Origin of the sequence: Enterobacter sp. MGH85, from assembly GCF_001037655.1 — a bacterium.
GTDB classification, from domain to species: Bacteria; Pseudomonadota; Gammaproteobacteria; order Enterobacterales; family Enterobacteriaceae; genus Enterobacter; species Enterobacter intestinihominis.
On record NZ_KQ089925.1, the window covers coordinates 115,343 to 173,013 of the forward strand.

Below are 57,671 nucleotides of genomic sequence, written 5' to 3' on the forward strand. Positions count from 1 at the left end.
ATCATTGGACGGTTGGTTGGTACTACCACGGTATCCAGCTTATAGATGGAGCTAAACTCAAACGCTTCGGTATCTGCGGTACCGGTCATCCCCGCCAGCTTCTCGTACAGACGGAAGTAGTTCTGGAAGGTGATAGACGCCAGCGTCTGGTTTTCGTTCTGAATATCCACGCCTTCTTTCGCTTCCACGGCCTGGTGCAGACCATCGGACCAGCGACGTCCCTGCATGGTACGACCGGTGTGTTCATCGACGATGATGACTTCACCGTCTTTAACGATGTAGTCAACGTCGCGGGTGAACAGGGCGTGCGCGCGCAGTGCAGCCGTTACGTGGTGCATCAGCATAATGTTGCTCGGGGAGTACAGAGACTCGCCCTCTTCCATAATGCCTTCAGCCACCAGCAGCTCTTCGATTTTCACCAGGCCGCGTTCGGTCAGGTTGACCTGACGCGCTTTTTCATCCACGGAGAAGTGACCTTCACCCTGGAAAGTATCGGAGTCTTCTTTCTCCTGACGCAGCAGGTGTGGAATGATTTTGTCGACTTTACGGTACATCTCGGAGCTGTCTTCGGCCGGGCCGGAGATGATCAGCGGGGTACGCGCTTCATCGATCAGAATGGAGTCAACCTCATCCACCAGCGCATAGTGCAGTTTACGCTGGACGCGCTCTTCAGGGCTGAACGCCATGTTGTCACGCAGGTAGTCGAAGCCGTATTCGTTGTTGGTGCCGTAGGTGATGTCCGCGTTGTAGGCTTCACGCTTCGCAGGTGCCGGCAGGCCGGACATGTTAATGCCCACGGTCATGCCGAGGAATTCGAACAGTGGACGGTTATTTTCGGCGTCGCGTTGCGCCAGATAGTCGTTGACGGTAACAACGTGAACGCCCTTACCCGTCAGCGCATTCAGGTAAGCCGGCAGCGTTGCAGTCAGGGTTTTACCTTCACCGGTACGCATTTCCGCGATGCAGCGCTCGTTGAGCACCATCCCGCCCAGCAGCTGCACGTCGAAGTGACGCATGCCGAACACGCGTTTACTGGCCTCACGTACTACGGCAAAGGCTTCCGGGATCAGGCTTTCTAAGGTTTCGCCTTTCTCCAGACGCGCACGGAACTCCGCGGTTTTTGCTTTCAGTTCATCATCAGAGAGCTTCTCCATCGCCGGTTCCATACCGTTGATGACGTTCACAGCTTTGCGCATGCGGCGCAGGGTACGATCGTTACGACTACCAAAAACTTTGGTTAACAATTTGATTAGCATAATAAAATCTCAAACGCCCCAGTCGGGCAGATAAATTAAGGTATTGAAAAAGGGTTAATTTAGCTGAGGCGTTGAGGCCCGGCACGGATGCCGTGAACCTGGCTAATCCAGGTCGAAACAGAGAAGGATGCGGGGGAAACAAAAGCAGTTTGCGCCGTCTGACTCACGGTCACAGGCGGCTGGTTGTCCTGCGTCAGAAGCGCATTGAGCGTATCGAGCAGAGCAAGGTGCTGAGCCTGGACCGGCAGCGTTTCTTCAGCAACAGGCATCGTCTGCGGCGCCATCGCGAACGACAGATGGCGAATAACCGTGCGAATCGCGTGTTGCTGCCAGTAATCAACGGAGAAATTGGGACGACGGTTGGCTTCAAGCCATGCGAGATTAGTGAAGTTAACCCGCGTGGTGAGATCGTGTTTGGTCGTCGTGGAACGTGCTGGCGTTGCCGCGTCTGCGCTGTTGCTGAGCACAGGCAAGCCGAGACTCGCCGCGACCATCCCCAATAAGAGATGCGGCCAGAAGTAACGTCTGCCAAATTGTCGCCAGCGCGTCAGTATTCCGCTCACTTGCTCCACCACGTTCGCCCGCCAGTGCAGGCTGAGTTCAGTTATTCTTTTTTAGCGCCCAGATATTACCACTAAAGCCAATACACGACAGCAGGAATGACACCTTGCAGCAGGTAAAAACGGTCATTAATGCAGCGAACACACCGTTATTTGGCACCCAACACAGGCCAGGGGTGAGAGAGACAAATCCAGAAAGGGCAGAAATAAAAACGACTGGCTTCCCTGGTCGGAGAGAGTACCAGGTGAACCAGTCGCTTTTCTTACGAAACGGCTTTAACCGTTACGCCAGGACCATAGTCGGGGCTTTGAACGCCAGCGGCAGTTCAGCTTCGTCTTCGAAGGTCACATATTCCCAGGCTTCCTGTTTTGCCAGGACGGCCTGCAACAGTTTGTTGTTCAGTGCATGACCGGATTTAAACGCGGTAAAGGCACCAATGATGTTGTGACCACACATGAAGAGGTCGCCGATCGCGTCCAGCATTTTGTGACGGACAAATTCATCTTCAAAACGCAGGCCATCTTCGTTCAGTACGCGATAATCGTCAACAACGATGGCACAATCGAAGCTGCCGCCCAGGCACAGGCCGCGGGATTGCAGATATTCGATATCACGCATAAAGCCGAAGGTACGTGCTCGGCTGATCTGACGCATGAACGCATCCGCAGAGAAGTTCATCGCATAGCGCTGGGTGCTGGAGTCAATCGCCGGATGGTTAAAATCGATGGTGAAGTCCAACGAGAAACCATTGTACGGTTTGAATTCAGCCCATTTGTCGCCATCTTCGACGCGAACGGTCTCTTTAATGCGAACAAATTTCTTCGCGCAGTTCAGTTCTTCGATGCCGGCATCCAGCAACAAATAAACGAACGGAGCAGCACTCCCGTCCATGATCGGGATTTCTGGCGCATCGACTTCAACCATAATGTTGTCGATACCCAGACCCGCCAGGGCGGCGTTCAGGTGCTCTACGGTAGAAATCCGCACGTCATGCTCGTTCACCAGACAAGTACAGAGCATAGTATCACGCACAGATTTGGCATCGGCCGGAAAATCTACCGGTGGATTCAAGTCGGTGCGACGATAGATGACCCCGGTATTGGCCGGCGCAGGGCGTAACGTCAGTGTGACTTTCTTGCCGGTATGTAAACCGACACCCGTCGCCTGAACGATACGTTTAAGTGTCCTTTGTTTGATCATCGTATAATCTCGCCAAATTAACTATCCAACCGAGAGTGTATATCACTAACGGTGGGCCAGTTTAGCACAAAGAGCGCAAATCCCCAAATTCCAGCCAATTCTTAGTCAGCTTGCTTACGCAGGAACGCCGGGATATCCAGATAATCTGGCTCTTTTGCCGTTTGTGGAGTCGGGTCGTTCACCACTTTCGCAGCCGGTTTTTGCTCCTGAGTCAGAGGCGACATACCGTGCTGCTGGTAACGATCCATCACCGGCTGCTGAGTCTGTTTGTTGGTCACGAGGGTGATCTCAGGACGCTTGTCCATACCGATACCGGTGGCCACAACAGTCACACGCAGTTCGTCGTTCATTTCCGGGTCAAGGGACGTACCGATAACAACGGTCGCGTTGTCAGAGGCGAATGCACGGATGGTGTTACCCACGGTTTCGAACTCATCCAGACGCAGGTCAAAGCCAGCGGTAATGTTGACCAGCACGCCGCGCGCGCCAGACAGATCGATATCTTCCAGCAGTGGAGAAGAGATCGCCATTTCAGCGGCTTCTTCCGCACGGTCTTCACCGCTCGCCACGCCAGAGCCCATCATCGCGTAGCCCATCTCGGACATCACGGTGCGAACGTCTGCAAAGTCAACGTTCATCAGGCCAGGACGGGTAATCAGTTCAGCGATACCCTGAACCGCGCCTTTCAGCACGTCGTTTGCCGCGCCAAAGGCGTCCAGCAGAGAGATACCGCGACCCAGCACTTTCAGCAGCTTGTCGTTCGGAATGGTAATCAGAGAGTCCACGTGCTTGGACAGCTCGGTGATACCCTGCTCCGCGAAAGCCATACGCTTCTTACCTTCAAAGTTGAAAGGCTTGGTCACGACAGCAACGGTCAGAATACCTAAATCTTTAGCGACTTCCGCTACAACGGGTGCTGCACCGGTACCTGTACCGCCACCCATACCCGCTGCGATGAAGACCATGTCTGCACCGTCCAGTGCAGCGCGCAGCGCTTCACGATCTTCTTCAGCCGCGTTGCGGCCCACTTCCGGGTTAGCCCCTGCTCCCAGACCTTTGGTGATGCCACCACCGATCTGAATCGTCTGGCCAACAGCCGTTTTACGCAGCGCCTGCGCATCGGTGTTCACCGCGAAGAATTCAACACCTTCGATGCGCTCGCGCACCATGTGCTCTACGGCGTTACCGCCGCCGCCACCGACGCCGATGACTTTAATCACCGCGTCGTTGGTTAATTCCATAGGTTCAAACATAATCTCTCTCTCCGTTGTGCCTGTCGCCCGAGACCGCTAATTCTCTCCGGTCTCTTAAAAAATTAAAATTCTTTTCGCAACCAGGTGTTAAGTCGTTTGACCCACGACCCCACCGAGACGCGTTTTTCCACCTCTGCCTCACCACTTAAATGGGATTCTTTCCCGTAGTGCAGCAGGCCCACCGCCGTTGAATAGTACGGCTCCTGAGCATAATCCGTTAAACCGGTGATATTCAGCGGCGCACCAATACGCACCTGCGTATGGAACACGCGCTGAGCGCAGGCCGCAAGACCTTCAATTTGCGCTGCCCCGCCGGTTAATACAATCCCCGCTGCGAGATGATGTTTCACACCCTGCTGGCGAAGCTGTTCCTGTAACTGCAAAATCTCTTCGTTGACCAGGTTGAGCAGCTCGGTATAACGCGGCTCAATTACCTCTGCCAGCGTCTGGCGTTGCAAACTGCGCGGCGGTCGACCGCCTACGCTCGGTACTTCAACGCTCTCGTCTTTGCCGACGATAGAGCCCAGCGCGCAACCGTGGCGCACTTTAATCGCCTCTGCATCGCTCGGTGGCGTACCAAAGGCGTAAGCGATATCGCTGGTCACCACATTCCCGGCGTACGGGATCACTTTGGTGTGGCGCAACGCACCGCCGGTATAGACAGCCATGTCCATTGTACCACCACCAATATCGACCACACAGACGCCCAGTTCACGTTCGTCTTCGGTCAGCACGGAATAGCTCGCGGCAAGTCCGGCGAAAATTAGTTGGTCAACTTTCAGGCCACAACGTTCAACGGCTTTTACAATGTTCTTCGCCATATCGTTGTGACATGTGATCAGGTGCACTTTTGCCTGCATACGTACGCCCGACAGACCGACCGGATTCTTGATACCTTCCTGGTAGTCGATCGCGTATTCTTGCGGGATCACATGCAGCACACGGTGCTCGTCGCGAACACGCACAGATTTCGCCGTGTGGACAACGTTCTCAACGTCTTCCTGCGTCACTTCTTCTTCAGAAATCGGCACCATACCGATTTCATTCTGGCAGCTGATGTGCTTACCAGAAAGAGCCAGATAGACAGAGGAAATCTGGCAATCTGCCATCAATTCAGCCTGGTCGATGGCGCGCTGAACGCATTTCACCACCGACTCAAGGTCGTTTACCCCACCTTTATCCATACCACGGGAAGGGCAGCTGCCCACGCCAATGATATTGACCATACCGTCGGGCAGAACTTCCCCTACCAAAGCGGCAACCTTCGCGGTGCCAATCTCCAGTCCTACTACCAATTTTCTGTCCGTCGACTTGATCATTGTTGTTCTGCCTGTACCTGTGCCTGATTTTGTTGCTGATTAGGTTCCTCGACCGGAGCCGGCTCCCAACCGACTGCTGCGCCTGAGTCATAGCGCAAATCAACGTAGCTTATCCGTTTGCCATCCGTCTGCGCCTGCTGCTGTAAAACCGGGTAAAGTTCTACAAAACGCGCCAGACGTTTCATTGTGTCGCCGCGGCCAAGATTGAGCTTAATGCCATTCGTTAAGGTCAGCTGCCAGGAACGGCGCGCCGTCATCGCAGCATCTTTTAACGTAAAGCGATCCTTAGCCAGCACCTGCCCCATCTCACGAAAACCCTGTAATACTTCGTTTTCGCTGCCTTCCGGGCCATACAACATCGGTAAATTCTGCTTGTTGACACGATCGCTCGGGACGCTGAACGAATTTCCGTCTACGTCAACCATATGCTGATCATTCCAACGCGCAATCGGCACATATTCAACCAGATGAATCTTCAATTCATCAGGCCATTGCTTTCTGACACTCGCCTGTTTTATCCACGGCAGACGTTCAATCTGACTCTGGATAATGTTGACGTCCTGCGTCATAAAGGTGCCAGGCGACCCCAGCGCCAGAATTGACTGGCGAATGTCATCGTTACGCGTGTAGTGACGCTCTCCGGTCACTACCAGCTTCGACAGCGGCAACCGCTGTGCGTCTTCCATCCAGCCCAGCACCATCCAGCCGCTGATAAACACGGTGCACAGCACCCCGAGCAGGAAGATAATCCCTGCAAGACGCGTTCCATTACTCCGGCGCGAAGAAGAATATTCTTCTTCGTCATCGCGGTTGCGCGTGTTCAACGCAGCCTGAGACATATCAGCCCGCCTGGTCCAGAATACGTACGACTAATTGCGAGAAGCTCATTCCCGCCTGACGCGCCGCCATCGGCACAAGGCTATGGCTGGTCATACCCGGAGACGTGTTTGCTTCCAGCAGATAAAATTGCCCATCACCGTCAAGCATCACATCAATTCGTCCCCAGCCTCGGCATCCCAAAACATTCCATGCTTTAAGCACCAGAGACTGTAATTCCGCTTCACGTTGTGCTTCAAGACCAGCTGGGCAGAAATATTGCGTCTCATCAGAGAGATACTTCGCCTCATAATCATAGAAGACTCCGGCGGGTTGGATGCGAATTGACGGTAAAATTTCTTCACCAAGCATCGCGACGGTAAATTCCGGCCCGCTAAGCCATTTTTCAATCAGAACTTCTTCATCATGTTGAAATGCCAGAGCTAAAGCGTCAGCCAAATCTACAGCTTTATCAACTTTGGACATTCCCACGCTCGACCCTTCACGGCTAGGCTTCACAATAACCGGTAAGCCCAGTGACGCAATGCGTGTATTAACGCTGTCCGACAAGCCCAATTCAAATTCACGGCGCGTCAGTGCAACCCATGGCGCAACGGGCAGACCCGCCCCCTGCCACAGCAGTTTGCTGCGCAGTTTATCCATGGAGATAGCGGATGCCATCACGCCACTGCCGGTGTACGGCATACCGATCAGCTCCAGCAGCCCCTGCAACGTGCCGTCTTCACCGCCGCGGCCATGCAACGCGATAAAGGCTTTATCGAAGCCCATCGCTTTCAGCTGCGTAACGTCCACCTCTTTCGGATCAACCGGATGCGCGTCCACACCACCTTCACGCAGGCCCGCCAGCACGGCAGCGCCCGAATTCAGAGAAACCTCGCGTTCGGCGGAAGTGCCGCCAAACAGGACAGCAATCTTATCAGCCATGACGCTCGTCCTCCTGAGTTTGCGGCTTCAGTTTGATTTCAGCTAAGGTACGGGCGATTTTGCCGATATTTCCCGCACCCTGAATCAGGATGAGATCGTTACCCGTCAGGACCGGGGCAAGCATTTCAGCTACCTGCACCGGGTCGGGGACCAGGATAGGGTCCACTTTACCGCGTCCGCGGATGGTACGACATAAAGACCGACTGTCCGCGCCCGGAATCGGCGCTTCACCCGCGGCATAAACATCCAGCATCAGCAGGGTATCGACCTGCGAAAGGACGTTGGCAAAATCGTCATACAGATCGCGGGTACGTGTGTAACGGTGCGGCTGGAAGATCATGACCAGATTCTTTTCCGGCCAACCCGCGCGTGCCGCTTTGATGGTTGCGTCCACCTCCGTCGGATGGTGACCGTAGTCATCGACCAGCATCGCAGAACCTGGCTTACCGTTTACTGGCTCCAGTGGGAACTCACCCAGGAAGTCGAAGCGACGGCCCGTTCCCTGGAAGCTTTCCAGCGCGCGCAGGATCGCCTCATCATCAATGCCTTCTTCCGTTGCAACAGCCACCGCCGCCGCCGCATTCAGGGCATTGTGACGTCCCGGCGCGTTCAGGGTGACATGCAGGAGCTCTTTATCCTGGCGTGCCAGGGTGAAATGTCCCTGCGCACCAATCTGCTTATAATCTTCCACGCGTACATCAGCGTCTTCGCTGAAGCCGTAGGTGGTAATTTGACGCCCGACGCGCGGCAGCAGCTCGCGGATCACCGGGTCGTCCACGCACATCACCGCACGGCCATAGAACGGCAGGTTGTGCAGGAAGTTAATAAAGGTCTGCTTTAAGTTCTCGAAGTCGCCCTGGTAGGTATCCATATGGTCAGCTTCGATATTGGTGACGATAGCCACCATCGGCTGCAAATGCAGGAACGACGCGTCGCTTTCATCCGCTTCCGCAATCAGATAACGGCTGTGGCCCAGACGCGCATGCACGCCAGCGGCTTTCACCAGACCACCGTTAACGAACGTTGGGTCGAGACCCGCTTCCGCATAAATGCTGGAGACCATCGCTGTTGTTGTGGTTTTACCGTGCGTACCGGCCACCGCAATGCCGTGACGGAAACGCATCAGTTCCGCCAGCATTTCCGCGCGACGGATCACCGGAATGCGCGCCTCATGCGCCGCAACGATTTCCGGGTTATCCGCGGAGATCGCGCTGGACACTACAACCACGCTCGCATCGCTCACGTTTTTCGGGCGATGATTGAAATAGATAGTCGCCCCCAGCGACGCCAGCTGCTGCGTAACAGGGTTTGGCGCCAGGTCAGACCCGCTGATCTGATAGCCTTCGTTAGCTAACACTTCGGCAATACCGCCCATGCCAGCACCACCGATGCCGACAAAGTGAATGTGCCGGACGCGACGCATCTCGGGCACGATAGAACGCAGTTTTGCCAGTTGTTGTGTATTCATTCTCTAAACGCCATCGACTACTTCAAAAAAATCGTGCAGCGCAACACGCGCTGCGAGAATTATGCCTGGGCTGCCAGGCTCACTTCTTTTGCCACCCGTTCCGTTGCATCCGGGATAGCGGTCGCGCGTGCGCGTTGCGCCATCTCCAGTAATACATCTCGGTTCCAGCCCGCCAGGGTAGTGGCGACCGCATCAGCGGTAAATTGTGGCTGCTCAAAAATTTTTGCGGCACCCGCTTTCTCAAGCGGCAGCGCATTCCAGTACTGCTGTCGGTCTTTGTGCTGGAACGGCACAAACAGCGCTGGCAAACCGGCGGCGGCGATTTCGCTCACCGTCAGCGCACCCGAACGACAGACCACGACATCGGCCCAGGCATAGGCTGCGGCCATATCATCAATAAATTCAGTCACTTTATGCTGCGGCTGACCTTCCTGCGCGTAGGCCTGCTCAACGCTCTGCTGAGCGCCCTTCCCGCTCTGGTGCCAGATGGTCACCGCATCACCCAGTTTTGTCGCAACCTGTGGCATCGTCTGGTTTAAAATACGTGCGCCCTGTGAACCGCCGACAACCAGCACGCGCACCGGCCCTTCGCGACCCGCCAGACGCGTATCTGGCAGCGGCAGCGCCAGCACGTCCACACGCACCGGATTCCCTACGACATCCGCTTTCGGGAATGCCCCAGGGAAGGCCTGCATAACTTTGGTGGCGATTTTTGCCAGCCATTTGTTGGTCAACCCGGCAATACCGTTCTGCTCATGCAGAACAACAGGGATGCCCAGTGACCACGCCGCCAGTCCTCCCGGACCGGAAACGTAGCCGCCCATGCCCAGAACGACGTCAGGCTTAAAGCGCTTCATAATGTCGCGCGCCTGACGCCAGGCATTGAAAATGCGCACCGGCGCCAGCAGCAGCGCCTTGATCCCTTTGCCACGAAGGCCAGAAATACGAATAAAGTCGATCTCGATACCGTGTTTAGGTACAAGGTCGGCTTCCATGCGGTCTGCGGTTCCCAGCCAGCGTACCTGCCAGCCCTGTTCCATTAAATGGTGCGCAACCGCCAGTCCCGGGAACACGTGTCCGCCGGTCCCGCCTGCCATCACCATTAACCGCTTCGGTTGATTCATCGTGAACCTCGTGTAAACGCCTGAGCTTTCTCCAGACGCGTTTCATAATCTATGCGTAACAAAAACATGATGGCCGTCGACATGATCAACAGACTCGAACCACCATAACTGATCAACGGCAACGTCAGACCTTTGGTCGGCAGCATACCCGCTGCGGCCCCAACGTTTACCAGTGCCTGGAAGCTAAACCAGATACCAATTGAGCAAGCCAGGAAACCGGAGAAGCGGTGATCGATCTCCAGCGCTTTACGGCCAATCGACATGGCGCGGAAAGCGACGAAGAATACCATTAATAGCGCCAATACCACACCGATATAACCCAGTTCTTCCCCAATAATGGAGAAGATGAAGTCGGTATGCGCCTCCGGTAAATACTCCAGTTTTTGCACCGAGTTGCCCAGGCCTTGGCCCCAGACTTCGCCGCGGCCAAACGCCATCAGCGACTGTGTCAGCTGATAACCGCTGCCGAACGGATCTTCCCATGGGTTCCAGAACGAGGTCACACGGCGGATACGGTATGGTTCGGCGAGGATCAGCAGCACCACCGCCGAAATCCCCATCCCGATGATGGCAATGAACTGCCACAGTTTTGCGCCCGCCAAGAACAGCATCGCCAGCGTAGTGACAAACAGTACGACAACCGTACCGAGATCGGGCTGCGCCAGCAGCAGGATCGCAAGCACCAGAATCACGCCCATCGGTTTTAAGAAGCCGCGCAGGTTGTTACGAACTTCGTCGACTTTACGCACCAGGTAGTTTGCCAGGTAGCAGAACAACGAAAGCTTGGTGAACTCTGCAGGCTGAATACGCAGCGGACCAAAGGCGATCCAGCGTGATGCCCCGTTAACGGAGCTCCCGACGACCAGAACGATCAACAGCATGATGATTGAGGCGATAAGCATGGCCGTACTGTGCCGCTGCCAGAACGACATCGGCAGGCGTAAGGTGATCATTGCCAGGCAGAACGCGAGAATGATGTACAGCCCGTCACGCTTGGCAAACAGGAACGGATCGTTTGCCAGACGCTGTCCGACAGGCATCGACGCCGAGGTGACCATAATAAAGCCGGTCGCTGCCAGCCCCAGCGTGAGCCAGAACAGCGTGCGGTCGTACATAATCAGGCTGTCGGAATCTTTATCCCGTGAAGCCATCACCCAGCCTTTCAGCGCCGTAAACAGCCATACCAGGATACCAAACCCTGGCAGACGCGGCATTTTCAGGCGAGGGAGAGATAAACGCATCAGCCTAACTCCTTCGCCAGGCGGGTAAAGACATCGCCCCGCTGTTCGAAATTCTTAAATTGATCGAGGCTGGCACAGGCTGGCGAGAGCAGCACCATATCGCCGGGCTTCACGCGTGGGGCGATAAGGCGCATCGCCTGTTCCATGGTCTCGGTTTGTTCGGCGACCTCAGGACGCAACGCCGCAAGCTCGCTGCCATCGCGGCCAAAGCAATAAAGGCGCACGTTATCACCGTTGAGGTACTGCTTCAGCGAGGAGAAATCGGCTGATTTACCGTCGCCGCCCAGCAGCAGATGCAGTGTGCCTTCAACGTGCAGACCGTTCAATGCCGCCTCGGTGCTACCCACATTGGTCGCTTTGGAATCGTTAATCCAGCGTACGCCGTTGTGTTCCAGCGCCAGCTGAAAACGGTGAGCCAGGCCGGTAAAGGTGGTCAGCGCCTTCAGGCTTGAAGATCGCGGCAGGCCAACGGCATCCGCCAGCGCCAGCGCCGCCAGGGCGTTGGTGTAGTTATGCTGGCCGGAGAGCATCATCTCTTTCACGTTCAGCACCTTCTCACCTTTCACCCGCAGCCAGGTTTCGCCCTGCTGGCGGTTAAGGTGATAGTCACCCATGTTAATACCGAAGCTAATGCAGCGATCGTCTGCGCCACGCACCGGCATGGTGAGTGCATCATCGGCATTCACCACGCAGACTTTGGCATTTTCATAGACACGCAGCTTGGCCGCGCGGTACTGCTGCAAGCCGAACGGGTATCTGTCCATATGATCTTCGGTGACATTAAGGATCGTCGCTGCCGCCGCATGCAGGCTTGAAGTGGTTTCCAGCTGGAAGCTGGAAAGCTCAAGTACAAACAGCTCACACCCTTTATCGAGCAGCATCAACGCGGGTAGGCCAATGTTACCGCCCACGCCGACATTTTTGCCCGCCGCTTTCGCCATCTCACCCACCAGGGTGGTGACGGTGCTTTTACCGTTTGAACCGGTAATGGCAACGATCGGGGCCTGCGCCTCCCGGCAGAACAGTTCGATATCGCCAACAATCTCAACGCCTGCATCCGCCGCGGCACTCAGCGAAGGATGCGCCAGCGCCATGCCCGGGCTGGCAACAATCAGATCGGCGACCAGCAGCCACTCATCATTCAGACCACCCAGGTGGCGTTCAACCTGCTCCGGCAGCTTGTCCAGACCCGGCGGAGAGACGCGCGTATCCATCACGCGCGGCGTCACGCCACGCGCAAGGAAAAAGTCCACGCAGGAGAGGCCGGTGAGGCCCAACCCGATGATAACGACTTTTTTGCCCTGGTAATCTGCCATGATTAACGTACCTTCAGCGTTGCCAGGCCAATCAGCACCAGCATCAGCGAAATAATCCAGAAGCGCACAATGACGCGCGGCTCCGGCCAGCCTTTCAGTTCATAGTGGTGGTGAATCGGTGCCATACGGAAGATGCGCTGGCCGCGCAGCTTGAAGGAACCGACCTGCAAAATCACCGACAGGGTCTCAACCACAAACACACCGCCCATAATCACCAGCAGGAACTCCTGACGCAGCAGCACGGCGATAATGCCCAGCGCGCCGCCCAGTGCCAGTGAACCGACGTCGCCCATAAAGACCTGCGCCGGATAGGTGTTGAACCACAGGAAGCCCAGCCCCGCGCCGACAATCGCCGTACAGACGATCACCAGCTCACCAGCGTGTCGCAGGTACGGGATGTGCAGGTAGTTTGCAAAGTTCATGTTACCGGTCGCCCACGCCACCAGCGCGAAACCGCCCGCGACAAACACGGTTGGCATGATGGCCAGGCCGTCCAGACCATCGGTCAGGTTGACGGCGTTGCCGGTGCCGACGATCACAAAGTAAGCCAGCAGAATGTAGAACAGCCCCAGCTGCGGCATCACGTCTTTGAAGAACGGCACCACCAGCTCGGTGGCCGGGGTGTCTTTTCCTGCCAGGTAAAGCGCGAAGGCCACACCCAGCGCAATTACCGACATCCAGAAATACTTCCAGCGGGCGATCAAACCTTTGGTGTCTTTGCGCACGACTTTGCGGTAGTCATCAACAAAACCGATGATCCCGTAGCCAACCAGAACGGTCAGCACGCACCAGACGTAGGGGTTAGACGGATAAGCCCACAGCAGAACGGACACCACAATCGCGGTCAGGATCATGATCCCGCCCATGGTCGGCGTACCGCGCTTGCTGAAGTGTGATTCCGGACCATCGTTGCGTACAACCTGGCCGAAAGAGAGTTTTTGCAGACGGGCAATCATGCGCGGGCCCATCCACAACGAGATGAACAGCGCAGTCAGCAGGCTGACGATGGCGCGAAACGTCAGATAGGAAAAGACGTTAAAGCCTGAATAATATTTGACCAAATGTTCGGCCAGCCAAACTAACATGTCCCGTTCTCCTGTAATGCGTGCACAACCTCTTCCATGGCGGCACTACGTGAACCTTTAACTAAAACAGTCACAATCTGTTTTTCTGTAATCAATGCCTTCAGGCGTTCGATCAGTGCAGATTTATCGGCAAAATGTTCGCCAACTTCACTGGCATCGGAAATGGCCTTGCTCAGCGTGCCTGCGCTCAGTACGCGGTCAAGCCCGGCAGCTTTCGCCGCTTCGCCAACCTGTACGTGGCAGGCTTCGCTTTCATCACCCAGCTCGGCCATATCGCCCACAACCATCACGCGATAGCCCGGCATCTCAGACAAGACCTGCACGGCCGCCGTCATGGAGCCGACGTTAGCGTTGTAGGAGTCATCCAGCAGGAGTTTGTTTTCAGCCAGCTGGATCGGGAACAGACGCCCCGGCACGGCTTTTAAATTTGCCAGACCAGTTTTTATCGCAGCATGTGAAGCCCCTACCGCCATTGAGAGCGCTGCCGCAGCAAGCGCATTGGCGATGTTATGACGACCCGGCAACGGCAGCAGCACGTCGATGTCGCCCGTTGGGGTCAGGAGGGTGAACTCGGTGCCGTGTGACGTCACATGAATGTTGGTCGCCGAAAAATCACTGTTTGCCGCATTCGGGGAGAAGCGCCAGGTTTTGCGTGAACCAATGATGCTCTGCCAGTTCAGCCAGTCATTGTTATCGGCATTCATAATGGCGATGCCGTCATCCGGCAGGCCGGTATAAATTTCACCTTTCGCTTTCGCCACACCGGCCAGCGAACCAAAACCTTCAAGATGTGCCGCCGCCAGGTTATTTACCAGCGCCGCTTCCGGACGCGTCAGGCTCACGGTCCAGGCGATTTCGCCCTGATGGTTAGCCCCTAACTCAATCACCGCATATTCATGCTCGTGGGTCAGGCGCAGCAGCGTCATCGGTACACCGACGTCATTATTAAGGTTGCCCGCCGTATAAAGCGTGTTTCCGCACTGGCTAAGGATCGCCGCCGTCATCTCTTTAACGGAGGTTTTGCCCGACGAGCCCGTCAGCGCCACGACGCGTGTTGGCACCTGCTGGCGAACCCATGCCGCCAGCTCACCAAACGCCAGGCGCGTATCTTTCACCACAATCTGCGGCAAATCGATATCGAGCTTACGGTTGACCAGCAGCGCACCCGCGCCGTTATCTTTAGCCTGTTGCGCAAAATCGTGGGCGTCAAAACGTTCACCCTTCAGCGCCACAAACAGGCAGCCCGCCGTCACCTTACGGGTGTCGGTGGTCACAGCCTCGATGGTCTGATCCTGACCATGCAGCATCCCCTGCAATACCGCAGCGGCCTGGCTTAACGTAATGCTAATCATGCCACCACTCCCAGCAGACGCGCTGCCGTCACGCGGTCGGAGTAATCCAGACGACGATTGCCGACGATCTGATAATCTTCATGACCTTTACCGGCCAGCAGAACCACATCGTTCTCCTGCGCCTGCATAATGGCGTTAGTCACGGCCTCCGCACGGCCTTCGACCACGCGCGCACGCCCAGCATCCAGCATGCCCGCCAGAATGTCGTTGATAATGGCCCTCGGCTCTTCGGTACGCGGGTTGTCATCGGTCACCACGGGAATATCCGCGAACTGCTCAGCGATGGCGCCCATCAGCGGACGTTTGCCCTTGTCGCGATCGCCACCGCAGCCAAACACGCACCAGAGCTTGCCAGCGCAGTGCAGACGCGCCGCTTCCAGCGCTTTTTCCAGCGCATCCGGCGTATGGGCGTAATCCACGACCACCGTCGGCTTGCCCGGCGCACTGAACACTTCCATGCGGCCACAGACCGGTTGCAAACGCTCAGACGTTTTCAGCAGATCTACCATCGGGTAACCCAGCGCCAGCAGCGTCGCCAGCGCCAGCAGCAGGTTACTGACGTTGAAAGCCCCCATCAGGCGGCTTTCAATTTCACCTTCGCCCCAGGTGGAAGCAAAGCGGATCGTCGCCCCGCTATCGTGGTAGTTCACTTCGACTGCCTTCAGCCAGCGGCCACGACAGTTCGGATTAATGCGATCTTCCATCGACACCGCCACCGCATCTGGCAGTTTTTCCAGCCAGCGGCGACCGACTTCGTCGTCGGCGTTAATGATCGCCTGCCCGTGGTGGTGAGTGGAATAAAGCAGCCATTTCGCCGCTTCGTAGTGCTCCATATCACCATGATAATCAAGGTGATCGCGGCTCAGGTTTGTAAAGACAGAGGCGGCAAATTTCAGTGCCGCCACGCGATGTTGTACCAGACCATGGGAGGAGACCTCCATCGCCGCGAAGGTCGCCCCCTGCTCTGCAAGGCCTGCCAGCACACGCTGCACGTCAACCGCCGAGCCTGTCGTGTTTTCCGTCGGGCTTACTTTGCCCAGAATACCGTTCCCCACCGTGCCCATGACGGCACCGGTTTCACCCAGCAGCTGAGCCCATTGCGCCATCAGCTGAGTGGTGGTGGTTTTTCCGTTGGTTCCTGTCACGCCAACAAGCTTTAACTGGTCGGAAGGTTCGTCGTAAAAACGTCCTGCCAGCGCGGAGAGACGCTCATTCAGCTGGCTGAGATAGATGACCGGCACGCCGTGCATTTCACGGATCTCACCGTCTGTTGCCTCATCTTTGGCCTCAGCAATAATGGCAGCAACACCTTGCGCAATCGCCTGCGGGATATAACGACGCCCGTCCGCCTGATGACCTACCACTGCCACAAAAAGATCGCCAGAAGCCGCTACGCGGCTATCCAGTACCATCTCTCGCAGTGCTCGCGCAGGTAGCATAGGCACCCACGGAGCAAGAAGGTCGCGCAAATTACGATCTGCCACCTGTTCCCTCGCCTTGATTAATTACAAATTCACTTTTTTCGCCCGTCGCCAGCGCATCCGGTTCAATGTTCATGGTGCGCAACACGCCGCCCATAATAGCCCCGAACACAGGCGCGGAGACGGCGCCGCCGTAGTATTTACCCGCCTGCGGATCGTTGATGACGACCACCAGCGCAAAACGCGGATTGCTTGCAGGCGCTACGCCTGCGGTATAGGCAATGTATTTGTTGATATAGCGGCCGTCCGGCCCCACTTTTTTCGCTGTACCGGTTTTGATGGCGATACGATAGCCCTTAATCGCGGCCTTCACGCCACCACCACCGGGAAGCGCGACGCTTTCCATCATATGTACGACGGTACGAACGATAGATTCCGGGAAAACACGTTCCCCCGGTACCGGTGGATCAACTTTGGTGATCGACAGCGGGCGATAAATGCCATAGCTGCCAATCGTTGCGTAGACTCGCGCTAACTGTAAGGGAGTTACCATTAGCCCGTAGCCGAAAGAGAAGGTGGCCCTCTCTATGTCAGACCACCGTTGTTTTTGAGGATATAAGCCACTGCGTTCTCCGACCAACCCCAAATTGGTCGCCTTTCCCAGCCCAAAACGTGAGTAAGTATCTACTAACGCTGAGGACGGCATCGCTAACGCCAGTTTTGACACACCGACGTTACTCGACTTCTGTAAGACCCCGGTCAGGGTCAGTTCGCTGTAACGTGCCACGTCTTTTATTTCGTGGCCGTTAATTCGATAAGGGATCGTATTCAGAACGGTATTTTCGTTGACGATGCCCCGCTGTAGAGCCGTCATCACCACCATAGGTTTTACGGTTGAACCGGGTTCAAACACATCGGTGATGGAGCGGTTACGCATCGCATCTTTTGCTGTACCGGCAAAATTATTCGGGTTGTATGAGGGACTACTGGCCATCGCCAGCACTTCACCTGTCGCCACATCCACCAGCACGGCACTGCCCGATTCCGCCTTGTTAAACGCGACGGCGTTGTTCAGCTCACGATAGACCAGCGCCTGCAAGCGCTCATCAATACTCAGGGCCAGGTTGTGCGCGGCCTGGCTGTCTGTCGAGGAAATATCTTCAATGACGCGACCATAGCGGTCTTTACGCACGATTCGCTCGCCAGGCTGGCCGGTAAGCCACTTGTCGAAGCTTTTTTCAACGCCTTCAATCCCCTGGCTATCCACGTTGGTGAAGCCAATCAGGTGCGCGGTGACTTCGCCGGAAGGATAATAACGGCGGGATTCTTCCCGCAGATGAATGCCGGGCAGCTTGAGTTTTTTAATGTAGTCAGCCATATCAGGGTTCACCTGACGGGCAAGATAGATGAAGCGCCCTTTCGGGTTGGCGTTAACGCGTGACGCCAGCTGATCCAGCGGCATTTTCAACGCGTCTGAGAGCGCCTTCCAGCGGTTATCAAGGGTGATCCCGCCTGCGTCATGCAGCTCTTTAGGATCGGCCCAGATCGCCTTCACCGGTACGCTCACCGCCAGCGGGCGGCCGGAGCGGTCGGTGATCATCCCACGAGAGGTAGAAACTTCCTGCACGCGCAGAGAACGCATATCACCCTGACGTACCAGCATGTCAGGCGCGATGATTTGTAGCCACGCCACGCGTCCCAGCAGGAAACCCAGCGCCAGTAAAATGCAGCCGCAAAGCAACGCAAAACGCCAACTGATAAAGTTGGCCTGTTCTTCCTGGCGTTTTGGTTTTAGCGTTTTTGCCGCTGCTTTCATGCGTCGCGTTTTCCCTTATTTTTGTACTACGATATTTTCCTGCGAAGGATCAACATGCTGTAATTGCAGTTTTTCCGTTGCGATCCGTTCAACCCGGCTGTGATCGCCGAGCGCGTTTTCTTCAAGGATCAGATTTCGCCATTCAATATCCAGCGCATCGCGTTCCAGTACCATCTGTTCGCGCTGCGCAGTTAACAAACGGGTATGGTGAGCGGTGGTTACCACCATGACTGCCGTCACAATGATGCAAATGAACAAGCAGAGTGGCAGCTTCCCAAACCGCAAAAGATCGTCGCCGATCACGCCAGGCAAGGCATGGCGCTCGTTGCTTCCTAACGATCCCTTAACTTTGCTTAGGGTCTCTGTCACTCTGCTGATCATGCGTTCGTCCTCTCTGCAATACGCAGCACTGAACTACGGGCACGTGGATTCTCTGCCACCTCTTCTTCGCCCGGCATCAACTTGCCTAATGCTCGCAACTGACGGCCTCCCAGCTTTCTGAGTTGTTCTTCCGTCATCGGCAGCCCAGCTGGAACCTGCGGACCGCGGCTCTGTTCACGCATAAAGCGCTTAACGATGCGATCTTCCAGCGAATGGAAGCTGATGATGGATAACCGCCCACCCGGGGCCAGCACGTCGAGCGAGCTTTTTAGCGCCAGCTCTATTTCCTCCAGTTCACTGTTTACCCAGATACGAACCGCCTGGAAGGTACGGGTCGCAGGATGTTTGTGCTTGTCCTTCACTGGCGTTGCCGCCGCGATGACTTCTGCCAGCTCTTTGGTACGGGTCATTGGCTCAACGCGGTTGCGCTCCACGATGGCGCGCGCAATACGTTTGCCAAAGCGTTCTTCGCCGAAGGTTTTGATCACCCAGGCAATATCCGCTTCGTCAGCAGTTTGTAACCACTCGGCGGCAGACTGGCCGCGGGTAGGGTCCATACGCATATCCAGCGGACCGTCGCGCATAAAAGAGAAGCCGCGTTCTGCATCATCAAGCTGTGGTGAAGAGACACCAAGATCGAGGAGGATCCCGTCGATTTTGCCGGTCAGGCCGCGCTCGGCGACATAATCCGCAAGCGCAGAGAAAGGTCCATGCACGATGGAAAAGCGAGGGTCATCGATGGTTTGCGCAACGGCAATCGCCTGCGGATCGCGGTCAATTGCCAGCAGGCGCCCTTCCGCTCCAAGCTGAGAGAGGATCAAACGCGAGTGGCCACCGCGACCAAAAGTGCCATCAATATAGATGCCATCTGGACGAATATTCAGGCCGTTAACGGCCTCATCCAGCAGCACCGTTGTATGTTTATAATTTTCCATCATATTTATAGAGACAAGTCCTGCAGCCGTTCCGATAATGTTGCGGAATCAGACTGCTCAGCGTCGATATCTTCCTTGACCTGTTGATACCAGGTCGTTTCGTCCCACAGTTCAAACTTGTTGAACTGCCCGACCAGCATCACTTCTTTAGTCAGACCGGCATGTTGCCGCAACACAGGCGCAATCAATAATCGCCCGGCGCTATCCATCTGACATTCACTGGCATGTCCCAATAACAACCGCTGTACGCGGCGTTCCTGCGGGTTCATGCTCGACAGTCGCGACAGCTTTTGCTCAATGATTTCCCATTCAGGCAAAGGATAAAGCAGCAGGCAGGGGGAGTTGATGTCAATGGTGCAAACCAGTTGACCCGAAGCGTTCTCAATCAGCTGGTCACGGTATCGGGTTGGTACCGATAAACGCCCTTTGCTGTCGAGATTGACTAACGTTGCTCCACGGAACATGCCAGCCTCACCCCTCCTCACCACTTTAACCCACAAATTCCCACCTGAAGGAGTTTACGGAGCGAGGGAAAAGCTTGTCAAGCCAGGACTCTCTCTGTACGGACCCGAAAGCATCCTATTTACAGAGCAAGAGTGACCTGGCTAATAACTAAACAACTGGCGAGGCAAAATTAACGTTATGAATATTTGTAAGAAAAAAACCGAATATGCACACGAGCGTTAAGACTCACTCAATATCATCGCAGGGAAATATAAAGTGTCAGTTTGCGACGCGGGCAGCATTTTAAGGCATATCGCCGGGGGATAACAGCACCAGTTTAATCCCGAGGCAATATGGATTCGTTCGTGTACATTGAGGCCTGGAGGGAGAGTGAAAAATGGCTGAATATTCATCGGCTGGCGCCTGTTTGTAACAAAACAATACAAAGAAATGTCAGTCAAAAATTTATAATTGTGCTTTTTAACACCAAAATGGATTCAGAAAAATAGCAGGCTATGAATCTTAGAGATAAATCCTAATTTTTATCCGGGAATTATTTATCGCAATAAATTCGCCGCAAAAGGGGCAGTTATACCGCCCCTGTGGAAATATTAATGGCGGCTCAAAATTCCGCGCCGATAGAGATTACGTTTGATACGCGTAAGCCCGGGTTTCGGCTTGCGGGGTTCATCCAGGCTTGCCAGAACAATCTCCAGCACGCGCTCGGCGACGTCGCGGTGACGCTGAGCCACGGCCAGCACTGGGCATTGCAGGAAGTCGAGCAGTTCGTTATCACCGAAGGTAGCAATCGCCAGATCGGATGGCAGCTTGCCATCGCGACGTAACGTCACGTCCATCACTCCCTGCAACAGAGCAAACGAGGTGGTAAACAACGCCTGCGGCATCGGGTGCGTTTCCAGCCATTTCTCGAACAGCTGGGCAGCCGCTTCGCGCTCATAACTGTTGGCATAGAGATAATGAACGTCACGCGGATCGTCTTTCCATGCCGTACGGAACCCTTGTTCACGCAGGAAGCTTACCGAAAGTTCAGGCAAAGCGCCAAGATACAGCACCGTTTCAGCCGGGAAGGTACGCAGCTCGGCAGCCAGCATTTCTGCATCGTCCTGATCGGCACCCACGACGCTGGTGAAATGTTCACGATCGAGCGCACGATCCAGCGCCACTATCGGGAACGGATCGTTCGCCCAGCGCTGATAGAACGGATGCTCGGGTGGTAAAGAGGTCGACACGATGATGGCATCAACCTGACGTTGCAGCAGATGCTCAATGCAGCGCATCTCGTTGTCGGGCTGATCCTCGGAGCAGGCAATCAACAGCTGATAGCCCCGCTGACGAGCCTGACGTTCCAGATAGTTGGCGATGCGGGTATAGCTGGTGTTTTCCAGGTCCGGGATCACCAGGCCAATAGAGCGGGTGCGCCCGGCACGTAAACCTGCGGCGACAGCATTCGGATGGTAATTATGCTCACGAACGACTGCCATCACTTTCTCAACGGTCTTATCGCTGACACGATACTGCTTTGCTTTACCGTTAATCACATAGCTGGCCGTGGTTCTCGACACGCCGGCGAGCCGGGCGATTTCATCCAGTTTCACAATTGCCCCTCAAAAAAAGAAAAGAGTCCATGGCCCTGTCAAGGTTATGGTTAAATATTTTAACATCTAAACGCAGAATAGCCTTCACGGCAACCGCTTTTGTCTGCGTTGTCGGCGGATTACGCAAAAAAAAGCCCGGCTTTGGCTACCGGGCTGAAAGAGGCGAACCTATTGCGCTACTCACGCATGATTTTATCGCCGCGCGAGAGGCCAACAACGCCAGAGCGCGCAACTTCAACAATTTTTGCCACATCCCTGACAGAGGCCAGGAAAGCGTCCAGCTTATCGCTCGTTCCGGCAAGCTGGACAGTATATATAGAAGGCGTGACGTCAATAATCTGCCCACGGAAAATATCCGTGTTGCGCTTGACCTCATCACGGCCGTAACCGCTGGCCTGAATTTTCACCAGCATCACTTCACGTTCGACGTAAGCACCCTGCCCCAGCTCGCTGACGCGCAGTACGTCCACCAGCTTGTGCAATTGCTTTTCGATCTGCTCAAGCACTTTCGCATCGCCGACAGTCTGGATCGTCATGCGCGAGAGCGTAGGGTCATCGGTCGGTGCCACGGTCAGGCTTTCAATGTTATAGCCGCGCTGGGCAAAAAGCCCAATAACCCGCGACAGTGCGCCCGACTCATTTTCCAGTAATACAGATAATATCCGGCGCATATCAGGTTCTCTCCGTTTTGCTTAACCACATTTCATCCATACCACCGCCACGAATATGCATCGGATAAACGTGCTCTGTGCCATCGACGATAACGTCCATGAAGACGAGGCGATTGTTTTTAACGTGCTCAAGCGCTTCGCCGAGCTTCGCTTCCAGCTCTGACGGATCGGTTACCCGCATGCCAATATGACCATAGGCTTCAGCCAGACGGACAAAGTCCGGAAGTGATTTCATATAGGACTGGGAGTGACGGCCCGAATAAATCATATCCTGCCACTGTTTTACCATGCCGAGGTAACCGTTATTCAGGTTCAGCACCAGCACTGGCAGTTCATATTGCAGCGCAGTGGAAAGTTCCTGAATATTCATCTGTATACTGCCGTCACCCGTTACGCAAATAACCGTTTCGTTTGGCAACGCCAGCTTTACCCCCAGCGCGGCGGGCAAACCAAAGCCCATCGTGCCGAGCCCGCCTGAGTTGATCCAGCGACGCGGTTTATCAAACGGGTAATACAGCGCAGCAAACATCTGATGCTGGCCCACGTCAGAAGTGACATACGCATCGCCATTAGTCAGACGCCAGATCGTCTCGATCACCGCCTGCGGTTTGATGTTCTCACTTTGCGTGTCGTATTTAAGGCACTGACGGCCACGCCATTGCTCGATTTGTTGCCACCAGTCGCGGATCTCGTCCAGCGGTTGAGAGGCGGTCTCCTGCGCCAGCAGATCCAACATTTGATCCAGCACCTGTCGTGCGTCTCCCACGATCGGCACATCCGCCGGCACCGTTTTAGAGATAGAAGTAGGATCGATATCAATGTGCAGCACCGTCGCATTCGGGCAGTATTTCGCCAGGTTGTTCGTGGTGCGATCGTCAAAACGCACGCCGACGGCAAAAATCACGTCAGAATTGTGCATCGTCATATTGGCTTCGTAGGTGCCGTGCATACCCAGCATGCCCAGCGCCTGCCGATGCGTGGCAGGGAACGCCCCCAGCCCCATCAGTGATGACGCGACAGGAAGATTAAGCTTCTCGATCAGTTCGCGTAGTTGCGTTTCGCAGGCTGCATTGACGGCGCCTCCCCCCACATAGACCACCGGTTTTTTCGCAGCCAGCAGCGTTTGCAGCGCACGTTTAATCTGTCCTTTGTGCCCTTGCGTGGTCGGATTATACGAACGCATGCTCACCGACTCAGGCCAAAGGTAAGGCAGTTTATTCCCCGGATTGAGAATATCTTTTGGCAGATCGACAACCACTGGCCCAGGACGACCGCTGGCGGCCAGCCAGAAGGCTTTTTTCAGTACGCCCGGGATATCTTCAGTTTGTTTAACCAGAAAGCTGTGCTTCACCACGGGGCGTGAGATCCCCACCATGTCGCACTCCTGAAACGCATCATAGCCAATCAGCGACGTCGCCACCTGTCCGGAAAGAATGACCAGTGGAATAGAGTCCATATACGCAGTCGCTATGCCGGTAATGGCATTGGTCGCCCCCGGCCCGGAAGTGACCAGCACAACACCCACTTCGCCCGTGGCGCGGGCCAGGCCGTCAGCCATATGCACAGCAGCCTGTTCATGACGAACCAGAACATGATCAATACCGCCTACCGTGTGCAGCGCGTCATAAATATCGAGAACCGCGCCTCCGGGATAGCCGAACACTTGTTTCACGCCCTGATCGATAAGCGATCGGACGACCATTTCCGCGCCAGACAACATCTCCATGCTTTGCCTCCAGGCTTTTGTTATAGACGGTCTACAGAATTCATTTCCGCGCCGTCTTCTGACAGGGTAAACCCATCTTATAATGTGCAGAGTGATGGATACCTTAACCGCTCGTTATGAGGCAGGCAATTAGCAAACGGGATGCGGGAATGGGCAATAAAAGCAGAAAAAACAGCTGACAGACACGAATATGGTGAATTCGTCTGGTATGAGTGGAGACAATAATAATTCATCTCTTAAAAAGAGGATGGATCAGGAAATCATCTATTTTTGAGCATGCATAAGTAACTGAAAAAACGAACACAGAACATAATATCGCCAGTTTTAAAAACCGCAGAATAAACCGCATGACGCCATGCGGTTTATTCACCAGAACCTAGCGACGGCAAATATTGATCAGCAGCTCTTCCATCCACTGATGCCCTTTATCCCGACCCGCAGCCTCATGCCAGGAAAGATAACAGGTACGGCTATTAAGCTTGAGCGGCAGAGGTAAAATTTGCAGATTAAGTGAATCGGAGAACTCTTCAGCAAGCCAGCGCGGCGCAATAGCGACTAACTGCGTCTGAGAAACGACATTTAATACACTGACCATGGCCATTCCCTGATAAGCCACGCTGGCTTGTTTATCGGCGGTGTCATACCACGGCTGACTAAATGAGGCATATCTGTCAAGAGCAACAACGGCGTGTTGCTCACTGTAAACATCGCTTTCACGCAGCGGCGAATTCATACGGGGATGTTTTTTACTGGCGACTAACACCATTTCGTCTTTGAACAACGGAACACAGGCAAACTCTGGACGGCGGAACTCTTCGTATCCCAGAACAAACTCTGTTTCCTGATAACGAAGCTGGTGTTCAGTGTTTTGATTTAATGATGATTTAAAAACGAGATGAATATTTGGGGCGATCTGTTCAACTTTATTATATATAACAGACGTCAAATAATTATCTAACGGACTGCAAACACAGAGATGGAAAACCCGCTCACTGCTTAAGGGTTCAAAGCCCGAACCGGGAAGTTCATTTTGAACCAGCTGTAGCGCCTGACGAATCGAACCGAATAGCTGGAATGCACGCGCTGTAGGCTGAATTCCCCTCCCATAACGAACGAATAACTCGTCGTTAAACATCACCTTAAGTCTGGCTACGGCATTACTCACGGCAGGCTGAGACATTCCCAGAGATTGCGCTGCTCGCGTAATATTCTGCTCCTGCATCACTGCATCGAATACAGTTAACAAGTTAAGATCCACTGTGCGTAACTGAGGCTTAACCCCATCATAAGTCTGTGGTTGGTTAATATTATTTTCTGGCATTTCTGACTCCACCGTCACGCTAAATTCCCTTTGCCCAGGTACAGTAATAACTTCGAAAAATATGATTTACCATGCATATACAACAAGCGAAAGGAAATTATTTAAAATTCGGAATATATAAAGAGCCCCATTCACCGAGCGGCTTTACGCACCCCATAAATGAAGAGTTAAAAATCGTTCAAAAGATATCTCAAACTTTATTGTGAGCATGAAACCATAAACCAGACAAATACACAATCAACGCTCTCATTAATAATGACTTAAGCGTTATTAAACTATTAATAGTATACAACGCATATTCATTAACAAATTGATATCAATTTTGATAACTTCCTTACCCGTAAATCATTCATGAAGTTTATAAATCAATGATATGAAACACATTCCATTTCTTAGCATGTTGATGAAAATAGTATGTTCAATTGCTACCAATTATATTCAAATTATTCCAGAGATGAATCCCCAGTCCAATAATAGACAATAAAATCGGTTAGCCACGCAAAAACCAGCACAATTAGCTAATGTATTCTCCCTGCGTTGGGTCCCCGTTTTGTCGGGGAGGGGTTGACATGAGTCGGCGTATCCAGTACCACTAAAAGCCTATCGCATTCACCTGGAGCAGGATTCATGATTCGCACCCTTCGTTTCACCGGTCTACTACTACTAAACGCATCCACTGTGCGCGGTAGACTGGCGGGCGAAATTCAGCGTTGAATCGTCTTCAGTAAAACTAAAAACCCGCGCCACTGCGCGGGTTTTTTTATGCTCGTAGCAAGGCGCCCTAAGACTGACAAGGACCTAACCCATGAGCCAGCAAGTCGTTATTTTCGATACTACTTTACGTGACGGTGAACAGGCATTACAGGCGAGCCTGAGTGTTAAAGAAAAACTGCAAATTGCGCTGGCCCTGGAACGCATGGGTGTAGACGTAATGGAGGTCGGTTTTCCTGTCTCCTCGCCGGGTGATTTTGAGTCAGTGCAGACCATCGCCCGCACCATCAAAAACAGCCGCGTGTGCGCTCTGGCTCGCTGCGTTGAGAAAGATATCGATGTGGCCGCGGAATCCCTGAAAGTTGCAGAAGCTTTCCGTATCCATACTTTTATTGCCACCTCCCCCATGCACATTGCAACCAAGTTGCGCAGCACGCTGGATGAAGTGATCGAACGTGCGGTGTATATGGTTAAACGGGCGCGTAACTTCACTGACGACGTGGAATTTTCCTGTGAAGATGCAGGCCGCACGCCGATTGACGATTTGGCCCGTGTTGTGGAAGCCGCTATTAATGCCGGAGCCAGAACCATCAACATCCCGGATACCGTCGGCTACACCATGCCGTTTGAGTTTGCCAACATCATTACCGGTCTGTATGACCGCGTACCAAATATTGATAAAGCCATTATCTCTGTACACACCCACGATGACCTGGGTCTGGCCGTTGGCAATGCTATCGCGGCGGTGCACGCCGGCGCGCGTCAGGTAGAAGGCGCGATGAACGGCATCGGCGAACGCGCAGGCAACTGTTCGCTGGAAGAAGTGATCATGGCGATCAAAGTGCGCAAAGACATCATGGACGTGCACACACGCATCAATCACAACGAAATCTGGCGCACCAGCCAGACCGTCAGCCAGATTTGCAACATGCCGATCCCGGCCAACAAAGCGATTGTCGGTACGGGCGCGTTCGCTCACTCTTCCGGTATCCACCAGGATGGGGTGCTGAAGAACCGTGAAAACTACGAAATCATGACTCCGGAATCCATCGGTCTGAACCAGGTTCAGTTGAACCTGACCTCACGCTCTGGTCGCGCGGCAGTGAAGCACCGTATGGAAGAGATGGGCTACAAGGACAGCGATTACAACATGGATCAGCTGTACGACGCCTTCCTGAAGCTGGCGGACAAGAAGGGCCAGGTGTTCGATTACGATCTGGAAGCGCTGGCATTCATCAACAAACAGCAGGAAGAGCCAGAGCACTTCCGTCTGGACTACTTCAACGTCCAGTCCGGCTCAAGCGACATCGCCACCGCCTCCGTTAAGCTGGCCTGCGGGGATGAAATTAAAGCGGAAGCCGCCAACGGCAACGGCCCTGTGGATGCCATTTACCAGGCGATTAACCGCGTCACTGAGTACGACGTAGAGCTGGTGAAATACGACCTGACGGCTAAAGGGCACGGTAAAGACGCCCTGGGTCAGGTGGATATCGTCGTCAATTATAACGGTCGCCGCTTCCACGGTGTGGGTCTGGCGACAGATATCGTCGAATCCTCCGCGAAAGCGATGGTGCATGTCCTGAACAACATCTGGCGAGCCGCCGAAGTCGAAAAAGAGTTGCAACGCAAAGCTCAGAATAAAGAGAACAACAAGGAAACCGTGTGATGTCGAAGAATTACCATATTGCTGTGTTGCCGGGTGACGGTATTGGCCCGGAAGTGATGGCACAGGCGCTGAAAGTACTGGAAGCCGTTCGTTCGCGTTTTGCGATGAAAATTACCACCAGCCACTACGATGTGGGCGGTATTGCAATTGATAACCACGGTACGCCATTGCCGAAAGCCACTGTGGAAGGCTGTGAAAATGCCGATGCCGTGCTGTTTGGCTCCGTGGGCGGCCCTAAGTGGGAACATTTGCCGCCAGCAGAGCAGCCGGAGCGCGGTGCGCTGCTGCCGCTGCGTAAACATTTCAAACTGTTCAGCAACCTGCGTCCGGCGAAGCTGTACCCGGGGCTGGAAGAGTTCTGCCCGCTGCGCGCGGATATCGCGGCCAACGGTTTCGACATTCTCTGCGTGCGTGAGCTGACCGGCGGCATCTACTTCGGTCAGCCAAAAGGTCGCGAAGGCAGCGGTCAGCATGAGAAAGCGTTTGATACCGAGGTCTATCACCGTTTTGAAATTGAACGTATCGCTCATATCGCGTTTGAGTCAGCGCGCAAACGCCGCCGTAAAGTGACCTCTATTGATAAAGCGAACGTGCTCCAGTCTTCCATTTTGTGGCGCGAAATCGTCAGTGAAGTCGCTAAGCAGTACCCGGACGTTGCGCTGTCGCATATGTATATCGACAACGCAACGATGCAGCTGATCAAAGATCCGGCTCAGTTTGACGTGTTGCTGTGCTCCAACCTGTTCGGCGATATTCTCTCGGATGAATGCGCCATGATCACTGGCTCCATGGGCATGCTGCCCTCGGCCAGCCTGAACGAAGAAGGCTTTGGCCTGTACGAACCGGCGGGGGGCTCCGCGCCGGATATCGCAGGCAAAAACATCGCCAACCCGATTGCGCAGATCCTCTCCCTGGCTCTGCTGCTGCGCTACAGCCTGGATACAGGCGATGCAGCAACCGCAATTGAAAACGCCATTAACCGGGCGTTAGAAGAAGGCGTCCGTACCGGTGATTTAGCACGCGGCACGGCGGCAGTCAGTACCGATGAAATGGGCGACATCATTGCCCGCTATGTCGCTGAAGGGGTGTAATCATGGCTAAGACGTTATATGAGAAGTTGTTTGATGCGCACGTTGTTTACGAGACGCCAGACGAAACCCCACTGTTGTACATCGACCGTCATCTGGTACACGAAGTGACGTCTCCTCAGGCATTTGACGGCCTGCGTGCGCACAAGCGCCCGGTGCGTCAGCCGGGTAAAACCTTTGCCACGATGGATCACAACGTTTCCACCCAGACCAAAGACATTAATGCATCTGGCGAGATGGCGCGTATCCAGATGCAGGAGCTGATTAAGAACTGTAACGAGTTTGGCGTGGAGCTGTACGATCTGAACCACCCCTATCAGGGCATCGTCCACGTAATGGGGCCTGAACAGGGTATTACCCTGCCGGGCATGACCATTGTCTGCGGCGACTCCCACACCGCGACGCACGGCGCATTTGGCGCCCTGGCGTTCGGGATTGGCACCTCTGAAGTGGAACACGTTCTGGCGACGCAGACCCTGAAGCAGGGCCGCGCCAAAACCATGAAGATTGAAGTGAAGGGGAAAGCCGCGCCGGGTATCACCGCGAAAGATATCGTGCTGGCGATTATCGGCAAAACCGGCAGTGCAGGCGGTACCGGTCACGTCGTTGAGTTCTGCGGCGACGCTATCCAGGCGCTGAGCATGGAAGGTCGTATGACCCTGTGCAACATGGCCATTGAGATGGGTGCCAAAGCAGGCCTGGTGGCCCCAGACGACACCACCTTCAACTATGTGAAGGGGCGTCTTCATGCGCCGAAAGGACAGAATTTTGACGACGCGGTAGCGTACTGGAAAACCCTGAAAACGGACGAGGGGGCAATTTTTGATACCGTTGTGACGTTGCAGGCGGAAGAGATCGCCCCGCAAGTCACCTGGGGCACCAACCCGGGCCAGGTCATTTCCGTCAACGACAGCATTCCTGACCCGGCTTCCTTCGCCGATCCGGTCGAGCGCGCGAGTGCGGAAAAGGCGCTGGCTTACATGGGGTTGAAACCCGGCGTACCGCTGACCGACGTGAGCATTGATAAAGTGTTCATCGGCTCCTGCACTAACTCCCGTATCGAAGATTTACGCGCTGCGGCAGAAATTGCAAAAGGCCGCAAAGTGGCACCGGGCGTGCAGGCGCTGGTTGTGCCGGGCTCCGGTCCGGTGAAAGCCCAGGCGGAAGCGGAAGGTCTGGATAAGATCTTTACCGAAGCAGGCTTCGAGTGGCGCCTGCCCGGCTGCTCCATGTGTCTGGCGATGAACAACGACCGCCTTAATCCGGGCGAGCGCTGTGCCTCCACCAGCAACCGTAACTTTGAAGGCCGTCAGGGCCGCGGTGGGCGCACCCACCTGGTCAGCCCGGCAATGGCCGCCGCTGCGGCAGTCACCGGTCATTTCGCCGATATTCGCAGCCTGAAATAAGGAGACAATCATGGCAGAGAAATTTACCCAACATACGGGCCGTGTTGTCCCGCTGGACGCCGCTAACGTCGATACTGACGCGATCATTCCTAAACAGTTTTTGCAGAAAGTGACGCGCACGGGTTTTGGGGCGCATCTGTTCAACGACTGGCGCTTCCTCGACGATAAAGGCGAAGTGCCGAACCCGGAATTCGTCCTGAACTTTCAGGAATACAAAGGCGCCTCCATTTTGCTGGCGCGGGAAAACTTTGGCTGCGGATCGTCGCGTGAACACGCGCCATGGGCATTGACCGACTACGGTTTTAAAGTGGTTATCGCCCCAAGCTTCGCGGATATCTTCTACGGCAACAGCTTCAACAACCAGCTGCTGCCGGTGACGCTGAGTGACGAACAGGTCGATGAACTGTTTGCGCTGGTGCAGGCAAATCCGGGGATGTCGTTTGAAGTGGATCTGGAAGCAGAAGTGGTGAAAGCCGGTGACAAGTCCTACAGCTTCAGCATTGATGCGTTCCGTCGCCACTGCATGCTGAACGGTCTGGATAGCATTGGCCTGACGCTGCAACACGAAGAGGCTATCTCCACCTACGAGAAAAAACAGCCTGCGTTTATGGGCTAAAGGCAATGGCCCGCAGGGCGCGGGCCATTGATAAGGGTGCGTTGAGGCGTAACCACTCTGGAGAGGCGGGGAAAAACCCCGCCAATACCGCTAACGTTTTGCTTCGTAAGCCAACACTGCCGCCAGCTCTGTTTTCTCCTGTCTGAAGTGCAGCTCACACAGCGAGTCACGCACCATCCAGGTGAAGATCAACAACGTCGTACAGATCAGAAACAAACCTAACAGCAGAGTACGTTTTGGCATTCCAGCCTCCTTATTGCTTTTCGGCAATGAAGAGACTAACCTCGCAATGTTGGTTGTGAAGTTTGTCTCCCCATCAGTTTTTTGATGTGGGACTCTCCACTGTTTGCCTCTTGAGAAAGCCTGAGGCAAACAGCCTCAAGCACCCGTCACGCACTCTATGCGCCTTCTCTGCTCCTGTCAGAAAATCGTTTCATTTCGTGAAGCCGCCTTCCAGAATCAAACGTCTTTAACCCGGCACGTTAATACAAGCGTGATGACCGAAATCGCTGCGATCACCCAGTACACGGATGCATGTCCATAGCTTTGCGACAGCGCCCCCTGAATCACCCCTGCCAGAATCACGCCGGTAGAGATACTGTTAGTAAACAGCGTGGTCGCGGAGCCTGCTCGCCCCGGCATTAAATCCTGGAACCAGAGCATGCCGATCCCGGCAACGATTCCGATAAATACCGCGTTAAATAGCTGTAACGCCAGCAAAGCTTCCCGCGAATGGAAAAGGATTAACCCCGCGTAGAACACCACCCCAGCCGCCACGGCGACGACCATCATCCGACGCTTTCCGAAACGTTTTACGTAGTAACCCGCCAGAATCATCGCCGGGATCTCCAGCCCGGCAGCGGTGCCCATCAGGATCCCCGCGAGCTTGTCGGACAGTCCCAGATCGCTGCTGATCCACAGCGGCATATCGATAATGTACATGGTGTTGCAGGTCCACATCAGCGTGGAGGCGATAAACAACATGCGGACGTTTTTATCCTGCCAGCCGCTTACCTGGGTGATGGGCTTGTCCGTCACCTGCTCTACGCGCGCCACCGATGGCAGCACAAAGGCTATCAGCGCCAGGCTGATGGCAAAAATTCCCGCGGCGATGGTGAACATGATGGTGAAACCGTAGTTCAGGGCCAGCATGAACGCCAGCGGGGGGCCGATGACCCATGCGAGAGAGAGCTGCGCACGCATCACCGAGCTGAACATCACCACTTCCCGCGCCGAGTTGTCGGCGTACTCCCGGGCCAGGGCGAAGAGCTGCGGCATGGCGGTGTTCGCCAGAGAGGCCAACAGCACGCCACAGGTGATAAGCGTCAGGTAGTGACGATTAAAGGCAAACAGCAACGCGTTGCCCACGGCCATGGCGCAACAAAAGAGGATCAGCTTGCGGCGATCGCCCTGGCTGTCGGATCGTTTCGCCAGCCACAGGCTGACGAGGATCCCGGCAATGGCGTTGACGGTGTAGAACAGGCCTACCCAAAATGGCTGCGCCCCAACCTCACGACTGAGAAACAGGCTCAGCGTCGGCGCCTGTAGCGCACCGGCCACGCCCATCATGAAGGCCACCAGCATAAAAGCGGCGTACACGCCGTTCAGGCGTCGCCCCATCGTCATCAACCAGAGCATGCGCAAGTCCTTATGAAAGCGAATCGAAATTGGGTGAAATAGTAAACGAAAAAAGCCAGCAAAAACATTTTGCTGGCGGGTGATTAGCACCAATACTCAGTCACACATGATCGAGGCGAGTTAGCGAGAAGAGGTCGGTTTCGTAACGTCCCACTGCATCAGATCTTCCAGTATTCTCAGCCGCTGCTCTGCGCACTGGCGGGCCAGCCAGGACACTCCCTTTGTCGCTGAAAAATAGTGCTGATAAAACTGACGTGCGGTAGACCTCTTCATAATTTACCTCCTCGCTTCATCGATAAGGATTATTGGCTTAATATAGGGATTAATAAATTGCTGATTTTTTGTCAGGAGTTCCTCTTTTATGCCTTCTGGTCGTCTGCAACAACAATTTATCCGCCTCTGGCAGTGCTGCGAGGGGCAATCGCAGGAGACCACGCTGAACGAGCTGGCTGAGCTCCTCAACTGCTCCCGGCGTCATATGCGTACCCTCCTTAACACCATGCAGCAGCAGGGCTGGCTAAACTGGGAGGCCGAAGCCGGACGCGGTAAGCGCTCGCGCCTGACTTTCCTCTATACCGGCCTGGCGTTGCAGCAACAGCGGGCGGAGGATCTGCTGGAGCAAGACCGCATCGATCAGCTGGTCCAGCTGGTGGGCGACAAAGCCGCCGTGCGCCAGATGCTGGTCTCGCATCTGGGACGCAGCTTTCGTCAGGGACGCCACATTCTGCGAGTGCTTTACTATCGCCCAATGAAAAATCTGTTGCCCGGTACGGCGTTACGTCGCTCTGAAACCCACATGGCCCGGCAGATTTTTAGCGGCCTGACGCGGATAAATGAGGAAAACGGGGAACTGGAAGCGGATATTGCCCATCACTGGCAACAGGTGTCTCCGTTGCACTGGCGCTTCTTTTTACGTCCCGGCATTCATTTCCACCATGGACGCGAGCTGGAGATGCGCGACGTTATCGACTCCTTAGAGCGCGCCCGCACGCTGCCGCTCTATTCGCATATCGCGCGGATCCACTCCCCCACGGCCTGGACGCTGGATATTGAGCTATCGCAGCCGGACAAATGGCTTCCGTGGCTTCTGGGCTACGTGCCCTCGATGATCCTGCCTGCCGAGTGGCGATCCCTGAACAATTTTTCCAGCCAGCCGATTGGTACGGGCCCCTACTCCGTTTCACGGAACAACAGTAATCAGCTGAAGATCCGCGCCTTTGATGATTACTTTGGCTATAGGGCGCTGATCGACGAAGTCAACGTCTGGGTACTACCGGATCTCAACGAAGAGCTGAGCGCAGGCCTGACGCTGGAAGGGCCAACAACCAGCGAAAAGGCGTTCGAGAGTCGCCTGGAAGAGGGTTGCTACTATCTGCTTTTTGACAGCCGCAGCCATCGCGGGGCGAATCACGACGTCCGCAAGTGGATCAGCCATATTCTGGCTCCCGCTAACCTGATTTATCACGCTGAAGAGCAATACCAGACCTGGTGGTTCCCGGCCTATGGCCTGCTTCCGCGCTGGCACCATGCGCAGCCAGTACGCAGTGAAAAACCTGCCGGACTGGAGACCATCACCCTCAGCTACTATCGCGATCACATTGAACACCGGTTTATCGCAAGGATCATGAGTAAGCTGCTGGCAGCCGAGGGCGTGACGCTGGCGATACAGGAAGTGGACTATGATGAATGGCACCGTGGAGACGTTATCAGCGATATCTGGCTCAACAGTGCGAACTTCACGCTGCCGCTTGATTTTTCGCTCTTCTCTCACCTGTATGAAGTGCCCCTGATTCAGCACTGTATCAATCGGGACTGGCAGCGAGACGCCGCACGGTGGCGGGCAGGAGAAATGGATCTGGCCGCCTGGTGTCAGGAGCTGCTGGCCGGGCAGACGATCGTACCGTTGATTCACCACTGGCTGCTGATCCAGGGTCAGCGCAGCATGCGCGGCCTGCGAATGAATACCCTGGGCTGGTTTGATTTTAAATCCGCGTGGTTTGCGCCGCCGGAGCCATAACGCTTTCGTAATATTCACCAAATCATTACAATAGCGCCGTTCTCAACGGGGTGCTGCATCACTGATGTGCGCTGAGATAATACCCGTCGAACCTGATCCGGATAACGCCGGCGAAGGGATTTGAGGCTGTCTCTCAAAATCCTTTGCCACTCAACCCTGAGGTGCAAAGTGTTAAAAAACGTTCTTCCTCTGCTGGCGCTGTTTGCGCTGCCTGTTTTTGCTAAGCCTGTCCTGACGGTCTACACCTACGACTCCTTCTCCGCCGACTGGGGCCCCGGCCCGGCGGTGAAAAAAGCCTTTGAAGCCGACTGCAACTGCGAGCTGAAATTCGTGGCACTGGAAGATGGTGTCTCTCTGCTTAACCGGCTGCGTATGGAAGGCAAAAACAGCAAAGCCGACGTGGTGCTCGGGCTGGATAACAACCTGCTGCAAGCCGCCACTCAAACCAGACTGTTCGCCAAAAGCGGCGTGGCGGCAGATGCCGTCAACGTGCCGGGCGGCTGGAAAAACGACACCTTCGTTCCCTTTGATTACGGTTACTTTGCGTTTGTCTACGATAAAAACAAGCTGAAGAATCCGCCCAAAAGCCTGAAAGAGCTGGTCGAAAGCGATCAGAAGTGGCGCGTGATTTATGAAGATCCGCGCACCAGCACGCCGGGTCTGGGGCTGCTGTTGTGGATGCAGAAAGTCTATGGCAACAAAACGCCTGAGGCGTGGCAGAAACTGGCTGCGAAAACCGTTACCGTCACCAAAGGCTGGAGCGAAGCCTACGGCCTGTTCCTGAAAGGCGAAAGCGACCTTGTGCTGAGCTACACGACTTCTCCGGCCTACCACATTATCGCCGAGAAGAAAGACAACTACGCCGCCGCGAACTTTGCTGAAGGGCATTATTTGCAGGTGGAAGTGGCCGCCCGCACCGCCGCGAGCAAACAGCCGGAGCTCGCCGAGAAATTCCTGAAGTTTATGGTTTCACCGGCATTCCAGAATGCTATTCCGACAGGAAACTGGATGTACCCGGTCACTGATGTTGCGCTGCCGGCAGGTTTTGAGCAGCTGAACAAACCGCAAACCTCCCTGGAATTTACGCCGCAGCAGGTTGCCACCCAGCGCGCCGCATGGATAAGTGAATGGCAACGCGCCGTCAGCCGCTGATCCCCGGCTGGTTAGTTCCCGGGCTGCTCGCCGCTATACTGATGGTGGTCGTCAGCCTGGGTGCATTCCTTGCGCTGTGGTTTAACGCGCCAGAGAGCGATCTGCTTGCCCTCTGGCACGACAGCTATCTCTGGCACGTCATCCGTTTCTCCTTCTGGCAGGCGTTTCTCTCCGCGCTGCTGTCGACGCTCCCGGCCATTTTCCTCGCGCGCGCCCTCTATCGCAGACGTTTCCCCGGCAGGCTTGCCCTGCTGCGGCTGTGCGCGATGACGCTGATCCTGCCCGTGCTGGTGGCGGTGTTCGGCATTCTGAGCGTCTATGGTCGGCAGGGATGGCTGGCATTCCTTTTCAACCTGCTTGGTCTGGAATGGACCTTCTCGCCATACGGCCTGAAAGGCATTCTGCTGGCGCATATTTTTTTCAATATGCCGATGGCCACGCGCCTCTTTTTACAGGCGCTGGAAAACATTCCCGGTGAGCAGCGTCAGATTGCCGCCCAGCTTGGCATGCGCGGCTGGTCGTTCTTCCGCTTTGTCGAATGGCCGTGGCTGCGACGCCAGATTGCCCCGGTTGCCGCGCTAATCTTTATGCTCTGCTTCGCCAGCTTCGCGACCGTACTTTCTCTCGGCGGCGGGCCGCAGGCCACCACCATTGAGCTGGCGATCTATCAGGCTTTAAGTTACGACTACGATCCGGGCCGCGCCGCGCTGCTGGCGATCGTGCAGATGGTATGCTGTCTGGCACTGGTGTTACTCAGCCAGAGGCTAAGCAAAACGATCCCCGCAGGAAGCAATAACATGACAGGCTGGCGCGATCCGCAGGACAGCCTGTATAGCCGCGTCGCGGATTTTATGCTGATCGCACTGGCACTCCTGCTTTTGCTGCCCCCGCTGCTGGCCGTTATCGTTGATGGACTGAATCGCAATGTGTTGTCGGTACTGCAACAACCTGTCCTGTGGCAAGCGACGTGGACCTCCTTGCGCATTGCGCTGGCAGCCGGGCTACTGTGCGTGATCCTGACCATGATGCTGCTCTGGAGCAGCCGCGAGCTGTACGCGCGTCATGCCCGTAAAGCCGGACACGCGCTGGAACTGACGGGTATGCTGATCCTGGCGATGCCGGGCATTGTGCTGGCGACCGGATTCTTTTTACTGTTCAACAGCACCCTCGGCCTGCCGGAAAGCGCCGACGGCATCGTCATTTTTACCAACGCACTGATGGCCATCCCTTACGCGCTCAAGGTGCTGGAAAACCCGATGCGCGACGTCAACAGCCGCTACAGCTTGCTGTGTCAGTCGCTGGGCATGCAGGGCTGGCAGCGTCTGAAGGTGGTAGAATTGCGCGCACTGAAACGTCCGCTCGCCCAGGCGCTGGCGTTTGCCTGCGTGCTGTCGATTGGCGATTTTGGCGTAGTGGCGCTCTTCGGCAACGAGGATTTCCGCACGCTGCCGTTCTGGCTTTATCAGCAAATTGGCTCCTATCGTAGCCAGGATGGCGCCGTCACGGCGCTGCTCCTGTTGCTGCTGTGCTTTGCGTTATTTACCGTTATCGAAAAACTTCCGGGGCGTGATGTTAAAACTGACTGATGTAACCTGGCTTTATGAGCACCTGCCAATGCGTTTTACCCTCTCCGTTCGTCAGGGAGAGCGAATCGCAGTGCTTGGCCCCAGCGGGGCCGGAAAAAGTACCCTGCTCAATCTGATTGCCGGTTTTTTGCAGCCAGCCAGCGGGTCGATCGTCATTGATAATGGCGAGTATACCTACGCTCCGCCGGCTAAGCGCCCGGTGTCGATGCTGTTTCAGGAAAACAATCTGTTCAATCATCTTACGGTCTGGCAGAACATCGCGCTGGGTATGGATCCGGGGTTAAAGCTCAGTGCTGCGCAGCGTCAGACGCTGGAGGCGATCGCCGAACAAATGGGCCTGTCTGCGTTTATCAACAGACTTCCGGGGGAGCTTTCCGGCGGCCAGCGCCAGCGCGTGGCGCTGGCACGCTGTCTGGTGCGCGAGCAGCCGCTGCTGCTGCTCGACGAACCCTTTTCGGCGCTCGACCCGGCCCTGCGCCAGGAGATGCTCTCGCTGGTTGAGGAAGTGTGCGAGCGCGAGCAACTGACGATGCTGATGGTTTCGCACAGCATTGAAGATGCCGCACGCATCGCGCCGCGATCGGTGGTGATCGCGGAGGGAAGTATTTTGTGGGATGGAGAAACAGAAGAACTTCTGAGTGGTAACGCAGGGGCATCTTCATTGTTGGGTATTCGTGCGGTCTGATGCCCTCACCCTGGCCCTCTCCCACGGGGAGAGGGAAAACACCTTAACGGCTCACCACCTTCAACAGGATCTCGCCGTACACCGGCATCAGCGGGTGGCGGATCAGCGCCACCAGCGCTACCACCGCCACGCCGAGCGTAAGTGGGGCCAGCCAGAGCAGGCGCGTGCGCGGGAGATAGCGGGTCAGGCGATCGACGCTCGCTTTCGCGCTGCGCCACAGGCGCCAGCAGAGCCAAACCGCCAGCCACAGCAGCACCGCCGTACCCAGCAGAAGCCATTTAAACTCACCGCTTTGCATACCGTCAGGAATATCAATCGCCGCGCCCGCCAGGATACCCGGCAGGAAGTAGAACGGCGGCCAGAAGACGCAGCCGATGATATTCGGCACCACAAACTTCGCGACGGGCAGATCCAGCATCCCGGCCACCATCGGCACCAGTGGACGCGTTGGCCCAACGAAGCGCCCCACGAGGATGGTGAACATGCTGTGCTGGTGCAGCGCATGCTCGGTTTTATCCAGCAGCGCTTTGTTTTTTTTCATGAACGACCAGCGGTGTAGCGGCTTCTTAAAGCGCCAGCCCAGCCAGAAGGAGATCCAGTCCCCCAGCAAACAGCCGATAATACCGGCCATCCACGCCTGCCAGAAATTGACCTCGCCGCTGCCGATAAGCGCCCCAAGCCCCGCCATCATCACGGTGCCGGGCAGGATCAGCCCGACCAGCGCCAGCGACTCCAGAAACGCCACCAGCGCCACGGCGATGAGCGAATACATAACGGACTGGGTAATAAAATGTTCCAGCAATGCCTGCATAACTATTCCGGTCAGAAAACGAATCAGCGATTCTGCTTAGCGCCCTGCACCGCGTCAAGGCATCAATTGTCTGAATAGTTTACAAGATGCGCCTGAAGTTCACCTGAATGTTTACCGATTATTCACATCCCGCACGGAATTCGCTCGGGCTGGCACCGGTGCACTTCTTAAACACGCGAGAGAAATAGAGCTGATCTTCAAAGCCGACGTTACGCCCGACGGTGGCGATAGGCATTCGGGTGGTGCTGAGCAGCAGTTTCGCCTGGCTGATGCGCTGATCCTCGCGCCAGCTGAGCACGCTCACGCCAAGCTGCTGGCGGAACAGATGCGACAGCCGTGACGGCGACAGGCACACATGCTGGGCGACGCTGGCAATATCAAACTGGCTGTCGGCAAGGTGGTCGCTGATGTACTGGCAGGCGTCGCGGACGCGGTTGTCCAGCGGCGGATTAAGCGACTCGTTGATGGCCTCCATGCGGCGCAGCAGCACCTGTTCAAGCAGGTTGATGGCCAGCAGTTCGGCGTAGCGCCCTCCCGCCTGCCCTGCCTCAATAATTTGTGCGAACAGCTCACGGAACTGCGCCAGATGCGCCTCATCCGGGCGATATAAACCGGTATGGGCGAAAATGGCCGGCCACGAGAGCCACTCCTGCCAGTAGGCGCGCGGACGGAAATAGACCCACTGGTGATACCACTCTTTGGCATCCGGGTGGCGCCCGTAGTGGTGGATCTCCCCCGGCGGGAACAACAGCATATCACCAGGGCGGCAGATAAACTGCCGATCGCCGTTTTTAATCACCCCTTCCCCGCGAACGGTCAGGTTCAGAATATACCCTTTCATTCCGAGCGGTCGATCGACGTAGAAATCGAGATACCCCTCGGCCTCAATGGGCGTCAGCCCCGCCACCAGATGGGCGTTAAATGAGTATCCCGGCAGCAGGGGATCGTTTTGCGGTTCGGCCATAGATTCAGTTCTCCCAAGGGTCCTGAAGGAAACCAATTGTCCATATCGATAAAAGCAGTATAAAAATGGCCCGCGAAAAGATCCAAAAAGCATCACGCCTCTTTTACGTCCGCCATGTTTCAGCCTTTTCCCCTGATTTCTCCGCCAGCACGGGCGGATAAGCAGTAACAAAAGTGTCTATAAGTACGGCAGAAATGTCCACATTGAATATTTGCACGGCGTCACACTTTCAATCGTAACAGCAATTTAGTCCATAAGATTAGCGGATCCTGCCTGACGATCTTTGTCCCCAGTCTCTAATGTTCTTCCATACCTGTTTTGGATGGAGCAACACCATGGCAATTGCAATTGGCCTCGATTTTGGCAGCGACTCAGTTCGCGCGCTGGCAGTGGACTGTACGACTGGCCGGGAGATAGCAACCAGCGTTGAGTGGTATCCGCGCTGGCAAGAGGGGCGCTACTGCGATGCGCCGAACAACCAGTTCCGTCACCACCCGCGCGATTACATTGAATCAATGGAAGCGGCGATCAAAACCGTGCTGGCGGAGCTGACGGATGCCCAGCGGGCCGACGTCGTGGGGATTGGCGTCGACAGTACCGGTTCAACGCCGGCCCCGGTTGATGCAGAAGGCCGCGTACTGGCGCTTCGCCCGGAGTTTGCCGATAACCCGAACGCCATGTTTGTGCTGTGGAAAGACCATACCGCCGTGGAAGAGGCGGAAGCCATCACCCGCTTATGCCACCAGCCGGGCAAAACCGACTACTCGCGCTACATCGGCGGGATCTACTCCAGCGAATGGTTCTGGGCAAAAATCCTGCACGTTACCCGCGCGGATGGGTCGGTCGCACAGGCAGCGGCGTCATGGATTGAGCTGTGCGACTGGGTTCCCGCCCTGCTCTCCGGCACCACTCGTCCGCAGGCTATTCGCCGTGGCCGTTGCAGCGCCGGGCATAAATCGCTGTGGCATGAAAGCTGGGGTGGTCTGCCTCCGGCAGCGTTCTTCGATGAACTCGACCCGATCATCAACAAAAACCTGACATACCCGCTGTTTACCGACACCTTCACCGCCGATATTCCGGTCGGCACGCTCTGCGAAGAGTGGGCGAAACGCCTCGGTCTGCCGCAAAACGTGACCATTTCCGGCGGCGCGTTCGACTGCCATATGGGCGCCGTGGGCGCGGGTGCGCAGCCTAACACGCTGGTGAAAGTGATTGGCACCTCCACCTGCGACATTCTGACGGCGGATAAAACCAGCGTTGGCGACCGCGCAGTGAAGGGTATCTGCGGTCAGGTTGACGGCAGCGTGGTGCCCGATTTTATCGGCCTCGAAGCGGGTCAGTCCGCGTTTGGCGATATCTACGCCTGGTTTGGCCGGGTGCTCGGCTGGCCGCTGGATCAGCTGGCGGCCGCGCATCCTGAACTGAAAACCCAGATTACCGCGAGCAAAAAACAGCTCCTGCCGCAGCTCACCGAAGCCTGGGCAAAAAATCCGTCTCTCGATCACCTGCCGGTGGTGCTGGACTGGTTCAACGGCCGTCGTACGCCGTTTGCCAACCAGCGTCTGAAAGGGGTGATTACCGATCTCAACCTGGCGACCGACGCGCCCGCGCTGTTTGGCGGCCTGATCGCCGCCACCGCGTTCGGCGCGCGCGCCATTATGGAGTGCTTCACCGGGCAGGGCATTGACGTGAACAACGTGATGGCTTTGGGCGGTATCGCCCGTAAAAACCCGGTGATCATGCAGGCCTGCTGCGACGTGCTCAACCGTCCGCTGCAAATTGTGGCCTCCGATCAGTGCTGTGCGCTGGGCGCAGCGATTTTCGCTGCCGTGGCCGCAGGTGTCCATGCGGATATCCCGACCGCGCAACAGCATATGGCGAGCGCCGTCGAAAGTACGCTTCAGCCGCAGGCTCAGCAGGCACAACGCTTTGAACAGCTTTATCAGCGCTACCAGCAATGGGCAAAAAGCGCCGAACTTCACTATCTCCCTGTCGCCGCCCCGGCCAAAAGCACCGCGGACACTACGGCAACCCTGACACATTAAGGACACGATAATGACCATTTTTAATAATTATGAAGTGTGGTTTGTGATTGGCAGCCAGCATTTGTACGGACCGGAAGCGTTGCAGCAGGTGACGAAACACGCGGAGCACGTTGTGAATGCGCTGAACGCGGAAGCCAAACTGCCGTGCAAACTGGTGCTGAAGCCGCTGGGTACCACCCCGGACGAAATCACCAACATTTGCCGCGATGCCAATTACGATGACAAATGCGCTGGCCTGGTGGTGTGGCTGCACACCTTCTCGCCAGCCAAAATGTGGATCAACGGCCTGGCTATCCTCAACAAACCGCTGCTGCAATTCCACACTCAGTTCAACGCCTCCCTGCCGTGGGACAGCATCGACATGGACTTCATGAACCTGAATCAGACCGCGCACGGCGGTCGCGAGTTCGGCTTCATCGGCGCGCGTATGCGTCAACAGCATGCCGTGGTGACCGGCCACTGGCAGGACGGCCAGGCACAAAAACGCATTGGCTCATGGATGCGTCAGGCGGTCTCTAAGCAGGATACCCGTCACCTTAAAGTGGTGCGTTTCGGCGACAACATGCGTGAAGTTGCCGTAACCGACGGTGATAAAGTGGCCGCGCAGATCAAGTTCGGCTTCTCCGTAAATACCTGGGCGGTGGGCGACCTGGTGCAGGTGGTGAATGACATCAGCGATGGCGACGTGAACGCGCTGGTGGACGAGTACGAAAGCAGCTACCGCCTGACGCCTGCGGCACAGGTCAACGGTGACAAGCGCCAGAACGTGCTGGATGCCGCACGCATTGAACTGGGCATGAAGCGCTTCCTGGAACAGGGCGGCTTCCATGCCTTCACCACCACCTTTGAAGATCTCCACGGCCTGAAACAGCTCCCGGGTCTGGCGGTACAACGTCTGATGCAGCAGGGCTACGGTTTTGCGGGCGAAGGCGACTGGAAAACTGCCGCTCTGCTTCGCATCATGAAGGTGATGTCAACCGGTCTGCAGGGCGGCACCTCTTTTATGGAGGACTACACCTACCACTTCGAGAACGGCAACGATCTGGTGCTCGGCTCGCACATGCTGGAAGTGTGTCCCTCTATCGCCGTCGAAGAGAAACCGATCCTCGATGTGCAGTACCTCGGCATTGGCGGCAAAGCGGATCCGGCCCGTCTGATCTTCAACACCCGCACCGGCCCGGCCATCAACGCCAGCCTGATCGACCTCGGCGATCGTTTCCGCCTGCTGGTGAACTGCGTCGATGCGGTGGAAACTCCGCATTCTCTGCCGAAACTGCCGGTCGCCAACGCCCTGTGGAAAGCGCAGCCTGACCTGCCAACCGCGTCGGAAGCCTGGATCCTGGCCGGAGGCGCGCACCACACCGTCTTCAGCCACGCGCTTGACCTGAACGATATGCGTCAGTTTGCCGAGCTGCACGACATCGAACTGACCGTGATTGATAACGACACCCGTCTGCCAGCCTTTAAAGACGCGCTGCGCTGGAACGAAGTCTATTACGGTTCAAAACGCTAAGCCCTGAATGCCCGGTGGCACTTCGTTTACCGGGCCTACGGTTCTGTAGGCCGGATAAGCGCAGCGTCATCCGGCAGGAGACGACAATGTTAGAAGATCTCAAACGTCAGGTACTCGAAGCCAACCTGGCGCTGCCAAAACATAACCTGGTGACCCTGACTTGGGGCAACGTCAGCGCCGTTGACCGGGAAAAAGGCGTGTTCGTGATCAAGCCTTCGGGCGTGGATTACACGGTGATGACCGCGGAAGATATGGTGGTGGTCAGCATCGAAACGGGTGAATTGGTTGAAGGCGATAAAAAGCCCTCCTCCGATACGCCCACTCACCGCCTGCTGTATCAGGCCTTCCCGACCATCGGTGGGATTGTGCATACCCATTCGCGTCACGCGACCATCTGGGCGCAGGCGGGCCAGCCAATTCCGGCCACCGGCACCACCCACGCGGACTACTTTTACGGCACCATTCCCTGCACGCGTCTGATGACCGATGCGGAGATCGGCGGTGAGTACGAATGGGAAACCGGGAACGTGATCGTCGAAACCTTCGAAAAACAGGGTATCGACGCGGCGCAAATGCCCGGCGTGCTGGTGCACTCCCACGGTCCGTTTGCCTGGGGTAAAAACGCGGAGGACGCGGTGCACAACGCGATCGTGCTGGAGGAAGTCGCCTACATGGGGATCTTCTGCCGCCAGCTGGCACCGCAGTTGCCGGATATGCAGCAAACCCTGCTCGATAAGCATTATCTGCGCAAGCACGGCGCGAAGGCGTACTACGGGCAGTAAAACATTGTCCGGTGGCGCTGCGCTTATCGGGCCTACGGATCCTGTTGGCCGGATAAGCGTAGCGCCATCCGGCAAAACAGGCACTGTATAAAACCCCAGCAAACACCCCTCAACCAGGCTATAATCAGGCCTGGTTTTGTTTTGTGGGATAGCGGCGTGGCACAGGCGCAAGAAGGCTTTTTACTGACCCGACACTGGCGGGATACCCCTCAGGGCACCGAGGTTGCGTTCTGGCTGGCGACGGATAACGGCCCGCTGCACGTTACCCTGCCGCCTCAGGAGTCCGTGGCGTTTATCCCTGAACACCACGTCGAGAAAGTAAAGCAGCTGCTGCGCGGTGAAAACGGCTGGCGCCTCACGCCTCTTGAGCTAAAAGACTTCCACCGCCAGCCGGTTTATGGCCTCTACTGCCGCGCCCATCGCCAGCTGATGCGCTATGAAAAATTGCTCCGCGAAGCGGGCGTGACGCTCTACGAAGCGGACATTCGCCCGCCGGAACGTTTTCTGATGGAGCGGTTTATCACCGCCCCCGTCTGGGTGGACGGCGCTGAGCAGAACGGTTGTCTCGTGAACGCGCGCCTGAAGCCTAACCCGCACTATCGCCCGCCGCTGAAGTGGGTCTCGCTGGATATCGAAACCACCCGTCACGGTGAACTGTACTGCATCGGCCTGGAGGGCTGTGGGCAGCGGGTTGTCTATATGCTCGGGCCGCCGAACGGCGATGCGTCCGCGCTGGATTTTCATCTGGAATACGTTACCAGCCGACCACAACTGCTGGAGAAACTTAACCAGTGGTTTGCCGAGCACGACCCGGATGTATTGATCGGCTGGAACGTGGTGCAGTTTGACCTGCGCGTTTTGCAAAAACATGCCGAGCGGTACCGTATTCCCCTGACGTTAGGGCGCGGAAACACGGAGCTGGAGTGGCGAGAGCACGGTTTTAAGAACGGCGTATTCTTCGCACAGGCTAACGGTCGCCTGATAATCGACGGCATCGAGGCGCTGAAATCGGCCTTCTGGAACTTCTCTTCCTTCTCGCTGGAAGCGGTCGCCCAGGCGCTGCTCGGTGAAGGTAAATCCATCGACAATCCCTGGGACCGAATGGACGAGATCGACCGGCGCTTTAATGAGGATAAGCCAGCGCTCGCTACCTATAACCTGAAAGACTGTGAGCTGGTAACGCAGATTTTCCATAAAACCGAGATCATGCCCTTCCTGCTGGAACGCGCAACGGTAAACGGTCTCGCGGTCGACAGGCACGGCGGCTCGGTAGCGGCCTTCAGCCACCTCTATTTCCCGCGGATGCACCGGGCGGGCTATGTGGCCCCTAACCTCGGTGACGTGCCGCCGCAGGCCAGTCCCGGCGGTTACGTGATGGATTCACGGCCCGGGCTGTATGATTCGGTGCTGGTGCTGGATTATAAAAGTCTGTACCCGTCGATTATCCGCACATTTCTGATTGATCCGGTAGGGCTGGTCGAGGGGATGGCGCAGCCAGACGATGCGCACAGTACTGAAGGTTTTCTCGGGGCACGCTTCTCGCGCGAAAAACACTGCCTGCCTGAGATCGTGGGAAACATCTGGCACGGCCGCGACGAGGCAAAACGCCACGGCAACAAGCCGCTCTCACAGGCGCTGAAAATCATTATGAACGCCTTTTACGGGGTGCTGGGCACCAGCGCCTGCCGCTTCTTTGATCCGCGTCTGGCGTCGTCCATCACCATGCGCGGGCACGACATTATGCGCCAGACCAAAGCGTTAATTGAATCCCGGGGTTATGACGTTATTTATGGCGACACCGATTCCACCTTTGTCTGGCTGAAATCGGCCCGTTCAGAAGACGACGCCGCGCAAATCGGCAAAGAACTGGTCGCCTTCGTGAACGCCTGGTGGCGCGAAAGTTTGCAAAAAGAGCGGTTAACCAGTGCGTTAGAGCTGGAGTTTGAAACCCATTTTGCCCGCTTTTTAATGCCGACCATTCGCGGGACCGACCAGGGCAGCAAGAAGCGCTACGCCGGACTGATTCAGGAAGGCGACAAGCAGCGGATGGTGTTTAAAGGGCTGGAGACAGTGCGCACCGACTGGACGCCGCTGGCACAGCAGTTTCAGCAAACCCTTTATCTGCGGGTGTTCCGCAATGAGCCGTATCAGGACTACGTGCGCGAGACGATAGCCAGCCTGATGGCAGGCGAACTTGACGCGCAGCTGGTGTATCGCAAGCGCCTGCGCCGCCCGCTGGCGGAGTACCAGCGTAATGTTCCTCCGCACGTCCGCGCGGCGCGACTGGCGGATGAAGAGAACGTTCGCCGGGGCCGCGCGCCGCAGTATCAGAACCGGGGAACGATCAAATACGTCTGGACAACGAACGGACCAGAACCCGTTGATTACCAGCAGTCTCCGCTCGATTACGATCACTACCTGACCCGCCAGCTACAGCCTGTTGCGGAGGGAATTTTACCGTTCATCAACGACGACTTTGCTACACTAGTGACAGGACAACTTGGGCTATTTTGACGCGTGACGAAACCGTTGCCATCCAGTACCATAGCGCCCTTTCCATTCCCGGACCCATTTTTCGATGACCGTCTTTTTTGACGGGGTCGAACTATTGCCTGCAATTAAAGATTAGAGCCGAACAACTATGCCTTTTACACTTGGTCAACGCTGGATCAGCGATACAGAAAGCGAACTTGGATTAGGAACCGTCGTTGCCGTCGATGCGCGCATGGTTACCCTCCTTTTCCCTGCTACCGGTGAAAACCGCCTGTACGCTCGCAATGACTCCCCTGTTACCCGCGTAATGTTCAATCCGGGTGATACCGTGACCAGCCATGACGGCTGGCAACTGAAGGTTGAAGACGTAAAAGAAGAGAATGGACTGCTCGCCTACATCGGAACGCGTCTTGATACCGACGAGACAAATGTCATCCTGCGTGAAGTGCTGCTCGACAGCAAACTGGTGTTCAGCAAGCCGCAGGACCGTCTGTTTGCCGGGCAAATCGACCGAATGGATCGCTTCTCCCTGCGCTACCGCGCGCGTAAGTTCCAGAGTGAGCAGTACCGCATGCCGTGGAGCGGCCTGCGCGGTCAGCGTACCAGCCTTATTCCCCATCAGCTGAATATCGCCCATGACGTGGGCCGTCGCCATGCGCCTCGCGTGCTGCTGGCTGACGAAGTGGGCCTGGGTAAAACCATCGAAGCAGGCATGATCCTGCACCAGCAGCTGCTCTCTGGCGCTGCCGAGCGCGTGCTGATTGTGGTTCCAGAAACGCTGCAACATCAGTGGCTGGTTGAAATGCTGCGCCGCTTTAACCTGCGCTTCTCACTGTTCGACGATGAGCGCTATGCCGAAGCCCAGCACGACGCGGACAACCCGTTTGAAACCGAACAGCTGGTCATTTGTTCCCTGGACTTCGTGCGCCGCAGCAAGCAGCGCCTGGAGCATCTGTGCGACGCTGAATGGGATCTGATGGTCGTCGACGAAGCGCACCACCTCGTCTGGAGCGAAGACGCGCCAAGCCGTGAATACATGGCGATTGAGCAGCTTGCCGAGCGCGTACCGGGCGTTCTGCTCCTGACCGCCACGCCGGAGCAGCTGGGTCTTGAGAGCCACTTCGCCCGTCTGCGCCTGCTCGATCCCAACCGTTTCCACGATTTTGAGCAGTTTGTTGAAGAGCAGAAAAACTACCGCCCGGTGGCGGACGCCGTCGCGCTGCTGCTGGCCGGTAATCGTCTCTCTAATGATGAGCTTAACACTCTCAGCGATCTGATTGGCGAGCAGGATATTGAGCCGCTGCTTCAGGCCGCGAACAGCGACAGCGATAATGCGGGATCCGCGCGTAAAGAGCTGATCGACATGCTGATGGATCGCCACGGTACCAGCCGCGTGCTGTTCCGTAACACCCGTAACGGCGTGAAAGGCTTCCCGAAACGCGAGCTGCACACCATCAAACTGCCGCTGCCGACCCAGTACCAGACGGCGATTAAAGTCTCCGGCATTATGGGTACCCGTAAATCTGCGGAAGATCGCGCGCGCGACATGCTCTACCCGGAGCAGATTTATCAGGAATTCGAAGGCGACACCGGCACCTGGTGGAACTTCGATCCGCGCGTGGAGTGGTTGATGGGCTACCTCACCGCTCACCGTTCCCAGAAAGTGCTGGTGATCTGCGCCAAAGCCGCTACCGCATTGCAGCTGGAGCAGGTTCTGCGTGAGCGCGAAGGCATTCGCGCCGCCGTGTTCCACGAAGGCATGTCCATAGTTGAGCGCGATCGTGCAGCAGCCTGGTTTGGTGAAGAGGACAGCGGCGCGCAGGTTCTGCTGTGCTCTGAAATCGGTTCTGAAGGCCGTAACTTCCAGTTCGCCAGCAATCTGGTGATGTTCGATCTGCCGTTTAACCCGGATCTGCTGGAGCAGCGTATCGGCCGTCTGGATCGTATCGGGCAGGCGCACGATATTCAGATCCACGTGCCGTATCTGGAGAAAACCGCCCAGTCCGTGCTGGTGCGCTGGTACCACGAAGGGCTGGACGCGTTTGAACATACCTGCCCGACCGGCCGCACCATTTACGATCAGGTGCATGCAGACCTGATCGGTTACCTGGCCGCGCCTGAAAATAGCGAGGGCTTTGATGAGCTGATTAAATCCTGCCGTGAGAAGCACGACGCACTGAAAGCGCAGCTGGAGCAGGGTCGCGATCGCCTGCTGGAGATCCACTCCAACGGCGGTGAAAAAGCGCAGCAGCTGGCCGAAAGCATTGAAGAGCAGGACGACGACACCAGCCTGATCAGCTTCTCCATGAATCTGTTCGACATCGTCGGTATAAACCAGGACGATCGCGGCGAGAACATGATCGTGCTGACCCCGTCCGATCATATGCTGGTGCCGGATTTCCCGGGCCTGCCGGAAGACGGCTGCACTATCACCTTTGAGCGTGATGTGGCGCTGTCCCGCGAAGACGCACAGTTCATTACCTGGGAGCACCCGCTGATCCGCAACGGTCTGGATCTGATCCTCTCCGGCGATACCGGCAGCAGCTCCATTTCCCTGTTGAAGAACAAAGCCTTGCCTGTGGGCACGCTGCTGGTGGAGCTGATCTACGTTGTGGAAGCGCAGGCGCCGAAACAGCTTCAGCTTAACCGCTTCCTCCCGCCAACGCCGGTGCGTCTGCTGCTGGATAAAAACGGTACGAATCTGGCCGGCCAGGTGGAGTTTGAAAGCTTCAACCGTCAGTTGAGCGCGGTGAACCGCCATACCGGCAGCAAGCTGGTGAATGCGGTGCAACAGGACGTGCATGCCATTCTGCAACTGGGTGAAACCCAGGCCGAAAAAGCGGCCAGAGTGCTGATTGATGCGGCGCGCAGCGAAGCCGATGAGAAGCTTTCTGCCGAGCTGTCGCGTCTGGAAGCGTTGAAAGCGGTGAACCCGAACATTCGTGACGATGAGCTGGCCGCAATTGAGAGCAACCGCCAGCAGGTGCTGGAAAGTCTGAATCAGGCCGGATGGCGTCTCGACGCCCTGCGTCTTATCGTTGTGACGCATCAGTAAGCGGAGCGCAAAATGGTAATGGAGCCCTACAATCCCCCGATGGATCCGTGGCTGGTCATTCTGTATCAGGACGAGCACATTATGGTGGTTAACAAGCCGAGCGGCCTGTTGTCCGTGCCGGGGCGTCTGGAAGAGCATAAAGACAGCGTGATGACGCGTATCCAGCGCGATTATCCCCAGGCCGAGTCTGTCCATCGTCTGGATATGGCGACCAGCGGCGTGATTGTGGTGGCTCTTAATAAGGCGGCAGAACGTGAGCTGAAGCGTCAGTTCCGCGAGCGCGAGCCGAAGAAGCAGTATGTCGCCCGCGTGTGGGGCCATCCGGCGCAGGCGGAAGGGCTGGTGGATTTACCGCTGATTTGCGACTGGCCGAACCGGCCAAAGCAGAAGGTGTGTTATGAAACCGGCAAGGCTGCGCAGACCGAGTATGAAGTGCTGGAGTACGCGCCGGATAATACCGCGCGCGTCCTGCTGAAGCCGATTACCGGGCGCTCCCATCAGCTGCGTGTGCATATGCTTGCGATGGGTCACCCGATTCTGGGTGACAGATTCTATGCGCCGCCGGAAGCGCTGGCGTTAGCGCCGCGCCTGCAACTGCATGCGCAGACGCTCACCATCACCCACCCTGCTTTCGGCAACGCCATGACTTTCAAAGCCCCGGTGGACTTCTGAAAAAATGGCCCGACACTGTCGGGCCATTTTTTTATTTAAAACCTTTCTGCTCTTTAATCAGCTCGTAGGCTTTCTGGATTTCCTGCGCTTTCTGTTTCGCCATCTCCATCATCTCAGGCGGCAGGCCTTTCGCCACCAGCTTATCCGGATGGTGCTCGCTCATCAGCTTACGATAGGCGCGTTTGATGGTCGTGACATCGTCAGAGGGCTTCACGCCGAGGACATTACAGGCATCTTCAAGCGTAGGGCCACGCTGCGCCTGCTGCCAGCCGCCACCGGACGATTGCTGTTGATAACCGCCGCCAAAGTGCGCGCCACCCTGCATCATGCGCAGGAACTGATCGAACTGCATGCGGGAAATGCCCAGCTCTTCAGCAATCACATACAGGACGTCCCGTTCATTCGGATGCAGAGAGCCATCCGCGAAGGCGGCCTGGATTTGAATTTCCAGAAACATCCGAATTAAATCAAAGCGCCCGAAGCAGATGCTACGGAACTGCCGCATTTTTTCACGCAGCGGGTAGTTATCCGCTTTACCAATCCTGAATGCATTCTGCGCCGCGACGCGGGATTCGCCGTGCAGATTCATGCGATCCATAAAGACGCTGGCAACCTGAATATCGGCTTCCGTTACGCGCCCTTTTGATTTGGTTAAGTGCCCCATCACCTCGAAGGTGGTGGAGAAAAAGAGTGACTGGCGCTCGCGCTGGTTGGCAAACCAGGCCATTTTGCGGCTGCGTGCTTTATCAAACATATGGCCGATAATGAGGCCAAGAACAACACCCCAGAATCCGGCACCCATAATAATTGCGAACGCAACGCCGATTATTTTACCCCAATACTGCATATACTCCCCGAATGGTCATGTTCCTGGCCGACGCAACGCCATCATTACAGTGGTCGCGCCACGGTCAATTGAGGGACATCGCCTATAATTTGCATTATCATACTCGTCATTCGATAGCGAGCCTAACACTCTGGCGCGCAAACGGGCAGGATTAACGCTGGTACTGCGCTGATGAGTAAGATAGTCTCTGAGCGTTTGTAAGCCGTAGCCACTGATGACGGAACAATAAAATACAACGTATGAAAAAACGTATCCCCACCCTTCTGGCCACAATGATTGGCACCGCCCTGTACAGCCAACAGGGGCTCGCAGCCGATCTCGCCTCGCAGTGTATGCTTGGCGTCCCAAGTTACAATCGCCCACTGGTGAAAGGCGATACGAATGACTTACCCGTCACCATTAATGCCGACAGCGCAAAAGGTAATTATCCTGACAATGCAACCTTTACGGGCAATGTCGATATTAACCAGGGAAACAGCCGTCTGCTGGCTGACGAAGTGCAATTGCACCAGAAGCAGCCGGAAGGTGCTCAGGCGCCTGTCCGTACGGTGGATGCGCTGGGTAATGTGCACTATGACGACAATCAGGTCATCCTGAAAGGTCCGAAAGCCTGGTCGAATCTGAATACCAAAGACACCAACGTCTGGGAAGGTGATTATCAGATGGTCGGTCGTCAGGGGCGCGGTACCGCAGACCTGATGAAGCAGCGCGGCGAGAACCGCTACACAATTCTCGAAAACGGCTCGTTTACGTCCTGTTTGCCAGGGTCAAATACCTGGAGCGTTGTGGGCAGCGAAGTGATCCACGACCGTGAAGAACAGGTTGCAGAGATCTGGAACGCCCGTTTTAAACTCGGCCCGGTGCCCATTTTCTATAGTCCTTACCTGCAACTGCCTGTGGGTGACAAACGTCGTTCAGGCTTCCTGATCCCGAACGCCAAGTACAGCACGTCGAACTACTTTGAGTTCTACCTGCCGTACTACTGGAACATTGCGCCCAACATGGACGCCACGATCACGCCGCACTACATCCATAAGCGCGGTAACATCATGTGGGAGAACGAATTCCGCTATCTGACCAAAGCGGGCGCGGGCCTGATGGAGTTTGATTATCTGCCATCAGATAAGGTGTTCCAGGACGAACATCCGAGCGAAGGTGATAAGCACCGCTGGATGTACTACTGGCAGCACGCCGGGGTAATGGATCAGGTTTGGCGCTTCAACATCGACTACACCAAAGTCAGCGATCCGTATTACTTCAACGACTTCGACTCTAAATACGGGTCCAGTACCGACGGTTACGCCACGCAGATATTCAGCGTGGGCTACGCCATTGAAAATTTTGACGCAACGGTGTCGACCAAGCAGTTCCAGGTGTTTGATACGCAAACAAACAGCACCTACGGTGCAGAGCCGCAGCTGGACGTGAACTGGTACCAGAACGATGTGGGTCCTTTCGACACGCACGTTTACGCTCAGGCGGTCCATTTCGTCAACACCAACTCGGATATGCCGGAATCAACGCGTCTGCATATCGAGCCGACGATCAATCTGCCGTGGTCAAACGACTGGGCAAGCCTGAATACCGAAGCCAAGCTGATGGCCACCCACTATCAGCAGAAAAATCTGGACTGGTATAACAAACGCTATGGCACCGATCTTGAAGAGTCGGTAAACCGTACGCTTCCGCAGTTCAAAATGGACGGGAAGCTGATTTTCGAACGTGACATGGCTCTTCTCGCGGATGGATACACCCAGACGCTTGAGCCACGTATGCAGTATCTGTACGTGCCTTATCGCGATCAGAGCAAAATTCAAAACTACGACTCGTCCTTCCTGCAATCAGACTACAGCGGCCTGTTCCGCGATCGTACCTACGGCGGCCTTGACCGTATTGCGTCTGCTAACCAGTTAACGACCGGCGTCACAACGCGCGTTTATGATGATGCTGCCGTTGAACGTTTTAACGTTTCTGTTGGTCAAATCTACTATTTCACCGAGTCTCGTACCGGTGATGACGACATTAACTGGGAGAAAGACAACAAAACGGGCTCACTGGTATGGGCGGGCGACACCTACTGGCGTATGACGGATCGTTGGGGTCTGCGCGGTGGTGTTCAGTACGATACACGACTGGACAATATCGCGACGGGCAGCGCTGCCATCGAATATCGTCGTGATGAAGATCGCATGTTGCAGTTGACGTACCGTTACGCCAGCCCGGAGTATATCCAGGCGACACTGCCAAACTATGCGAATACAGACCAATACAAAGACGGTATTTCACAGGTGGGTACCGCCGCGAGCTGGCCGATCGCCGATCGTTGGTCAGTCGTCGGAGCCTACTACTATGACACGAATGCCCAAAAACCTGCTGACCAGATGCTGGGTCTGCAATATAACTCCTGCTGTTACGCAATACGTGTCGGTTACGAACGCAAACTTAACGGCTGGGATACGCAAAACAGTCAGGGCAAATACGATAACGTGATTGGCTTTAATATCGAGTTGCGCGGCCTGAGCTCTAACTACGGTCTGGGCACGCAGCAGATGCTGCGCTCGAACATTCTGCCGTATCGTAGTTCATTGTAATGTGCTTGATTTACAACGTAATCCGCTTTGCGGTTAATTGAAATGGAAAAAGTATGAAGAACTGGAAAACGCTGCTACTCGGTGTCGCTATGGTTGCGAATACCAGCTTCGCGGCCCCACAGGTTGTCGATAAAGTCGCGGCTGTGGTTAACAACGGCGTCGTGCTTGAAAGTGACGTTGACGGTTTGATGAAATCTGTAAAGCTCAACTCGGGCCAGGCAGGTCAACAACTTCCGGATGACGCTACGCTGCGCCACCAGATCCTGGAACGTCTGATCATGGATCAGATTGTCCTGCAAATGGGCCAGAAAATGGGTGTGAAGATCTCTGACGAGCAGCTCGATCAGGCGATCGCCAACATTGCAAAGCAGAACAACATTACCCCGGACCAGATGCGTAGCCGCCTGGCCTATGACGGCATCAGCTATGCCACCTACCGTAATCAGATCCGTAAAGAGATGCTGATTTCAGAAGTGCGTAACAATGAAGTCCGTCGCCGCGTCACCATCCTGCCTCAGGAAGTGGATGCCCTGGCGAAACAGGTGGGTAATCAGAATGATGCCAGCACTGAACTTAACCTGAGCCACATCCTGATCCCACTGCCGGAAAACCCAACCTCCGATCAGGCGGCTGAGGCGGAAAGTCAGGCGCGCGCTATCGTTGAGCAGGCGCGTAATGGCGATGACTTCGGCAAACTGGCGATCACCTACTCTGCTGACCAGCAGGCGCTGAAAGGCGGCCAGATGGGCTGGGGCCGTATTCAGGAGCTGCCATCCCTGTTTGCCCAGGCGCTGAGCACGGCGAAGAAAGGCGACATCGTCGGTCCAATCCGTTCCGGTGTGGGCTTCCACATTCTGAAAGTGAACGACCTGCGCGGTCAGAGCCAGAACATTTCGGTTACCGAAGTGCATGCGCGCCATATCCTGCTCAAACCGTCTCCGATCATGACTGACGATCAGGCCCGTGCAAAGCTGGAACAAATCGCCGCAGACATCAAGAGCGGTAAAACCACCTTCGATAAAGCGGCAAAAGAGTTCTCTCAGGATCCTGGCTCTGCAAACCAGGGCGGTGACCTGGGTTGGGCGGCAGCGGATATTTACGATCCAGCTTTCCGCGATGCGTTAATGAAGCTGAATAAGGGTCAGATGAGCGCGCCAGTGCACTCCTCCTTCGGCTGGCATCTGATCCAGCTGATGGACACCCGCAACGTGGATAAAACCGATGCGGCACAGAAAGACCGCGCGTATCGCATGCTGTTTAACCGTAAGTTCTCTGAAGAAGCCGCAACCTGGATGCAGGAACAACGCGCCAGCGCTTACGTGAAAGTGTTGAGCAACTAATGAAACCGCATCGTGTTGTGATCACTCCCGGCGAACCCGCCGGGATTGGGCCTGACCTTGTGGTTCAGCTCGCCCAGCGCAGCTGGCCGGTAGAGTTGGTTGTTTGCGCAGATGCAACACTGTTACAAGACCGGGCAGCCTTGCTCGGTCTGCCTTTAACGCTCCTCCCTTACGTTGAAGGCCAACAGCCCGCACCGCAGCAGGCTGGTACTCTCACCCTGCTTTCTGTTCCGCTCCGTGCACCTGTTGTCCCCGGTGAGTTACACATCGAAAACGGCCACTACGTTGTCGAGACGCTGGCGCGCGCCTGTGACGGTTGCCTTCAGGGTGAATTTGCAGCCCTGATCACCGGTCCGGTGCATAAAGGCGTAATCAACGACGCGGGCATTCCGTTTACCGGGCATACCGAATTTTTCGAAGAGCGTTCGCACAGCCCGAAAGTGGTGATGATGCTGGCAACCGAAGCAATGCGCGTTGCGCTGGTAACAACGCACCTGCCGATCAAAGCCATTCCGGATGCCATTACGCCTGAACTCCTGCGTGAGATCATTGGCATTTTGCATCACGATCTGCAAACCAAATTCGGTATTCCGCAGCCGCATGTGCTGGTTTGCGGCCTGAATCCGCACGCGGGTGAGGGCGGACATATGGGCACTGAAGAGATCGACACCATCATTCCGGTGCTTGAGGAGATGCGGGCGAAGGGGATGAACCTCAGCGGGCCACTGCCTGCCGACACCCTTTTCCAGCCCAAATACCTGGATAAAGCCGATGCCGTACTCGCGATGTACCACGATCAGGGTCTGCCCGTGCTAAAATACCAGGGATTTGGTCGCGGGGTGAATATCACCCTCGGCTTACCCTTTATTCGAACGTCCGTTGACCACGGTACTGCGCTGGATCTGGCAGGCCAGGGAAAAGCGGATGTCGGCAGTTTTATCACGGCGCTTAATCTCGCCATCAAAATGATTGTTAATACTCAATGACTAATCGAGTCCATCAGGGCCACTTAGCCCGTAAACGCTTCGGGCAAAACTTCCTCAACGATCAGTTTGTGATCGACAGTATCGTTTCTGCCATTAATCCGCAGAAAGGCCAGGCCATGGTCGAAATCGGCCCGGGTCTTGCCGCGCTGACCGAGCCGGTAGGCGAACGCCTTGACGAACTGACCGTTATCGAACTCGACCGCGATCTGGCCGCGCGTCTGCAAACGCACCCTTTCCTCGGGCCGAAGCTGACGATTTATCAGCAGGATGCGATGACCATGAACTTTGGCGAACTGTCAGAAAAAATGGGACAGCCGCTGCGCGTGTTCGGTAACCTGCCGTACAACATCTCCACCCCGCTGATGTTCCATCTGTTTAGCTATACTGATGCCATTGCCGACATGCACTTCATGTTGCAAAAAGAGGTCGTTAACCGTCTGGTTGCAGGGCCGAACAGTAAAGCGTATGGTCGTTTAAGCGTGATGGCGCAATATTACTGCAACGTGATCCCGGTATTAGAAGTGCCGCCTTCCGCGTTCACGCCACCACCAAAAGTGGATTCTGCGGTTGTGCGCCTGGTGCCACATAAAACGATGCCGTATCCGGTCAAAGACCTGCGCGTGCTGAGCCGTATCACGACAGAAGCCTTTAACCAGCGCCGTAAAACGATTCGTAACAGCCTTGGCAATCTGTTTACCGTTGACGTGTTAGCTGAGTTGGGCATCGACCCGGCAATGCGTGCGGAAAATATTTCCGTAGAGCACTACTGCAAGCTGGCTAATTACATCAGCGACAATGCGCCGCCGAAGGAGAGCTAAGCCATGATTGATTCGCCCCGCGTCTGTGTTCAGGTTCAAAGCGTCTACATTGAGTCCCAATCCACACCGGATGAAGAACGTTTTGTCTTTGCTTATACCGTAACCATTCGCAATCTGGGGCGGATGCCTGTGCAACTGCTCGGGCGCTACTGGCTTATCACCAACGGCAATGGCCGCGAAATTGAAGTCCAGGGTGAAGGTGTGGTCGGTGAACAACCCCATATCGCCCCTGGCGAAGAGTATCAGTACACCAGCGGTGCGGTCATTGAAACGCCACTGGGTACCATGCAAGGCCATTACGAAATGGTCGATGCCGACGGTAATGCTTTCCGCATTGCTATTCCTGTGTTCCGTCTCGCCGTACCTACACTTATTCATTAATCTAATGTCTACATATCTGATTGGCGACGTTCACGGTTGCTACGATGAACTGATCGCATTATTAAAACAGGTCGATTTCACTCCCGGGCAGGACACGCTCTGGCTTACAGGCGATTTAGTGGCGCGCGGCCCTGGCTCCCTTGACGTCCTGCGTTACGTCAAATCTCTGGGCGACAGCGTGCGGCTGGTACTGGGCAACCACGATCTGCATCTGCTGGCCGTATACGCCGGGATCAGCCGTAATAAGCCGAAAGATCGCATTACCCCCCTGCTGGAAGCACCGGATGCCGATGAGTTGCTCAACTGGCTGCGTCGCCAGCCACTGCTACAGATTGACGAAGAGAAAAAGCTGGTGATGGCTCATGCCGGCATCACGCCTCAGTGGGATCTTGAGACGGCAAAAACCTGTGCGCGCGACGCCGAAGCGGTGCTGGCGAGCGACTCCTACCCGTTCTTCCTCGATGCGATGTACGGCGACATGCCGAATAACTGGAGTGATGACCTCAGCGGCCTGGCGCGGCTACGTTTTATCACCAATGCT

At 55.7% G+C, this 57,671-nt stretch carries 49 protein-coding genes and 1 riboswitch (2 of these 50 running past the window's edge); of the genes, 21 read left to right on the plus strand and 28 right to left on the minus strand.

What is annotated here, in order from left to right:
* From secA to leuO, 22 genes are all read right to left on the minus strand, one after another.
* Nucleotides 1-1,256, minus strand: the 5' portion of a protein-coding gene (gene secA, locus SK51_RS00525; protein WP_022647050.1) for a preprotein translocase subunit SecA. It extends 1,450 nt beyond the left edge of the window; the window shows 1,256 of its 2,706 coding nt (coding positions 1-1,256); it begins with the start codon at nucleotides 1,254-1,256; the stop codon falls past the left edge of the window.
* A 59-nt stretch (nucleotides 1,257-1,315) separates the two neighbouring features.
* Entirely contained in the window at nucleotides 1,316-1,819 is a 504-nt protein-coding gene (gene secM, locus SK51_RS00530; RefSeq protein ID WP_032621757.1) for a secA translation cis-regulator SecM, read from the minus strand.
* A gap of 280 nt (nucleotides 1,820-2,099) precedes the next feature.
* Nucleotides 2,100-3,017 carry a UDP-3-O-acyl-N-acetylglucosamine deacetylase gene (lpxC, locus tag SK51_RS00535; protein ID WP_003856337.1) on the minus strand — a complete coding sequence of 306 codons (918 nt, stop codon included), beginning with the start codon at nucleotides 3,015-3,017 and terminating at the stop codon, nucleotides 2,100-2,102.
* 101 nt (nucleotides 3,018-3,118) lie between these two features.
* Entirely contained in the window at nucleotides 3,119-4,270 is a 1,152-nt protein-coding gene (ftsZ, locus tag SK51_RS00540; protein WP_022647048.1) for a cell division protein FtsZ, read from the minus strand.
* A gap of 62 nt (nucleotides 4,271-4,332) precedes the next feature.
* Nucleotides 4,333-5,589 carry a cell division protein FtsA gene (gene ftsA, locus SK51_RS00545; RefSeq protein WP_003856340.1) on the minus strand — a complete coding sequence of 419 codons (1,257 nt, stop codon included), beginning with the start codon at nucleotides 5,587-5,589 and terminating at the stop codon, nucleotides 4,333-4,335.
* Nucleotides 5,586-6,428 (minus strand): cell division protein FtsQ, encoded by an 843-nt coding sequence (gene ftsQ / locus SK51_RS00550; protein ID WP_003856342.1) that lies wholly within the window; start codon nucleotides 6,426-6,428, stop codon nucleotides 5,586-5,588. The genes ftsA and ftsQ overlap by 4 nt, the downstream gene beginning before the upstream one ends.
* 1 nt (nucleotide 6,429) lies before the next feature.
* Nucleotides 6,430-7,350, minus strand: a complete 921-nt coding sequence (locus tag SK51_RS00555) for a D-alanine--D-alanine ligase (RefSeq protein ID WP_023299324.1) — start codon at nucleotides 7,348-7,350, stop codon at nucleotides 6,430-6,432.
* A complete protein-coding gene (gene murC / locus SK51_RS00560; protein ID WP_048206563.1) occupies nucleotides 7,343-8,818 on the minus strand; it encodes a UDP-N-acetylmuramate--L-alanine ligase in 1,476 nt (491 codons plus the stop codon). The genes SK51_RS00555 and murC overlap by 8 nt, the downstream gene beginning before the upstream one ends.
* Before the next feature lie 59 nt (nucleotides 8,819-8,877).
* On the minus strand, nucleotides 8,878-9,942 hold the full coding sequence (gene murG / locus SK51_RS00565) for an undecaprenyldiphospho-muramoylpentapeptide beta-N-acetylglucosaminyltransferase (protein ID WP_022647045.1): 1,065 nt from the start codon (nucleotides 9,940-9,942) through the stop codon (nucleotides 8,878-8,880).
* On the minus strand, nucleotides 9,939-11,183 hold the full coding sequence (gene ftsW / locus SK51_RS00570; RefSeq protein ID WP_022647044.1) for a cell division protein FtsW: 1,245 nt from the start codon (nucleotides 11,181-11,183) through the stop codon (nucleotides 9,939-9,941). Before ftsW ends, murG begins: the two co-directional genes overlap by 4 nt.
* Nucleotides 11,183-12,499: a UDP-N-acetylmuramoyl-L-alanine--D-glutamate ligase gene (gene murD, locus SK51_RS00575; protein WP_023299321.1), complete on the minus strand. Its 1,317-nt coding sequence runs from the start codon at nucleotides 12,497-12,499 to the stop codon at nucleotides 11,183-11,185. Before murD ends, ftsW begins: the two co-directional genes overlap by 1 nt.
* A 2-nt stretch (nucleotides 12,500-12,501) precedes the next feature.
* A complete protein-coding gene (mraY, locus tag SK51_RS00580; RefSeq protein ID WP_003856353.1) occupies nucleotides 12,502-13,584 on the minus strand; it encodes a phospho-N-acetylmuramoyl-pentapeptide-transferase in 1,083 nt (360 codons plus the stop codon).
* Entirely contained in the window at nucleotides 13,578-14,936 is a 1,359-nt protein-coding gene (gene murF / locus SK51_RS00585) for a UDP-N-acetylmuramoyl-tripeptide--D-alanyl-D-alanine ligase (protein WP_023305440.1), read from the minus strand. The genes mraY and murF overlap by 7 nt, the downstream gene beginning before the upstream one ends.
* Nucleotides 14,933-16,420, minus strand: coding sequence for a UDP-N-acetylmuramoyl-L-alanyl-D-glutamate--2,6-diaminopimelate ligase (murE, locus tag SK51_RS00590; protein WP_023305439.1), 1,488 nt, complete (start codon nucleotides 16,418-16,420; stop codon nucleotides 14,933-14,935). The genes murF and murE overlap by 4 nt, the downstream gene beginning before the upstream one ends.
* The gene (gene ftsI / locus SK51_RS00595) at nucleotides 16,407-18,173 is read right to left on the minus strand and encodes a peptidoglycan glycosyltransferase FtsI (RefSeq protein WP_022647040.1); all 1,767 of its coding nucleotides are present in this window, start codon (nucleotides 18,171-18,173) and stop codon (nucleotides 16,407-16,409) included. The genes murE and ftsI overlap by 14 nt, the downstream gene beginning before the upstream one ends.
* Before the next feature lie 15 nt (nucleotides 18,174-18,188).
* On the minus strand, nucleotides 18,189-18,554 hold the full coding sequence (gene ftsL, locus SK51_RS00600; RefSeq protein ID WP_003856363.1) for a cell division protein FtsL: 366 nt from the start codon (nucleotides 18,552-18,554) through the stop codon (nucleotides 18,189-18,191).
* A complete protein-coding gene (rsmH, locus tag SK51_RS00605; protein WP_003856366.1) occupies nucleotides 18,551-19,492 on the minus strand; it encodes a 16S rRNA (cytosine(1402)-N(4))-methyltransferase RsmH in 942 nt (313 codons plus the stop codon). The genes ftsL and rsmH overlap by 4 nt, the downstream gene beginning before the upstream one ends.
* A 2-nt stretch (nucleotides 19,493-19,494) precedes the next feature.
* The gene (gene mraZ, locus SK51_RS00610; RefSeq protein WP_014830641.1) at nucleotides 19,495-19,953 is read right to left on the minus strand and encodes a division/cell wall cluster transcriptional repressor MraZ; all 459 of its coding nucleotides are present in this window, start codon (nucleotides 19,951-19,953) and stop codon (nucleotides 19,495-19,497) included.
* 591 nt (nucleotides 19,954-20,544) lie between these two features.
* Entirely contained in the window at nucleotides 20,545-21,549 is a 1,005-nt protein-coding gene (gene cra, locus SK51_RS00615) for a catabolite repressor/activator (protein ID WP_003856369.1), read from the minus strand.
* Nucleotides 21,550-21,725: 176 nt separating this feature from the next.
* Nucleotides 21,726-22,220: an acetolactate synthase small subunit gene (gene ilvN, locus SK51_RS00620; RefSeq protein ID WP_023305437.1), complete on the minus strand. Its 495-nt coding sequence runs from the start codon at nucleotides 22,218-22,220 to the stop codon at nucleotides 21,726-21,728.
* Between the two features lies 1 nt (nucleotide 22,221).
* Nucleotides 22,222-23,946 (minus strand): acetolactate synthase 3 large subunit, encoded by a 1,725-nt coding sequence (gene ilvI / locus SK51_RS00625; protein WP_023299318.1) that lies wholly within the window; start codon nucleotides 23,944-23,946, stop codon nucleotides 22,222-22,224.
* Nucleotides 23,947-24,322: 376 nt separating this feature from the next.
* The gene (gene leuO, locus SK51_RS00630) at nucleotides 24,323-25,267 is read right to left on the minus strand and encodes a transcriptional regulator LeuO (protein WP_022647036.1); all 945 of its coding nucleotides are present in this window, start codon (nucleotides 25,265-25,267) and stop codon (nucleotides 24,323-24,325) included.
* A gap of 627 nt (nucleotides 25,268-25,894) precedes the next feature.
* On the opposite strand from leuO, the gene leuL reads away from it, so the two are divergent.
* The 5 genes from leuL (at nucleotide 25,895) to leuD (ending at nucleotide 30,754) form a co-directional block, all read left to right on the plus strand.
* The gene (gene leuL, locus SK51_RS25815; RefSeq protein ID WP_057979999.1) at nucleotides 25,895-25,981 is read left to right on the plus strand and encodes a leu operon leader peptide; all 87 of its coding nucleotides are present in this window, start codon (nucleotides 25,895-25,897) and stop codon (nucleotides 25,979-25,981) included.
* Between the two features lie 91 nt (nucleotides 25,982-26,072).
* Entirely contained in the window at nucleotides 26,073-27,644 is a 1,572-nt protein-coding gene (leuA, locus tag SK51_RS00635; RefSeq protein WP_023305435.1) for a 2-isopropylmalate synthase, read from the plus strand.
* Complete coding sequence (gene leuB / locus SK51_RS00640) at nucleotides 27,644-28,735, plus strand: 3-isopropylmalate dehydrogenase (protein ID WP_032676690.1); 1,092 nt, start codon at nucleotides 27,644-27,646, stop codon at nucleotides 28,733-28,735. The genes leuA and leuB overlap by 1 nt, the downstream gene beginning before the upstream one ends.
* Nucleotides 28,736-28,737: 2 nt before the next feature.
* Nucleotides 28,738-30,138, plus strand: coding sequence for a 3-isopropylmalate dehydratase large subunit (leuC, locus tag SK51_RS00645; RefSeq protein ID WP_023305433.1), 1,401 nt, complete (start codon nucleotides 28,738-28,740; stop codon nucleotides 30,136-30,138).
* A 10-nt stretch (nucleotides 30,139-30,148) separates the two neighbouring features.
* Nucleotides 30,149-30,754, plus strand: a complete 606-nt coding sequence (gene leuD, locus SK51_RS00650) for a 3-isopropylmalate dehydratase small subunit (RefSeq protein ID WP_023305432.1) — start codon at nucleotides 30,149-30,151, stop codon at nucleotides 30,752-30,754.
* A 90-nt stretch (nucleotides 30,755-30,844) separates the two neighbouring features.
* Here leuD and SK51_RS00655 read toward each other — a convergent pair whose 3' ends face one another.
* The 3 genes from SK51_RS00655 to sgrT all read right to left on the minus strand — a co-directional run bounded on the left by SK51_RS00655 (nucleotide 30,845) and on the right by sgrT (nucleotide 32,665).
* Nucleotides 30,845-30,997 (minus strand): Hok/Gef family protein, encoded by a 153-nt coding sequence (locus SK51_RS00655; RefSeq protein ID WP_010427008.1) that lies wholly within the window; start codon nucleotides 30,995-30,997, stop codon nucleotides 30,845-30,847.
* A 216-nt stretch (nucleotides 30,998-31,213) separates the two neighbouring features.
* Nucleotides 31,214-32,392, minus strand: coding sequence for a sugar efflux transporter (locus SK51_RS00660; RefSeq protein WP_023305431.1), 1,179 nt, complete (start codon nucleotides 32,390-32,392; stop codon nucleotides 31,214-31,216).
* Between the two features lie 120 nt (nucleotides 32,393-32,512).
* Entirely contained in the window at nucleotides 32,513-32,665 is a 153-nt protein-coding gene (gene sgrT / locus SK51_RS00665) for a glucose uptake inhibitor SgrT (RefSeq protein WP_003856388.1), read from the minus strand.
* Nucleotides 32,666-32,753: 88 nt separating this feature from the next.
* Between sgrT and sgrR the strand changes: the two genes are divergently transcribed.
* From sgrR to thiQ, 4 genes are all read left to right on the plus strand, one after another.
* Nucleotides 32,754-34,409, plus strand: a complete 1,656-nt coding sequence (gene sgrR, locus SK51_RS00670) for an HTH-type transcriptional regulator SgrR (RefSeq protein WP_032676689.1) — start codon at nucleotides 32,754-32,756, stop codon at nucleotides 34,407-34,409.
* A gap of 36 nt (nucleotides 34,410-34,445) precedes the next feature.
* A riboswitch (TPP riboswitch) is annotated at nucleotides 34,446-34,546 on the plus strand.
* A 31-nt stretch (nucleotides 34,547-34,577) separates the two neighbouring features.
* The gene (gene thiB / locus SK51_RS00675; protein ID WP_023299313.1) at nucleotides 34,578-35,561 is read left to right on the plus strand and encodes a thiamine ABC transporter substrate binding subunit; all 984 of its coding nucleotides are present in this window, start codon (nucleotides 34,578-34,580) and stop codon (nucleotides 35,559-35,561) included.
* The gene (gene thiP, locus SK51_RS00680; RefSeq protein ID WP_023299312.1) at nucleotides 35,537-37,147 is read left to right on the plus strand and encodes a thiamine/thiamine pyrophosphate ABC transporter permease ThiP; all 1,611 of its coding nucleotides are present in this window, start codon (nucleotides 35,537-35,539) and stop codon (nucleotides 37,145-37,147) included. The genes thiB and thiP overlap by 25 nt, the downstream gene beginning before the upstream one ends.
* Nucleotides 37,131-37,832, plus strand: a complete 702-nt coding sequence (gene thiQ / locus SK51_RS00685) for a thiamine ABC transporter ATP-binding protein ThiQ (protein ID WP_032670912.1) — start codon at nucleotides 37,131-37,133, stop codon at nucleotides 37,830-37,832. The genes thiP and thiQ overlap by 17 nt, the downstream gene beginning before the upstream one ends.
* A gap of 43 nt (nucleotides 37,833-37,875) precedes the next feature.
* On the opposite strand, the gene SK51_RS00690 is transcribed toward thiQ, so the two are convergent.
* Together SK51_RS00690 and araC are read right to left on the minus strand one after the other, a co-directional pair.
* A complete protein-coding gene (locus tag SK51_RS00690) occupies nucleotides 37,876-38,643 on the minus strand; it encodes a DedA family protein (RefSeq protein WP_017383796.1) in 768 nt (255 codons plus the stop codon).
* 118 nt (nucleotides 38,644-38,761) lie between these two features.
* Complete coding sequence (gene araC / locus SK51_RS00695) at nucleotides 38,762-39,607, minus strand: arabinose operon transcriptional regulator AraC (RefSeq protein WP_022647026.1); 846 nt, start codon at nucleotides 39,605-39,607, stop codon at nucleotides 38,762-38,764.
* Between the two features lie 335 nt (nucleotides 39,608-39,942).
* Between araC and araB the strand changes: the two genes are divergently transcribed.
* The 6 genes from araB to rluA all read left to right on the plus strand — a co-directional run bounded on the left by araB (nucleotide 39,943) and on the right by rluA (nucleotide 50,167).
* Nucleotides 39,943-41,652 carry a ribulokinase gene (gene araB / locus SK51_RS00700; protein ID WP_023305427.1) on the plus strand — a complete coding sequence of 570 codons (1,710 nt, stop codon included), beginning with the start codon at nucleotides 39,943-39,945 and terminating at the stop codon, nucleotides 41,650-41,652.
* 10 nt (nucleotides 41,653-41,662) lie between these two features.
* Nucleotides 41,663-43,165 (plus strand): L-arabinose isomerase, encoded by a 1,503-nt coding sequence (gene araA / locus SK51_RS00705; RefSeq protein ID WP_015572656.1) that lies wholly within the window; start codon nucleotides 41,663-41,665, stop codon nucleotides 43,163-43,165.
* An 86-nt stretch (nucleotides 43,166-43,251) separates the two neighbouring features.
* Nucleotides 43,252-43,947 carry an L-ribulose-5-phosphate 4-epimerase gene (araD, locus tag SK51_RS00710; protein ID WP_048206564.1) on the plus strand — a complete coding sequence of 232 codons (696 nt, stop codon included), beginning with the start codon at nucleotides 43,252-43,254 and terminating at the stop codon, nucleotides 43,945-43,947.
* Between the two features lie 156 nt (nucleotides 43,948-44,103).
* Entirely contained in the window at nucleotides 44,104-46,461 is a 2,358-nt protein-coding gene (gene polB / locus SK51_RS00715) for a DNA polymerase II (protein WP_023305426.1), read from the plus strand.
* Between the two features lie 127 nt (nucleotides 46,462-46,588).
* Nucleotides 46,589-49,495, plus strand: a complete 2,907-nt coding sequence (gene rapA / locus SK51_RS00720) for an RNA polymerase-associated protein RapA (RefSeq protein ID WP_023305425.1) — start codon at nucleotides 46,589-46,591, stop codon at nucleotides 49,493-49,495.
* Between the two features lie 12 nt (nucleotides 49,496-49,507).
* The gene (gene rluA / locus SK51_RS00725; RefSeq protein WP_003856412.1) at nucleotides 49,508-50,167 is read left to right on the plus strand and encodes a bifunctional tRNA pseudouridine(32) synthase/23S rRNA pseudouridine(746) synthase RluA; all 660 of its coding nucleotides are present in this window, start codon (nucleotides 49,508-49,510) and stop codon (nucleotides 50,165-50,167) included.
* A gap of 31 nt (nucleotides 50,168-50,198) precedes the next feature.
* Here the strand turns inward: rluA and djlA are convergent, their stop codons facing one another.
* The gene (gene djlA, locus SK51_RS00730; RefSeq protein ID WP_023299305.1) at nucleotides 50,199-51,014 is read right to left on the minus strand and encodes a co-chaperone DjlA; all 816 of its coding nucleotides are present in this window, start codon (nucleotides 51,012-51,014) and stop codon (nucleotides 50,199-50,201) included.
* A 239-nt stretch (nucleotides 51,015-51,253) separates the two neighbouring features.
* On the opposite strand from djlA, the gene lptD reads away from it, so the two are divergent.
* The 6 genes in view from lptD to apaH are tightly spaced (at most 53 nt apart) and all read left to right on the plus strand, a layout consistent with a single transcriptional unit that may run on beyond the window.
* Nucleotides 51,254-53,605, plus strand: a complete 2,352-nt coding sequence (lptD, locus tag SK51_RS00735; RefSeq protein ID WP_023305424.1) for an LPS assembly protein LptD — start codon at nucleotides 51,254-51,256, stop codon at nucleotides 53,603-53,605.
* 53 nt (nucleotides 53,606-53,658) lie between these two features.
* The gene (gene surA / locus SK51_RS00740; protein WP_003856417.1) at nucleotides 53,659-54,945 is read left to right on the plus strand and encodes a peptidylprolyl isomerase SurA; all 1,287 of its coding nucleotides are present in this window, start codon (nucleotides 53,659-53,661) and stop codon (nucleotides 54,943-54,945) included.
* Nucleotides 54,945-55,931, plus strand: a complete 987-nt coding sequence (gene pdxA / locus SK51_RS00745) for a 4-hydroxythreonine-4-phosphate dehydrogenase PdxA (RefSeq protein ID WP_022647019.1) — start codon at nucleotides 54,945-54,947, stop codon at nucleotides 55,929-55,931. Before surA ends, pdxA begins: the two co-directional genes overlap by 1 nt.
* Nucleotides 55,928-56,749 (plus strand): 16S rRNA (adenine(1518)-N(6)/adenine(1519)-N(6))-dimethyltransferase RsmA, encoded by an 822-nt coding sequence (rsmA, locus tag SK51_RS00750; protein WP_022647018.1) that lies wholly within the window; start codon nucleotides 55,928-55,930, stop codon nucleotides 56,747-56,749. Before pdxA ends, rsmA begins: the two co-directional genes overlap by 4 nt.
* Nucleotides 56,750-56,752: 3 nt before the next feature.
* A complete protein-coding gene (gene apaG / locus SK51_RS00755) occupies nucleotides 56,753-57,130 on the plus strand; it encodes a Co2+/Mg2+ efflux protein ApaG (protein WP_003856425.1) in 378 nt (125 codons plus the stop codon).
* Between the two features lie 4 nt (nucleotides 57,131-57,134).
* Nucleotides 57,135-57,671 carry the 5' portion of a bis(5'-nucleosyl)-tetraphosphatase (symmetrical) ApaH gene (apaH, locus tag SK51_RS00760; protein WP_022647017.1) on the plus strand. 312 nt of this gene lie beyond the right edge of the window, so only the first 537 of its 849 coding nucleotides appear in the window; its start codon is at nucleotides 57,135-57,137; its stop codon lies off the right edge, out of view.

Bases quoted from the DNA above. Each gene is read 5' to 3' on its own strand.
- lpxC (WP_003856337.1), bottom strand. From the start codon at position 3,017: ATGATCAAACAAAGGACACTTAAACGTATCGTTCAGGCGACGGGTGTC.
- ftsZ (WP_022647048.1), bottom strand. From the start codon at position 4,270: ATGTTTGAACCTATGGAATTAACCAACGACGCGGTGATTAAAGTCATC.
- ftsA (WP_003856340.1), bottom strand. From the start codon at position 5,589: ATGATCAAGTCGACGGACAGAAAATTGGTAGTAGGACTGGAGATTGGC.
- ftsQ (WP_003856342.1), bottom strand. From the start codon at position 6,428: ATGTCTCAGGCTGCGTTGAACACGCGCAACCGCGATGACGAAGAAGAA.
- SK51_RS00555 (WP_023299324.1), bottom strand. From the start codon at position 7,350: ATGGCTGATAAGATTGCTGTCCTGTTTGGCGGCACTTCCGCCGAACGC.
- murC (WP_048206563.1), bottom strand. From the start codon at position 8,818: ATGAATACACAACAACTGGCAAAACTGCGTTCTATCGTGCCCGAGATG.
- murG (WP_022647045.1), bottom strand. From the start codon at position 9,942: ATGAATCAACCGAAGCGGTTAATGGTGATGGCAGGCGGGACCGGCGGA.
- ftsW (WP_022647044.1), bottom strand. From the start codon at position 11,183: ATGCGTTTATCTCTCCCTCGCCTGAAAATGCCGCGTCTGCCAGGGTTT.
- murD (WP_023299321.1), bottom strand. From the start codon at position 12,499: ATGGCAGATTACCAGGGCAAAAAAGTCGTTATCATCGGGTTGGGCCTC.
- mraY (WP_003856353.1), bottom strand. From the start codon at position 13,584: ATGTTAGTTTGGCTGGCCGAACATTTGGTCAAATATTATTCAGGCTTT.
- murF (WP_023305440.1), bottom strand. From the start codon at position 14,936: ATGATTAGCATTACGTTAAGCCAGGCCGCTGCGGTATTGCAGGGGATG.
- ftsI (WP_022647040.1), bottom strand. From the start codon at position 18,173: ATGAAAGCAGCGGCAAAAACGCTAAAACCAAAACGCCAGGAAGAACAG.
- ftsL (WP_003856363.1), bottom strand. From the start codon at position 18,554: ATGATCAGCAGAGTGACAGAGACCCTAAGCAAAGTTAAGGGATCGTTA.
- rsmH (WP_003856366.1), bottom strand. From the start codon at position 19,492: ATGATGGAAAATTATAAACATACAACGGTGCTGCTGGATGAGGCCGTT.
- mraZ (WP_014830641.1), bottom strand. From the start codon at position 19,953: ATGTTCCGTGGAGCAACGTTAGTCAATCTCGACAGCAAAGGGCGTTTA.
- ilvN (WP_023305437.1), bottom strand. From the start codon at position 22,220: ATGCGCCGGATATTATCTGTATTACTGGAAAATGAGTCGGGCGCACTG.
- ilvI (WP_023299318.1), bottom strand. From the start codon at position 23,946: ATGGAGATGTTGTCTGGCGCGGAAATGGTCGTCCGATCGCTTATCGAT.
- leuO (WP_022647036.1), bottom strand. From the start codon at position 25,267: ATGCCAGAAAATAATATTAACCAACCACAGACTTATGATGGGGTTAAG.
- leuL (WP_057979999.1), top strand. From the start codon at position 25,895: ATGATTCGCACCCTTCGTTTCACCGGTCTACTACTACTAAACGCATCC.
- leuA (WP_023305435.1), top strand. From the start codon at position 26,073: ATGAGCCAGCAAGTCGTTATTTTCGATACTACTTTACGTGACGGTGAA.
- leuB (WP_032676690.1), top strand. From the start codon at position 27,644: ATGTCGAAGAATTACCATATTGCTGTGTTGCCGGGTGACGGTATTGGC.
- leuC (WP_023305433.1), top strand. From the start codon at position 28,738: ATGGCTAAGACGTTATATGAGAAGTTGTTTGATGCGCACGTTGTTTAC.
- leuD (WP_023305432.1), top strand. From the start codon at position 30,149: ATGGCAGAGAAATTTACCCAACATACGGGCCGTGTTGTCCCGCTGGAC.
- SK51_RS00655 (WP_010427008.1), bottom strand. From the start codon at position 30,997: ATGCCAAAACGTACTCTGCTGTTAGGTTTGTTTCTGATCTGTACGACG.
- SK51_RS00660 (WP_023305431.1), bottom strand. From the start codon at position 32,392: ATGCTCTGGTTGATGACGATGGGGCGACGCCTGAACGGCGTGTACGCC.
- sgrT (WP_003856388.1), bottom strand. From the start codon at position 32,665: ATGAAGAGGTCTACCGCACGTCAGTTTTATCAGCACTATTTTTCAGCG.
- sgrR (WP_032676689.1), top strand. From the start codon at position 32,754: ATGCCTTCTGGTCGTCTGCAACAACAATTTATCCGCCTCTGGCAGTGC.
- thiP (WP_023299312.1), top strand. From the start codon at position 35,537: ATGGCAACGCGCCGTCAGCCGCTGATCCCCGGCTGGTTAGTTCCCGGG.
- thiQ (WP_032670912.1), top strand. From the start codon at position 37,131: ATGTTAAAACTGACTGATGTAACCTGGCTTTATGAGCACCTGCCAATG.
- SK51_RS00690 (WP_017383796.1), bottom strand. From the start codon at position 38,643: ATGCAGGCATTGCTGGAACATTTTATTACCCAGTCCGTTATGTATTCG.
- araC (WP_022647026.1), bottom strand. From the start codon at position 39,607: ATGGCCGAACCGCAAAACGATCCCCTGCTGCCGGGATACTCATTTAAC.
- araB (WP_023305427.1), top strand. From the start codon at position 39,943: ATGGCAATTGCAATTGGCCTCGATTTTGGCAGCGACTCAGTTCGCGCG.
- araA (WP_015572656.1), top strand. From the start codon at position 41,663: ATGACCATTTTTAATAATTATGAAGTGTGGTTTGTGATTGGCAGCCAG.
- araD (WP_048206564.1), top strand. From the start codon at position 43,252: ATGTTAGAAGATCTCAAACGTCAGGTACTCGAAGCCAACCTGGCGCTG.
- rapA (WP_023305425.1), top strand. From the start codon at position 46,589: ATGCCTTTTACACTTGGTCAACGCTGGATCAGCGATACAGAAAGCGAA.
- rluA (WP_003856412.1), top strand. From the start codon at position 49,508: ATGGTAATGGAGCCCTACAATCCCCCGATGGATCCGTGGCTGGTCATT.
- djlA (WP_023299305.1), bottom strand. From the start codon at position 51,014: ATGCAGTATTGGGGTAAAATAATCGGCGTTGCGTTCGCAATTATTATG.
- lptD (WP_023305424.1), top strand. From the start codon at position 51,254: ATGAAAAAACGTATCCCCACCCTTCTGGCCACAATGATTGGCACCGCC.
- surA (WP_003856417.1), top strand. From the start codon at position 53,659: ATGAAGAACTGGAAAACGCTGCTACTCGGTGTCGCTATGGTTGCGAAT.
- pdxA (WP_022647019.1), top strand. From the start codon at position 54,945: ATGAAACCGCATCGTGTTGTGATCACTCCCGGCGAACCCGCCGGGATT.
- rsmA (WP_022647018.1), top strand. From the start codon at position 55,928: ATGACTAATCGAGTCCATCAGGGCCACTTAGCCCGTAAACGCTTCGGG.
- apaG (WP_003856425.1), top strand. From the start codon at position 56,753: ATGATTGATTCGCCCCGCGTCTGTGTTCAGGTTCAAAGCGTCTACATT.